Annotated in this window: 44 protein-coding genes; 22 read left to right on the top strand and 22 right to left on the bottom strand. The window is 41.5% G+C overall.

Annotated elements, in window-relative coordinates:
* Nucleotides 1–952: 952 nt before the first annotated feature.
* Nucleotides 953–1129, top strand: coding sequence for a hypothetical protein (locus LC653_RS23245; RefSeq protein ID WP_229497094.1), 177 nt, complete (start codon nucleotides 953–955; stop codon nucleotides 1127–1129).
* Between the two features lie 729 nt (nucleotides 1130–1858).
* Here LC653_RS23245 and LC653_RS23240 read toward each other — a convergent pair.
* The 7 genes from LC653_RS23240 to LC653_RS23215 all read right to left on the bottom strand — a co-directional run bounded on the left by LC653_RS23240 (nucleotide 1859) and on the right by LC653_RS23215 (nucleotide 4924).
* Nucleotides 1859–2449 carry an IS982 family transposase gene (locus LC653_RS23240; RefSeq protein WP_229497093.1) on the bottom strand — a complete coding sequence of 197 codons (591 nt, stop codon included), beginning with the start codon at nucleotides 2447–2449 and terminating at the stop codon, nucleotides 1859–1861.
* The gene (locus LC653_RS23235) at nucleotides 2424–2696 is read right to left on the bottom strand and encodes a hypothetical protein (protein WP_229497092.1); all 273 of its coding nucleotides are present in this window, start codon (nucleotides 2694–2696) and stop codon (nucleotides 2424–2426) included. Before LC653_RS23235 ends, LC653_RS23240 begins: the two co-directional genes overlap by 26 nt.
* Nucleotides 2697–2731: 35 nt before the next feature.
* The gene (locus LC653_RS23230; RefSeq protein WP_229497091.1) at nucleotides 2732–3700 is read right to left on the bottom strand and encodes a CHAT domain-containing protein; all 969 of its coding nucleotides are present in this window, start codon (nucleotides 3698–3700) and stop codon (nucleotides 2732–2734) included.
* Nucleotides 3701–3808: 108 nt separating this feature from the next.
* Entirely contained in the window at nucleotides 3809–4087 is a 279-nt protein-coding gene (locus LC653_RS23225) for a hypothetical protein (protein WP_229497090.1), read from the bottom strand.
* Nucleotides 4065–4607 (bottom strand): CRISPR-associated protein Cas8a1/Csx13, encoded by a 543-nt coding sequence (cas8a1, locus tag LC653_RS23220; protein ID WP_229497089.1) that lies wholly within the window; start codon nucleotides 4605–4607, stop codon nucleotides 4065–4067. The genes LC653_RS23225 and cas8a1 overlap by 23 nt, the downstream gene beginning before the upstream one ends.
* A 24-nt stretch (nucleotides 4608–4631) precedes the next feature.
* Nucleotides 4632–4763 carry a hypothetical protein gene (locus tag LC653_RS46320; protein WP_267923159.1) on the bottom strand — a complete coding sequence of 44 codons (132 nt, stop codon included), beginning with the start codon at nucleotides 4761–4763 and terminating at the stop codon, nucleotides 4632–4634.
* A gap of 2 nt (nucleotides 4764–4765) precedes the next feature.
* Entirely contained in the window at nucleotides 4766–4924 is a 159-nt protein-coding gene (locus LC653_RS23215; RefSeq protein WP_308189127.1) for a type I-MYXAN CRISPR-associated protein Cas6/Cmx6, read from the bottom strand.
* Between the two features lie 503 nt (nucleotides 4925–5427).
* Between LC653_RS23215 and LC653_RS23210 the strand changes: the two genes are divergently transcribed.
* The gene (locus LC653_RS23210; RefSeq protein WP_229497088.1) at nucleotides 5428–6747 is read left to right on the top strand and encodes a Sll1247 family protein; all 1320 of its coding nucleotides are present in this window, start codon (nucleotides 5428–5430) and stop codon (nucleotides 6745–6747) included.
* Between the two features lie 12 nt (nucleotides 6748–6759).
* Here LC653_RS23210 and LC653_RS23205 read toward each other — a convergent pair whose 3' ends face one another.
* The gene (locus tag LC653_RS23205) at nucleotides 6760–7680 is read right to left on the bottom strand and encodes a lysylphosphatidylglycerol synthase domain-containing protein (RefSeq protein WP_229497087.1); all 921 of its coding nucleotides are present in this window, start codon (nucleotides 7678–7680) and stop codon (nucleotides 6760–6762) included.
* 340 nt (nucleotides 7681–8020) lie between these two features.
* Between LC653_RS23205 and LC653_RS23200 the strand changes: the two genes are divergently transcribed.
* Together LC653_RS23200 and LC653_RS23195 are read left to right on the top strand one after the other, a co-directional pair.
* Nucleotides 8021–8590 carry a DUF6658 family protein gene (locus LC653_RS23200; protein WP_229497086.1) on the top strand — a complete coding sequence of 190 codons (570 nt, stop codon included), beginning with the start codon at nucleotides 8021–8023 and terminating at the stop codon, nucleotides 8588–8590.
* A gap of 98 nt (nucleotides 8591–8688) precedes the next feature.
* Nucleotides 8689–9213 (top strand): hypothetical protein, encoded by a 525-nt coding sequence (locus LC653_RS23195; RefSeq protein WP_229497085.1) that lies wholly within the window; start codon nucleotides 8689–8691, stop codon nucleotides 9211–9213.
* A gap of 317 nt (nucleotides 9214–9530) precedes the next feature.
* Here the strand turns inward: LC653_RS23195 and LC653_RS23190 are convergent, their stop codons facing one another.
* The 7 genes from LC653_RS23190 to LC653_RS23160 form a co-directional block, all read right to left on the bottom strand.
* Nucleotides 9531–10823, bottom strand: a complete 1293-nt coding sequence (locus tag LC653_RS23190) for a glycosyltransferase (RefSeq protein WP_229497084.1) — start codon at nucleotides 10821–10823, stop codon at nucleotides 9531–9533.
* Between the two features lie 600 nt (nucleotides 10824–11423).
* On the bottom strand, nucleotides 11424–12767 hold the full coding sequence (locus LC653_RS23185) for a glycosyltransferase family 2 protein (RefSeq protein WP_229497083.1): 1344 nt from the start codon (nucleotides 12765–12767) through the stop codon (nucleotides 11424–11426).
* Nucleotides 12768–12904: 137 nt separating this feature from the next.
* Nucleotides 12905–13372 (bottom strand): DUF2141 domain-containing protein, encoded by a 468-nt coding sequence (locus tag LC653_RS23180; protein WP_229497082.1) that lies wholly within the window; start codon nucleotides 13370–13372, stop codon nucleotides 12905–12907.
* Complete coding sequence (locus LC653_RS23175) at nucleotides 13366–13539, bottom strand: glycosyltransferase family 2 protein (RefSeq protein ID WP_443689861.1); 174 nt, start codon at nucleotides 13537–13539, stop codon at nucleotides 13366–13368. Before LC653_RS23175 ends, LC653_RS23180 begins: the two co-directional genes overlap by 7 nt.
* A 261-nt stretch (nucleotides 13540–13800) precedes the next feature.
* Nucleotides 13801–14805 (bottom strand): NAD-dependent epimerase/dehydratase family protein, encoded by a 1005-nt coding sequence (locus tag LC653_RS23170; protein ID WP_229497081.1) that lies wholly within the window; start codon nucleotides 14803–14805, stop codon nucleotides 13801–13803.
* A gap of 208 nt (nucleotides 14806–15013) precedes the next feature.
* Nucleotides 15014–16192, bottom strand: coding sequence for an ABC transporter permease DevC (gene devC / locus LC653_RS23165; RefSeq protein ID WP_229497080.1), 1179 nt, complete (start codon nucleotides 16190–16192; stop codon nucleotides 15014–15016).
* A gap of 89 nt (nucleotides 16193–16281) precedes the next feature.
* Nucleotides 16282–17490 (bottom strand): ABC exporter membrane fusion protein, encoded by a 1209-nt coding sequence (locus tag LC653_RS23160; protein ID WP_229497079.1) that lies wholly within the window; start codon nucleotides 17488–17490, stop codon nucleotides 16282–16284.
* 2384 nt (nucleotides 17491–19874) lie between these two features.
* Here LC653_RS23160 and LC653_RS23155 point away from each other — a divergent pair.
* The 7 genes from LC653_RS23155 to LC653_RS23125 all read left to right on the top strand — a co-directional run bounded on the left by LC653_RS23155 (nucleotide 19875) and on the right by LC653_RS23125 (nucleotide 37893).
* A complete protein-coding gene (locus tag LC653_RS23155; RefSeq protein WP_229497078.1) occupies nucleotides 19875–20153 on the top strand; it encodes a hypothetical protein in 279 nt (92 codons plus the stop codon).
* A 223-nt stretch (nucleotides 20154–20376) separates the two neighbouring features.
* Complete coding sequence (locus LC653_RS23150) at nucleotides 20377–25926, top strand: type I polyketide synthase (RefSeq protein WP_229497077.1); 5550 nt, start codon at nucleotides 20377–20379, stop codon at nucleotides 25924–25926.
* A 275-nt stretch (nucleotides 25927–26201) separates the two neighbouring features.
* Nucleotides 26202–27929, top strand: coding sequence for an SDR family NAD(P)-dependent oxidoreductase (locus tag LC653_RS23145; protein ID WP_229497076.1), 1728 nt, complete (start codon nucleotides 26202–26204; stop codon nucleotides 27927–27929).
* A gap of 388 nt (nucleotides 27930–28317) precedes the next feature.
* On the top strand, nucleotides 28318–33066 hold the full coding sequence (locus tag LC653_RS23140) for a PfaB family protein (protein ID WP_229497075.1): 4749 nt from the start codon (nucleotides 28318–28320) through the stop codon (nucleotides 33064–33066).
* A 263-nt stretch (nucleotides 33067–33329) separates the two neighbouring features.
* Nucleotides 33330–35006: a PfaD family polyunsaturated fatty acid/polyketide biosynthesis protein gene (locus LC653_RS23135; RefSeq protein WP_229497074.1), complete on the top strand. Its 1677-nt coding sequence runs from the start codon at nucleotides 33330–33332 to the stop codon at nucleotides 35004–35006.
* 2 nt (nucleotides 35007–35008) lie between these two features.
* Nucleotides 35009–36523, top strand: coding sequence for a thioester reductase domain-containing protein (locus LC653_RS23130; protein ID WP_229497073.1), 1515 nt, complete (start codon nucleotides 35009–35011; stop codon nucleotides 36521–36523).
* Between the two features lie 566 nt (nucleotides 36524–37089).
* Nucleotides 37090–37893: an SDR family NAD(P)-dependent oxidoreductase gene (locus LC653_RS23125; RefSeq protein ID WP_229497072.1), complete on the top strand. Its 804-nt coding sequence runs from the start codon at nucleotides 37090–37092 to the stop codon at nucleotides 37891–37893.
* A gap of 83 nt (nucleotides 37894–37976) precedes the next feature.
* Here LC653_RS23125 and hetI read toward each other — a convergent pair whose 3' ends face one another.
* Entirely contained in the window at nucleotides 37977–38696 is a 720-nt protein-coding gene (gene hetI, locus LC653_RS23120) for a 4'-phosphopantetheinyl transferase HetI (RefSeq protein ID WP_229497071.1), read from the bottom strand.
* A gap of 657 nt (nucleotides 38697–39353) precedes the next feature.
* Between hetI and LC653_RS23115 the strand changes: the two genes are divergently transcribed.
* Complete coding sequence (locus LC653_RS23115) at nucleotides 39354–39521, top strand: hypothetical protein (RefSeq protein ID WP_229497070.1); 168 nt, start codon at nucleotides 39354–39356, stop codon at nucleotides 39519–39521.
* A gap of 94 nt (nucleotides 39522–39615) precedes the next feature.
* Here LC653_RS23115 and LC653_RS23110 read toward each other — a convergent pair whose 3' ends face one another.
* Nucleotides 39616–40680 carry a YheT family hydrolase gene (locus LC653_RS23110; RefSeq protein WP_229497069.1) on the bottom strand — a complete coding sequence of 355 codons (1065 nt, stop codon included), beginning with the start codon at nucleotides 40678–40680 and terminating at the stop codon, nucleotides 39616–39618.
* Between the two features lie 157 nt (nucleotides 40681–40837).
* Here LC653_RS23110 and rpaA point away from each other — a divergent pair, with 157 nt between their 5' ends.
* Entirely contained in the window at nucleotides 40838–41581 is a 744-nt protein-coding gene (gene rpaA, locus LC653_RS23105) for a two component system response regulator RpaA (protein ID WP_229497068.1), read from the top strand.
* Between the two features lie 727 nt (nucleotides 41582–42308).
* Here the strand turns inward: rpaA and LC653_RS23100 are convergent.
* Together LC653_RS23100 and LC653_RS23095 are read right to left on the bottom strand one after the other, a co-directional pair.
* Complete coding sequence (locus tag LC653_RS23100; protein ID WP_229497067.1) at nucleotides 42309–42686, bottom strand: GxxExxY protein; 378 nt, start codon at nucleotides 42684–42686, stop codon at nucleotides 42309–42311.
* A 272-nt stretch (nucleotides 42687–42958) separates the two neighbouring features.
* Nucleotides 42959–43750: an SAM hydrolase/SAM-dependent halogenase family protein gene (locus tag LC653_RS23095; protein ID WP_229497066.1), complete on the bottom strand. Its 792-nt coding sequence runs from the start codon at nucleotides 43748–43750 to the stop codon at nucleotides 42959–42961.
* A 612-nt stretch (nucleotides 43751–44362) separates the two neighbouring features.
* Between LC653_RS23095 and LC653_RS23090 the strand changes: the two genes are divergently transcribed.
* From LC653_RS23090 to LC653_RS23065, 6 genes are all read left to right on the top strand, one after another.
* A complete protein-coding gene (locus tag LC653_RS23090) occupies nucleotides 44363–45265 on the top strand; it encodes a hypothetical protein (RefSeq protein WP_229497065.1) in 903 nt (300 codons plus the stop codon).
* Between the two features lie 14 nt (nucleotides 45266–45279).
* A complete protein-coding gene (locus LC653_RS23085) occupies nucleotides 45280–47226 on the top strand; it encodes an Hsp70 family protein (protein ID WP_229497064.1) in 1947 nt (648 codons plus the stop codon).
* 128 nt (nucleotides 47227–47354) lie between these two features.
* Complete coding sequence (locus LC653_RS23080; protein ID WP_229497063.1) at nucleotides 47355–47810, top strand: GNAT family N-acetyltransferase; 456 nt, start codon at nucleotides 47355–47357, stop codon at nucleotides 47808–47810.
* A 196-nt stretch (nucleotides 47811–48006) separates the two neighbouring features.
* Nucleotides 48007–48462, top strand: a complete 456-nt coding sequence (locus tag LC653_RS23075) for a hypothetical protein (RefSeq protein ID WP_229497062.1) — start codon at nucleotides 48007–48009, stop codon at nucleotides 48460–48462.
* A gap of 514 nt (nucleotides 48463–48976) precedes the next feature.
* On the top strand, nucleotides 48977–50482 hold the full coding sequence (locus tag LC653_RS23070) for an efflux RND transporter periplasmic adaptor subunit (protein ID WP_229497061.1): 1506 nt from the start codon (nucleotides 48977–48979) through the stop codon (nucleotides 50480–50482).
* 1 nt (nucleotide 50483) lies between these two features.
* The gene (locus LC653_RS23065; RefSeq protein WP_229497060.1) at nucleotides 50484–51650 is read left to right on the top strand and encodes an ABC transporter permease; all 1167 of its coding nucleotides are present in this window, start codon (nucleotides 50484–50486) and stop codon (nucleotides 51648–51650) included.
* A gap of 120 nt (nucleotides 51651–51770) precedes the next feature.
* Here the strand turns inward: LC653_RS23065 and LC653_RS23060 are convergent, their stop codons facing one another.
* On the bottom strand, nucleotides 51771–52193 hold the full coding sequence (locus LC653_RS23060; RefSeq protein ID WP_229497059.1) for a mannose-binding lectin: 423 nt from the start codon (nucleotides 52191–52193) through the stop codon (nucleotides 51771–51773).
* Nucleotides 52194–52621: 428 nt separating this feature from the next.
* Entirely contained in the window at nucleotides 52622–52768 is a 147-nt protein-coding gene (locus tag LC653_RS48305) for an alpha-amylase inhibitor (RefSeq protein WP_504828433.1), read from the bottom strand.
* Between LC653_RS48305 and LC653_RS23055 the strand changes: the two genes are divergently transcribed.
* The 3 genes from LC653_RS23055 (at nucleotide 52698) to LC653_RS23045 (ending at nucleotide 56904) form a co-directional block, all read left to right on the top strand.
* On the top strand, nucleotides 52698–53009 hold the full coding sequence (locus LC653_RS23055; protein WP_229497058.1) for a hypothetical protein: 312 nt from the start codon (nucleotides 52698–52700) through the stop codon (nucleotides 53007–53009). The genes LC653_RS48305 and LC653_RS23055 overlap by 71 nt on opposite strands.
* Nucleotides 53010–53951: 942 nt before the next feature.
* The gene (locus LC653_RS23050) at nucleotides 53952–55928 is read left to right on the top strand and encodes a TolC family protein (protein WP_229497057.1); all 1977 of its coding nucleotides are present in this window, start codon (nucleotides 53952–53954) and stop codon (nucleotides 55926–55928) included.
* A gap of 610 nt (nucleotides 55929–56538) precedes the next feature.
* Nucleotides 56539–56904, top strand: coding sequence for a hypothetical protein (locus tag LC653_RS23045; protein ID WP_229497056.1), 366 nt, complete (start codon nucleotides 56539–56541; stop codon nucleotides 56902–56904).
* 115 nt (nucleotides 56905–57019) lie between these two features.
* Here the strand turns inward: LC653_RS23045 and LC653_RS23040 are convergent, their stop codons facing one another.
* A complete protein-coding gene (locus LC653_RS23040; RefSeq protein WP_372478211.1) occupies nucleotides 57020–57475 on the bottom strand; it encodes an EVE domain-containing protein in 456 nt (151 codons plus the stop codon).
* Nucleotides 57476–57671: the final 196 nt, after the last annotated feature.

The raw sequence follows: 57671 nt of genomic DNA, 5'->3' as shown, positions 1-57671 counted from the left end.
GTCTTTCCCCTTGTCCCCAATTCTCCTTGTCCCTTTGACTTCTTCCCCTTGCTCCCTGCTCCCTTGCCTCTTGGTCAACGTAACTCAATACAGTTCAGTTAAGCATTTTTTTCTTCTCTCTGTGTCGCGCCAGTTGCTTCTCCCAAGGGGAGACGCTGCGCGAACAAGTCTCTTAACCGCAAGGGCGCACTGGCTTCTCTGCGCCTCTGTGGTTTATCGTTAAAAAAAATGACTTTGATAAAGAGTTTTAGCCTTAACCCAAGCGTATTGCAACATAACTACCCCAGAATTCCTCTTCTATGCCCAGATTGATTGACAAAAGGTAGTATTATGCTAGGATAGTAAATCTGCCATAAAAAATGCTCTAGTAAGACAAGATGGAAAACTCATCCAGATTGATTACGAGGAAACAAGGAAAACTTGTAACTCTAGAAAACAATCGCCCAATCTGGAAAAAATATTTTCAATCTAGTTGGACAAAAGACACAATTGATGGTGGAATAGATGAGGAGGTATTTGCTGCCTCCAAAAAATAACTAGTTATACTAGTTGCCAAACACCTGCGGGGGTGTGGCGGAATGGTAGACGCTACGGACTTAGATAACTGAGCCTTGAAGGAGAAATCCCTCAAGTGGAAGCTCTCAAACTCAGGGAAACCTAAATCTGGTGACAGACATGGCAATCCTGAGCCAAGCCCAAAAATTTTAGATTTGCGATTAGTCTACAATCCAAAATCCAAAATTAAGGGAAGGTGCAGAGACGCGACGGGAGCTACCCTAACGTTAAGCCGAGGGTAAAGGGAGAGTCCAATTCTCAAAATCCTGACTTTGCTAAAGCCATCAGGTAGCAGTGAAAACTGCGGGAGAATGAAAATCCGTTGACCGTAATAGGTCGTGTGGGTTCAAGTCCCTCCACCCCCATTTGACATACGAAAAGACTCCTATACAAGGTTGTGACTTTACCCATAACTTTGCCGCAACGGCAAGCTTATGCTTCCAATAAAGGGTGGCAAGGTTATGGTTCCAAACAAATTTCTCTTCGCGCTGCCCAAAAAGTTGCGCGAACTTTTTTGTCGCGAAAACATCCTAGTTTAGCCAACAGCCTTGAAATAGCTGCCTCACTAGGATAAAGACCTTCAGTGTGAACTTGCCTAACAGCTTGTTTTACCTCCTCGCAACAGTGTTCAATTCGTTTGATGCGAGATTCTTTCATATACTTAACGTACTCGGCTGAAATCGCTCGGCATAGCTCTGGGAAATGCCTGTAAAGAACTCGCTTAGGATACCAAGGCGTTTCGCCACTGCTGTCATAGATAGCGGTTGTTCATTCGCTTGAAGCACATTTTCAAGTAATTGTTGAGTGCGATCGCTATCAAATTAACTATGATTGGAGATGACAATACAGGTTCAAATTTGAACTGTTCCGGTATACAATCTGTTTTCTGAGGGGTCATGCTTAAAACTGCTGGAATTATGAACAAGTAATTTTGACAATTTGTGGAGTAGTAAGATTACGAATTGGGGCACTTGTATTACCAGCAGAAATATACGCGTTTACCTGAGAGAAAATGAATGCACATAGCCACGTTTTTTTGTCGGATTATTAACAACAAACATCTCAAACTCCTATTCTCTCGTCGAAACTAGCTGATTGCTCTCACTGGCGATCGCACCCTATAAGTTAGTCACAGAGATACTTGGGCAGTTTTCGGAGATGTCTACTCTTTGGTCAATTATGCCTAATGTGAATTAAAGAGGTTGAGACTGGAAAGTGAGAACATTAATGCCAAAATGTCGGCGAAGCAACAAACGTAGTGTGTGAGATGCAATGAAAGGCAGCAATATGTACACAAAAGCCGTCAACAGTTTTGTTGAGTAAGCGTTCTTTCCTTACGACCAGTATTTTGAATTTCGTGAAAAACACCTTCTACACGCTGGCGAACACGACTCTCTAAACGCTTCAAATCATCAGAATGTTGAAGATGCTGGTTCTCGCGCTTTAGTGTCCAGATGCGATTACCAGTGCGACGAGCGATGGCGGGAAGAGCCAATCGGCAGAAATAAATCCCAAGGCTTGCGTAAATATGACTATATTTAACAGTCTCTAAGACACCCTCAGCAGCAATTCTCTCATCTGTGTTAGCAGGCACAATGTCATAAGATATCGGAATTCCATTCCATGTTGACAACATAACTAGCTTGTAGCCAAAATAACGCATCTCCCTCGCAGCACACCAACCAGGGGTAGCGTTTCCTGCAAAGTCACTATATCGCTTGTCACGTTTGAGTCCCAATACTGGTAATGGTTTGGTGTCAAGAATAAAATATTTTTCACTCAATCCACCCAATTGCTCTACCCAAGTGCGACGTAGCTCCTCTAACATCCCATCTAATTTGCGTAACCGACGATTGAATTGACTTTGGTCAAGTAAAGAAAGGAAACCATTCAATGTAATTTCCTCTAATGAAACCGAGAAATTGTGTTTCTCCAAGAAATGGCAGATAATCCATTACCAGTGCTAGTGTCATGATTTCACTATCACTCATGCTTGCTTTCACCCCTGGTTTTAACAGTGTTGTCTTTTTTACTTGCTTGTCATACCAATCATCTACTATGACAAAGATTGTTGTGATTAACGTTCCAAAGTCTATGCTAGTCATGGGGGAAGTCTGAAATGAATTGCTGGTAACTTTCATCTTCTTACTTCTCCCGCCTTTTTTCCTAATTCACATTAGGCGTCAATTAATTTTTTATAGGTGGAAGCGATCGCCTGTGTCACCGTTCCCCCCTGAAACAACTCCCAATACAATTGACTAGCGGCAGAAGTGGCATCGGTATCACGGACTCGTTCACCCCAACCAAGCACAGCAGTTGCACCCATATTTAATAATTCTTCTGCCATTGAGGGAACTGCATCATAGAAAGAATCACCTGTACGGCAACCAGATAGAAAAATTAAAGGCGGTAAGGGGGGTCTCAGGGCATCAAAGATTGCGCTTGTACTGCTATCAACTCGGTTGCCATATTCGTTTTCTGTCAAAAAGCAGGGCTTTCCATTCTTCCAAGTAGCATGACCTGTTAAATGAAATACATCAAAGTAACTTGTTTCGTACTCCCGAACCACATAAGCTAACTCAGTTAAACAACCACTTTCTTCCACTCTCAAGTTCATTGGACTGCGCTTGGTTGCATTTAAAATTCGTCCTTCCTCCGCTTCATAATCTAATTCCGGTTCAACTCCTAAAGGGGAGGTCGCCATAAACAGTACATTGAGGGGGCGATTTTGAGGAGCGTTTGCGCTCATCATTATCGGTTTACCATTGGACACCCATCGTACCGGAATAATCGACGGTCTTTTCTTTACCAAGAAGTCCTGACCATCGTGTAGCAGTTCCCACGGCAGATGAGCTAGTCCCTGCGAAGTGGCGATCGCGATGATCAAACCTTGCGGATGGCACTGATTGAGGGCATTGGCTAAAACGCGATCACTGTTATCTAGCCAATTGTAGAGTGCTTGTCCAGTGATATTATAATCTACAGGGAGACGGGTATAGTAGTCAGTGTCTGCTCTATGACTTAACTCATTGATTTCAGTCAAAAGCAATTTGTGTTCCTGGTAATTAGCAGAATTGTCCCAAAAATAGCGCAAAGAAACATTATTCCTGCCTTGCTGGGTCAAACTAATGTGAAGAATCTTCATTGCTACTTGTAGTTTTCTAGAATCTCTTTGATTTGCTCTAATGTTGCGTCCTTGAGCAATAACCGACGATTGTCATCCGTAACAATCAAAACTTTCTCAATCCTTGGTTCAGTCGGGTCTTGTAGGAAATTCCGGTACTTCTCCTTCCACTTGTGAATGCTCTCTGCATAAGTAACCTTGCTTTTGAAGATAAAAACGTAACGCCCAACGAATTGCACTTGAACCTACAAAAGAATGAATTTTACCATTCCAATAGCCTTTTTGCAGAATAGTCTTATTTCCTCGTCTAATGTCATGATTTAAGGACGCTAAACCATAACGAGTGAGGACTGTTCCGTAAAGATAATAATTTGGGATATTATTGTCATTCTTCTTCTGACTCATCATTCACTTCTTCTAGGTTTTGATTGTTTGGGAATGAATTATCATCCCTATTGGTGGATTGATCTTTGGGTTTATAACTGGCGATCGCTAACAATGACCAAATTCTTAGTTCTTGCCAAGATGTTTTTTTAATTAGTAGTGAAATCTCTTCTTGATGCTCATTAAAATACTTATTTAATCCCCCTATTACTAAAAAGTCGGACAAATATTCCTTGAATGACAATTCATCATAACAATAGTTTAGCTCTGCCCTTAATCGTTCAACTTTCTTCTTAATTGGTGGATCTTTTCCTTCCTCTGCTTTGGCATACATTTTAGCAAAGTTGCCCTTCATAGCTTGCTGAAATACCTTAATAAAAATAAGATACTGCTTGTCTTCTTCACTATTCTCTGCCATTATGATGAATCCTTCTCGATTGGAAAATAACTGGTTAAATAAATATCCTTTTGAATCTTCTATTACCAATTTTTCCCAAAAATTAGACCACCAATGAATTCCTTTCACTAAATTATCAGCAGTCAAAAACCATGATATATGTCCTCCCTGTTAACGAGATAAGGGATATTGCTTTTCTAACCGCTTTAAAGTCATGTAAAGTCCGGTCATTCCGACGCGGTGCATTATTGTCGTATCCGCAGCATCGAGAGATAGGGAAATTTTGGGTTGGGTAGCAACCATGATCACGTTTCCTCTTCTTCCTTGCTACGAGTCGCTGGGACAAATATTCCACACATCATCTTTCGTTTCCCACCAATGCCCTGTTCTTGCAAGGTTAAGGAATCTTCAGGATTGAGTTCACTGATTTTTACGCCAAATCCTCTAACTTTGTTTTCGTGAATTGGTATAAGGTACAGAAAAAAGAATTAACTACAGATGAACACGAATAAGAACACGGTAATGCCCATTGGTGTGAACTTAACGTAAAAGTCATGTCCCGCAAGAAACTGAAGTTCCTTGCTAATAGCAAAAGTCATCTTCAGATGACTAAATATACTCAAGAATCTTTAGTCTACTGAAGTAGACTAAAGATTGTAGCCAGGAACTTTAGTTCCAGGCGGGTGAGTCAAGCCGAAAGTTTTGCTTAAGTTGACACCTATGGGTAATGCCGTGTCCCTACCCATGTAGCTTATGCAAATGAGAATCGCTATAAGAGTAAGCAGTTCCACTGGAGTATTTGATAAAGAATTAAACAATTTATCTTTAATACTTTATCTATAGCCGGAGTTTATCAAATTTGTGTAAAAAGATTACTGAATTTCTCAAGAATAGATTGATGCTACTGTTCACCAAGGTTAAGCTGGTAATAATATGAATATGAAACCTTTTTATCCTGATAACTGAAATGACCGCTAATAGTTTATCAATTAGTCAGGAATATCCCCATTGTATTACGTCTCACTCTAGACAGGTAAATGTGCAAATTGCACAAGAAGAGGTTTATACTTTCTTCATAGAAACTGTCAACACAATGTCGCCAGATGAAGTTTTACGCAAATTCAAAGCTTTATTTATAGACGGACTCGATTCACAATATTGTTATTCTATACCTGGAATATACAAGATTTTTTTAGATGAGAAAGAAGATGATTTTCGTAATACACTTAAGCGGTGCATATATATAATAATTAATACTTGGAAAACTAACAGAAAAGATAAGTATATCCAAGAATTAGTTAATTTATTTGCTATTAAAAACCTAGAATTAAAAGCTAATTATTTTCCAGCAATAAATATCTGTAAAAGCTGGCTAGAGAATTTTATAAATAGCAAAGACTATCAAGAAATAAAACTATTTGCTGCTAAACATGACGAATTATATAAAGGTCATTGGGCTAATCGCTACACTTCCTATTTCTTAGTTGCTCAATCTGTTAATGAGAATAATCCAAGAGAGCAACAAGAGGCTGCCAGAAAGCTTTATAAACAGATTAAAGATAAATATAAGTTTGAACTGGCAATGTATATAGCTCGTTCTCAATCTGCCGTCTCAAGCACAACACGCTACAAAAATCCCAGTGCCTTGGGAGATAATGTTTTGCGTTTAATAAAAGCGATTGTTTTAAAAAAGGGTGTATTTAGCCATGAGAATATTGCCAATATATTTATTAAGCAAACTCAAGGGCAAACCCTTGAACAATTTAAAATAAGTATAGAAAAATATCTATTTTTTTCTGTAGATAATCAAGAATTAGTTAAGACTTTGCGGCAGCAGTTTGCAGAAAATTTATCTTTATGGAAGAAAGATTATAATCAAGAAATTCTCACTAAGGAATTATTTTTGAGAACCTGTAATCGAGTTATTGATTGTTTGACAACAGAAAATGGAAAAGAACCTTCGTTATTATTTATACTATTGCTTACTCAAGGTCACTCTTTAACATTGGTTATTATCCTGTTAAAGACTATTTTGATTTGTAGAAATTCCCGTAAGCATTTAGAGATTAAAATTGCTCATCTGATTCGCTATTACGAAAAATATCCTGAATATGAGTGTAAGTGGGTAATCAATTTTATGGAAATTTTTAATATAACGTTTGCAATTTACGCAGAAAATGTAGAATACAACTTAATTAAGATCGAAGAAGACGAAAGCAGTAATCCGCAGTTAAATCTGGATGCTTATCGTGTGTTTTCACAGATGAAGGTAGATAGACAAAAATGAGTGTCGTCTGATTCATGATTTAGCAAGGCGTTCGTCTAAGCAAGCCAAAGCAGCACCAGCAGTTTCAGCTAGAATACTAATGAGGCGATATAGAGCGATCGCACTAAATACTAGGGCAGATGGAAAGTGGTGTCGTAAAAGTTCATACGCAGTCGCTTCAAAAACACCTAACCCACCAGGCGCACCCGGAATCACAAGCCCCAACAACCAAGCGCAGCTAAAAGCCCCTAATAACAAAGGAACTTGATTCACATTCAACGAACCCAAGGCGAACATAGTTAATATAAACCCAGTGGCGCGTAGTCCCATAAAGCCCAATTCTCCTAACAAAGGCCGTAAGGGATAGCTTTTAAGACTGAAGGGAACAGTTGGTTCAGTCGTGACAGCAGACTTTTTTGCTTTCAATCTGTACAAAAAGCCAATAACTGGGTTTAAAAACCAAGGATGAATCGCACAAAGAACTATAGCTAAACTCAGCAATTGTAGTATTTGCAGAACAAAAGTACTATTAGCTGCTGCAAATTGGCTACTGCATAAGACAATGATGATTAAAGCAGCCGCTAGCATGAGTAGGGGTTCTAGCAAAACGCTTAAGGTGGCTGCACCAGCAGAAACATTGGCATTTTTGGCGGCCACAATTCGCCCGTAGTAATGCCACATATTACCTGGTAAATACTTAGCTATGTTCGTTTTTAGGTAAACTTGGATGAACTGGGGAGGCGATACAGGTTGATTTAACTCTTGCAGAATCCAAGTCCAGATCCAGCCTGCCCAAGTATGTGCTAGTAAAGTGACGCCTGTAGCGATCGCTATAATTGCCCATCCTACCCCATCAATGCGGATGGCATTCACTCCAATCCAGTTATCCTTCAGAGCTTTCGCTAAAAAAAACAGCGTTGCGCCCAAAATTATCCAACGTGAAAATTGCTTCATCAATTTAGTAATTTAACGGTTAGAGCAACAAGGGGCCAATGCCTCAACTATTACAGTACATCAGCTACCTATTCAAAGCTTTTGAAGTATCAAACAGGTTGATGTAGTTCTTTTTACGAAACCTATATTACTTTATTTTATATCTCTCTAGAGTTAGATAAAAATATTATTTTTGTAGTACTTAAAATGTAGCCTGCGCTAGAGGTAAAGAGCATTTTATTATTCATATCCTTAAAAAAGGTTATCAAATGAGCGAACCAAGACAAGCACAATAACTTGCTGACCACTCCAAAGATTCAGCAAACTCTTAACTTATTAATATTTTGGTAAGGAGGACTACGTGAACACTGTGAGAGTATTCTTGAAAAAAATAAGATTGCGCCAGATAGTAACTATCTTTTTAGCTGGACTATTGTTGATAGTTAGCACAGCTTGTAGTGGGGCAAATGCTCAAGGTGCAAATCCACAAAATCCTGCTGTACAAGCTGGTGGAGCAAACAATCCTTATAAAAATGGTGGAGACAACTATACCAACAACAGATTGTCTACCGATCCGAAAATAGCAAACCCAAAAGCCAATCGGGGACGCGACCAAGCTAGCTTACAACCAAGTTCGGAATTGTTGATTGCTACAACAGATAGAGAATCCGAGATACTTTATCCTGGTGCTGAGACACCAGCAGGTCGAGTCCAGAAAGAAGCAGAACTGCCAATCATCACAGATAAGGACTTCCAACAACCTGAACCAGGTGGTTTGATTCAGAATGAACCAAACATAGGAGATCGGATTCAAGACCGGATTGAGATTGTAAAAGAGAATGTTGAAAAAGCTTCCGGCTTTTTGCAAGATAAGGGAGATAAAGCTGTTGCTAGACCTGAATTACAGCCAAATCCAGCAGTAGGCAGATAGAACTCTTATTTTGTCTGAATGCTTGGAATGCAAAATTAATTCCAAATGCCATCTTGGTTGAAGTTTAACTTAGTCACAAAAATGCACGGAGTAGAAGTATGAAAAAAGCAATGAATTGGCTCAAAAGCATTCGTCCCTTGAAAGTTTTAACTGTTTTTTTTGCAGGAATATTCTTATTTCTGACACAAGCTTGTGGCGCTCCAGGAATAGCAACACAACCACCACAGCCTGAGCAGCAATCAGGTTATACCAAACGATACGATCCCACAAAAGATTATCCTCTATCTTCTCCTGCTGGTGGGATAAATAACTTTAGTGATGTAGATCCTAGAGCGACAGATGAAAAGGCAGCGAATGACAGAGGTGATGCGCTGGCAAAAAATGCTCAAGAAAATATTGACCAGAAAGGGGTGAATAGTCCAGGGGAATATATCCGCAATTTCAAGGAAGGTACACCCTTGGGTCAAAGAGGGAGAAATCTGGGTGAAGATATCGGCAGTTCAGCTGAAGAAGTTCGGAAAGGTGTTGTTAAGGGGACTCAGCGAGGAATTGAAAATATCAAGGGTAATACCCAGAATGCAGCCGAAGATGCAGGCAATGCAGTGAAGAGAGCAGTTGATTAAAATTAGTTCTTCAATCTCCTGCAAAAATATGAAAGCGCCCACAGAGCTTTAGTCTGGGGTTATCTAAAACAAAGCCTGCATAAGCAGGCTTTGTTTGATGTCGGCTTGATTGCTTATTAAACCGGAAGAACCCCACCCCTTAATCCCTCCTTCGCAAGCGGGGCTAGGGTGGAGTACACAAGTCTGAAATAGCTGATTAACCAAGGTTTTACCCCACCCTAACCCGGACCTTATAAAGGGGAGGGAACTTGAGATGATATTACGCGGTCTACGATCACACTCTTGAACTAACAGACTTTGTTAAACTGAAGCGATCGCTAATTAACGTGAGTTCGATGAACCTCTCCCTGACTAGATGATTTGCTCCTCCTGCCTTCTTCAACGATTTGGTAAAGTTTCTCTTCAAATTTTTGCATACATGCCGACCAATCAAAGTCGAGTATTGAGGGGCGAGCGTTCCGAGTCATATCTGCTTTCAATTCGGGATTTTCTAAAATCGCAATCACCCTTTGGGCAAAGTCTGTGGGGTTGTTGGGTTGGGCAAGAAAGCCGTTACGTCCAGGAGATACCTGTTCTGAGGTTGAGGGTGCAATAACTGCAACCAGAGGGGTTCCAGACGCTAGCGCTTCGTTATTTGTAGTGCAGAAGTTTTCCGTAATGGAGGGATTGACAAAGACATCGGCTCTGGCAAACCAACCTAAAAGTTCTGTACCGTGAGACTCGCCCCATACAGTAATACCCGATCCAAATTTTTCGGCACGCTGACGAATTTCCTCATCTAGTGGGCCACTACCAACAATCACCAGATGAACATCAGGAATTTTGGCAGCGATGAGTGGAAATATATCAAGCAGTTGGTTGACATTCTTTTCCGGGGTGATGCGTCCGACAAACAAGAGAGTTGGTCGGTTGTCGTTAGGAATAGGGTTATAACAAATGTTTCGCGGATGAAATTTTTCGCAATCGATGCCTTGATAAGGGACGTATTCGGCACGTTGGCATTTCAGTTCTTCGTATTTAGTGAGTTGTTCTTTAGAAGAAAAGTAATTGAAGTCATAAGACTCACTAAATTGCTTGACTAAAGCAGGAATGATCGGCCGAACAAAGTTAAAGAATTTATCCCCAAAGTAATATTTGATATATGCAACAATATCTGTATGGAAGAGTGATATTGTTGGCGTGCCTGTTCGTCTTGCGTATTTAGTACCGATTGGGCGACCATAACCTTGCAAGAAAAATGAGTATAAACCTCTCATTTGCGCGGCTTCTTCAACTATGATAATATCGGGCTGGAATTTCTTCAGCAACTTGGTATCGCTCCAATGGCGATAGTTCAATGGTTGAGGCAGAGACTTGTAAAATAGCAGTGGTTGGGTGGGGAATGCGTAAGCAGAGAAGTTGGGGAAAGACTGAATTTCATTTAAACCTGGCATGGGGCGATCGCCAACATTTTTGGGATAGCGATCGTTGATTTGCGGATGGATTAGAAAAACCTCATGTCCCTGCTCTAGCAACCAACGAACCCGTTGGTGGACTGCGACGGAAACTCCAGTTAAGAAAGGAGCGTACAATCCTGTAAACAGTGCAATCCGAAGTGGTTTCTTAGTCATAAAAAAGCAATATTTCACGAAAATGCGGGTTTTGAATTTAGAACTTACGCAGGAAATGCTTCATGAACATCCTGATTATTTGGCTCAGAAATTCCCACTAATACAGTTAGACTAAGGACTTACGCCTTTTCAAATAGCCGAAGTTATTGATTGTTAAGAGGATGTTTTTAAACCTGGATTAGAAACTATCAAAATCTCCAAAATAATAAGCCAAAGCTCCCCTTAATATATTTGTCTAAACCCTTGCCATGAATACAAATACACTTAGGTAATTAACAAGCAAAAACGTGTATTTTAACAAAGGTTATAACTCAATACAGTTCAGTTAAGCATTTTTTCCTTCTCTCTGTGTCGCGCCAGTTGCTTCTCCCAAGGGGAGACGCTGCGCGAACAAGTCTCTTAACCGCAAGGGCGCACTGGCTTCTCTACGCCTCTGTGGTTCATTAAAAAAATTGATTTCACAAAGGGTTTTAGCCTTAACCCAAGCGTATTGGTTTATAACTAATATAGTTCTACTAAATATAAGATTATATAATTTGAAGACTAGGGAATGTTTAGTGTAATAACTTTCATGCCCTAGTTCATATTTAGCGATTTAGTTCAAAGAGAAACCTTGCTATCAATAGGCTGATCTAACCATTGATAAGGGCGATATTCGACTAGGCGGACATTCCAGGGCCCTTGAACCCGATAGGAAACACCGCGCCAAGTGACTGTTGAAACCCAGAGGGATGATAGCATCGCTAACCCATAAACCCACTGTGTCAAGGGAATCGCAATCAACATTTTGATGATTGTAGCAGCTGATAATTTTGCGTAGACGTGGAACGGTGAGGGAGTCGCAGTCTTGGCGGTTCCCGTCGACTGCGAACTCCCGAACCCGAAGGGCTTGCCGATAGGCATCGCCTGGTCATTAGAGCGAACCACTCGCTGTATCTCTAACTCCAACACAAGCATTATCAAGAGTAACCCTACAGTATAGACACCATAGCAGCCTAACAAGAGAGCCGCAGCTTCCCATTTTGCCTCTAACAACGACTCAAGAACTAAAATGATCAGTGCAGTAGGAAACAAAATGCTAGAAACAGCTTCACTAACTAAAGCTAACCAACGTGGGTGATACAGTCGAGAATAAAGGATGAGGCGCTTGAGATAATCTATTAAGTTGAATAAATTAGTCTCTTCACGATTTACAATCAGCAGTGAAGGCACAAACTTTACCTGCAACCCGTGTTTTTTGAGGATGTCGTGCATCATAAAATCTTCGCCTAAAGCTTGTCCCCACTTATCAAGCAGTTCTGTTTGGCGAAGTACTTCTGTTTTCACAGCCAAAGTCCCACCCCAAGGAATCTGGAAGAGAAACATTTGCACCACTGTGGATACATTGCCGGCGTAGCGCACTAAAGATCCCCAATATTTACCTGTAGGTACATACCAACGATTACCGGTTGTTGCCCCTACTTTCGCATCCCCCAAAGGACTAACTAATTCTCGCAGCCAATTTACATGGACTATAGTATCAGCATCTACTAAAGCAACCACTTTGTAAGAATCATCCAACTCACCGACAGCTTGGATTAAAGAACTGCATTTGAGACTACAATTGTTGCGTACTATTCTCAAAGGGCTGATTTGAACGTTGGTCGCTTCTTGCTCTGTGATGGTTTCACTGGCAATTTTCCAAGCGGGATCTTCGTGACTATCAACGATCAATTTTAAATCATACTGTGGATAGTTTTGATTCAGGAGCGATCGCAAACATCTAGGCAAAAACGGATCGGCTCCGCGTAGGCAAAGAATCACTGCTGTTTTGGGCAACTGGTCATCTGGTAGTAATTTTTTTTTAGATGAGCGCAGATACCATATAAAGACAAGCGTTAAACACACCTGAATAACCAACCAACCCGTCAAAGACTTAGACAGAAATATCGCCAAATCTTCCATTAAATTTTTAGTCTCCGGTAGAATATCGGCTTGTTTACATGTAGGTGTGATCTAAACCGTAATTCTCAAGAAAGAGAGGTGACAGGGAACAGGTTACAGGAAATAATCTGTACCCTGTAACCTGTCCCCTATTCCCTTTATGAATCCAGCAAATATTTCATGATGATGTTGACTGTTGTATTTTTGTTTACAACAAAGCTGGCATCACGAAACTTTGGCGAACCTGTTTGTATGGAGACAGTTGGATTTTTGGAAATCCCAAAACCTTCTTTGGGAATACCGAAAAAGTCTTTATTGAGTTTGCGATCGCCATTTTGATCGTCAACTACGGCAACAGCATAAGTTCCAGGTTTCAAACCGGAAAATTGTTTTTTTACAGAATTGCCAGTAATCTTAACGCAGCCACTTTGAGATCCGCTAGAATTACTCATTGGAAATCCTTGTTCATTTGCGTAAACTCTGAAGCAAATCTCACCTTTTTGGTGATGTACTCCATTTACCACAACACTTAGTGTTGCAGTTGGCTCTGCATTTACTGTTTTAGCAAAGCTGAAGCTCACTAAAGTAGCAAGCAAAACATGACAAAGCTGAGGTAATTTCAACATAGTTTTGTAGTGAATAATAGGTGATTTTTGGGTTGGTCTTCAGTTTTATCTGTAGATGCATTATCTGAAATAATTAGCTCAAAATCTTCAAAGGTTTGAGCCAAGAGTAAATCAATGGCTTCTTTGAGAAATTTTTCACCATTATATACAGGTAATCCGATGCTCAATCGTGGCTAATTGCTACTCATAGAAAACAACTATTCTAAAAACTTGTGGATTATTAAATGCTTAATTGCAGATAATTCTTAGGCAGATGCAACGTAATAATCCAAAAGTAAAAAGTGAGAATTTAGTAGGTTGGGTTGAGCATAAGCGAAACCCAACAAAGCCTTGATAATGTTGGGTTACCCTGCGGAATCTTGCTACCTTCCTCAACCCAATCTACTATTCTAATTTTTATATTCTCCCTACTCCCCACCCCCAAAAGACTATTTCATCAAGCTTTGAATATCTGTTTTTTGCAGCCATTCATGTGTTCGCTGCATTCCTTCTTCTAGGTCAATTGTTGGTTTATAATTTAACAGGTTTTGTGCTTTGGCAATGGAACAAGCATAGGGACGAGTCATAAAATCTATCGACTCTGGTAAGATATCAACTTTTTTGCGAAAAAGTTTTTGTCCTTGAACGCGTAGCTTTAGAAACAACTTGATTTCATCTTTCGGCAATGAAAGCGGTGCTGATAAACCTTCGATTGCTGCTAAACGCATAAAATACTCTTTCCACGAAGTTTCTTGTCCGTCGGTGATATTAAATATTTCACCAGAGATTTCTTTTTTTATCGCAATAAAAATTCCATCAATCAAGTTATCTATATATACATGATTGATTACTCCTTTACCATCGTTAGCATAGGCAAATAATTTTTGACGCATCATCAGAATTGGCCTGACTATCCAGGGAATACTTCCTGGGCCGTAAACATCTCCGGCTCGAATAATGATGATGCCAAAATCGGAAGCATTATTTAGTTCTAATAGTGCTTTTTCAGCTTCTATTTTCGTTTGGCAGTATGGATTATTTTCGCCAGAGAGTGGCCCGGATTCTGTAATACCATTAGGATAGTTGAAACCGTAAACCATCACACTGGATAGATGCACAAATCTTTTGACACCAGCTTGTTTAGCGGCTTTAGCTATATTGACTGTACCGCCAACATTAACATCACGAAAACGGTTAATTGCGCCAGCTTCTTCGGCAATTTGCTCTGTATGTAAAACGATATCTACTCCCTGGCAAGCTTTTTGAGCAATAGCAGAATCGATAATACTCCCAATAATTACTTCAACACCTAAATTCTGTAATTGTTTGTTCTGTTCAGTAGAACTTTGCAGTCCACGAACATTCATTCCTTGCGCTATAGCTAACTCGGCTGTACGCAAACCGACAAGTTCATCAATCCCAGTGATTAGCAGGGTTTTGTTTTTGAGGTTCATAAATTTGGGCTTATTGTTAAATAGGTGAATTTGATTTATTAGATAAAAAGTTTCAAATTTATACCGAATCGTAATTTAGGTAAAGACTTTTAACCTAAAATCTAAAATGGGTATAAAGAGCAATTTTTCTGTGGAGAGTCTGCACTAATGCTTACTTATGAGCCTATATCAAGGCAAAATAATTTGATTATTTTGCTGCGAGGAATAGCTAGAAAATATCTCCTGGGTCTGCGGAGCGGAGTTTGTTGATAGCAAGCGCTCCTGATGCTATACACATCAAAACTGTTGAAATTAATACAATGAGTGCATTATTAATGGTCATAAATATTGGTAATTTAGTTGCTTCGGCTGCAAAGTTATATAACAAAACAGAAGTAATAAATCCTGGAATATAACCTAAAATTGCCAAAATCAAAGCTTGCTGAAATACCACATTTAATAAATATTTGTTGGCATAACCTATGGCTTTTAAAGTGGCGTAAGCAACGAACTGCGTAGCAATATTGCTGTAAAGAATTTGATAAACAATTACTACACCGACAACCGCAGCCATTGTCAACATCAAGTTAAGAATAAAACCAATGGGTGTTCTGACAGCCCAATATTTTTTCTCAAACTCAATAAAGCCTTGACGTGTAAAAACTTGCACATCATTAGGCAAAGTTGATTGCAAATTTTTCAGTACTGCTTCTGCATTAGTACCAGGTTTGAGGGAAATCAAACCGATATCTATCATATCTGCCGGACGAGTATTGGGATTTATCCTCAAGAAAGTTGAGTCACTGACAAGTAAATTACCGTCTACCCCAAAGGAAGGCCCCAAGCTGAATAAGCCACCAATTCTGACTCTATAGCCAATTAATGAATTGAAGGGAAATATTTCAATTGTCTGTGTAGTATCTCCCGCATCAAATTTTGTAGCTATTGGGCCAAACTCTGGGCGAGAACTCCGGTCAAAAAGCATGACATCGGGAATTTTGAGTTTATCTAAATTTTTCTCAATTTCTGGGATGTTCATCACAGGTCTACCGGGATCGAAACCAATAACGTATATTGAATATTTCTCACCGGTTGCCGGATTTTTCAGTTTGGCAAATTGCAAATACATGGGGCTAACTGACTCTACGCCATCAAACCCCAGAGATTGGTACAAACGAGTCCGCGAAAAACTTTGATTTGAGGTCAAAGATTTATATTGAGAACTAACTAAAAATAAATCTCCTTTGAGATTCTGATGCACTGCGGTTGCACTTGAATAGAGGGCATCTTGAAAACCAAGTTGCACAAACATTAGCAGTACAATAAAACCAATCCCAGCTACAGCTACTAGTAAACGAACTTTTTGCTGGGCTAGCTGTAGCCATCCTAAAGGAATTTTGAAATTCATGGATTTATTTGTTATTTGTCATTTGTCATTTGTCATTTGTCATTTGTGAATGGCTAATAACTAATGCCCCATGCCCAATGCTCAATTGACTAAATATGAATGGCTACATCTACCTGTAAGTTGGTGAAACGAGCAACCTTTTCACTATCTGCGGGACTATCGATGGAGATTTTCACTTCAATTATTCTGCGGTCTGTATCTGAGCCAGGGTTGAGGCTAAAGATGTTTTGCTTGTCAACTTGCCAACCAATCTCTTTTACAGTTCCTTTTATTGTTCCAGTAAATGCAGTGCTGGTAATTGTGGCTTTTTGTCCTACACGCACTTTTTGAACATCGGTTTGATACACCTCTGCAATCACATACATTTGAGATGTCTTACCTATCTCAGCAAATCCTCTGCTGCTGCTGATTACTTCTCCGGTTTTGGCGTGAATTTTCAAAATTTTGCCATTTATGGGAGATTTGATGTAACTTAAATCCAAGTCGGCTTTTGCTTGTTGAACAGAAGTTGTTGCACTGTTGACTTCGGTTTGTGCGACTTGAACATCTACACTACGCACTTCGCTAATACTGGTGAGTTGGGCTTGTGCTTGCTTGCGTTGTTCCTGGAATGTGTCTTGAGTCCGTTTGAGAGTGGCTTGAGCTTCTGTTAACTGCTGTTGTGTAGTCTTTAGTTGCAATGCTTTGGTATCTGCTACAGAAGCCGCGATCGCACCTTGTCTATATAATTGCTGATAGCGATTATTCTCGGCTTGAGCATTGTCTACTTCAGCCTGGATACGGTCGATTGTCGCCTGTTGTGTAGCAACGTCTCCTTTATATTGTGGCTCTAAACCGGCGATCGCTGCCTTTTGAGCTTCAATATCTCCGGTTTTCGCTCCAGATTTAACCTGCGCTAGTTTAGCTTTGGCAACTTGCAGTTGGTCTAAAGCTTGTTGCAATGCGGTTCTAGAACGACCATAGTTTTCTAGATACGCTAGTACTTGTCGTGCTTTAACCGTATCTCCTTCTTTTACCAACAGTCTTTCTACTCGCACTCCGTTATTGGAAGCGGGAGCAGTCAAAGAAGTAACTTCGCCTTCTGGTTCCAAACGCCCCAAGGCTGTCACAGCAAGTTTTGCAGGAGCGACAGCTTTTGGAGGATTCGCTTGTGGTGTCACAACTTTAGGTTTAGACCAAAACGGTATCAAACTATAAAAAGCTATTAATCCGGCCGCTAAAGTGAGAGAAGCTGCTAAAATTACTTGCGATCGCCCTACGGGTTTTGTGAATAATCGGCTTTCTTTATTTACTGCCATATTTTCATTCCAATTCTGTTTTCTAGGGGATAGCCTGGTTATATTTAGTCGATTAGATATAGACTCATCCGCAAATTACCAAGAGGGCTTTTCCTCTAAGGTTTCTACCTTAATCAAGTGGATGGGTCTAAATTGGTTTTATATGAATTGTTGTACGCTTTTGCCGCCCAAACTCACTATTGTGGCGTGAAAATTAATGGTGGTGTTACTTCAAAGCTTCCTAAGTTATATCCTAATTTTACATCTAATCCAGTAGCGTAAAATACAATAGCGCTAACCAGAAAACTTAACTTTCAAGAACAACGAAGCGCTAATAAAAATGATCTCAAAGTTGGGATAAACTTGTTATTAACAATAGCACAAAAATTGAATTTTGTCAATCGATTAGCTTTGCATAAGTCCTGATTCTCTCACTAAAATATTTCATCACAGTCAGGTTAGAGACTGAATAAATTTGCTCATTACTAACCCCTCGTCTGCTAATTGAATACCAAAAGATAGTTGGTGATTAAGCAGATTTGATATTACTAACAGATTATTCTTATTAAGGTTGTGTATTATAAGACATTATTATCAGCTTTGCTCATAGTAATTAAAGGCATGAAGCGATACATTTGGTGCGTTACGTCAACGCATATCTAAAAATACACGAGTCCACTGTGGCGGAAGTTTGTTTACCTTTAACAAGGGATTTGGCCTCTTGTGATTACCAACATACTTATAAATCTTCTGCTTCGTTACCATCCCGTCTTGGAATAAATTCCAAGGCTAATAGCTAAAGTCCTCTCAAGAGGACTATAGGACTTACGCACGAGTAACGGAAAACGTAGACGCAAAGCGGTGAAGCAGCGCGGTCTTCTCCCAAGGGGAGACGATGCCGCGCATAGCGCAGCGTAAAGCCTTCTCTTCGAGACGCTGCGCGAACGGCATGGCAACGCTATGAGCGAGTCCGCGAGCGTCTGGGGGTTTCCCCCATGAGCGACTGCACCAAGCCGGAGGGCAAGCCGTCCGGCTACCACAGAGAAGCCAGTGCGCCCTTGCGGTTAAGAGACTTGAAGCAACTGGCGCGGCGCACAGAAGCCAGTGCGCCCTTGCGGTTAAGAGACTTGTCCCTTGCGCGTCTCCCCGAATCCCATTCGTGAGAGGCTAGCGCCTGCCGTAGGATGCCCGAACGCGAACAGCGTCTCCTGTCTTGAGAAGGGCTGTAGGGAGAAGCAACTGGCGCGTCACGGAGGAATGAGAGTTTGAGAGGGTTTTTGCCATTCGTCCTAGACTAAATACAAAATTTGAAGCTATAGACCTCTTGCAAAAGTCCTTAACACGCCACCCCTTCCCCGCAAGCAGGAGGGGAGCGTTTGCTTTACTCAAATGCGGGGTGGGGTTCTTTATTTTTGATTTATGCAAGAGGTCTTATGTACATGCCCAATACGGTTCGGTTAAGAATATTTGTAGGTTGGGTTGAACATTCGTGTTACCCAACAAACCCCACAATATGTTGGGTTTCGTTCCTCAAACGCCACATGCTTCAAGTCGGGAAACCCGCCCAACGCAGTGGCTCCCCAACCTACACATTTTCATTTTTTGGGCTTAACCGAACCGTATTGTATGTACATGCCTATCTTTGATGAAAGGGAAAATTTCAGTCCACTTGAGTGGATTTTAACTATGAAAAGCAGAACTTAAGTTCTGGGCGGGATGTCAATCAGCGCGACACTTTGACTGTTACCTGTGTAGCTGTGCTTTATAAACGCCCTTTTAAAGGATGTAATCATAATTATGTTTACCAAGCAACATACTAAAAATTAACATTTGCTTTATAAATAACTGCTTTGCGTCTTAACTTGACTTATATTGAAAAATAACCCAAAACTTTGATTCAATTATGATGTTTCTCTGAGAAAACATACTTATGGTTATTCAATTTATCTATGTATTCATGGAATTGTTACTTACTAGACAACAGATTTGCATTGTTAACTTAATCCAGTACAAATTTTTGGCTAACCCGTAGATAACAAAATATCTCACACATTTATATTGTCATAAATTATACTGGGATGCGGAATTTTATTCAAAATTGACATAAGTAATAGTGGAGGCTTCTTTATAAAATAACTTTAAAGGAATGATTTAGTTTATGTAAAGTGTGTTATTGTTTTTATTAATTCAATGCTTAAAAGCAGTTAAGCAAACTAGTTATTTAATTGTAATTTTAAAATTAAAAATAACTAAATATAACTGCTTATGCATCAGCTTATGATCATTTAGTTACTTTTAAATTTGCATTATCTCGGATTAAAGGTGGTGTCTTTTCTGTAACGAACTTGTCAACTTTACTGGGTCAAATCCCATAAAATATATTATCCTGGACGTTGAAACTGGCTATGACATTGCTCAAGATACAGAACGTTGTCATTAATAACAGCTATGTTGCTGTGGTTAGGCTAGATAATCAAACGGGTTCAGGCAAAAAAAGCGTTTCTGTTTCCTTAGCTACTCTTCAGTTTTTATTGTTCCAGTGGGATACCATTGCTCAAAATCCCTACTATTACAAATGGATTGAATTCACTGGTCAAGCAGCTATTACACTCCAAGACTATTTTACCAGTTTTAACAACGTCATCGACCTATTGCCACAATATCAAGAGTCTAGCGTTGGATAACATTTTTTCGCGATGTCTACGACGGGCTACGCCTACGCAGTGTGCCAAAGTCGCCTAGAAACATAAGGCTTTACCCCGGCAGTATGTATCGTGTGGTGTTGATTTGGAGACAAGCATTTAGCAAAGATAAGATAGCTAACTGCTTACAAAACGAGAGTTTTTCATTAATTAGTAGGCAACAGAATTACTGTAGCTACACAATCCACAGTACTAACTATGCCCTATGTCTGCTTATTCGATTGATACTGCCTTAGCGGAGTTAGAAAGCCTTATCAATAATTGTGAAAAGGCTGTGATGAGGTCTATAGAGGAAAAAAAAATGAAGTCAGATAAGTTAGATAAATCAGTGTCAATCAACAAAATTAACAGACAATTACAACACAATCCTATAGCCATTGTTGGGATGGCTTCTCTATTGCCTCAAGCCAGAAATTTGCGGGAATACTGGCAAAATATAGTAAACAAAATTGACTGTATTACTGATGTTCCTTCCACTCACTGGAGCGTCGAAGATTATTACGATCCCAATCCCAGAACTCCTGAAGATAAAACCTACTGTAAAAGAGGTGGGTTTCTTCCAGAGGTAGATTTTAACCCGATGGAATTCGGCATACCACCCAGCATTTTGGAAGTCACAGATGTATCGCAACTATTAAGTTTAGTAGTTGCGAAAGAAGCGATGGAAGATGCAGGTTATGGCGAAAAACGTGAGTTTAACCGCGAGATGGTTGGGGTAATCTTAGGCGTGGCTATGGCCAAGCAATTAGGAATGCCACTTTCTGCCAGGTTGGAATATCCGATTTGGGAAAAAGCGCTCAAAAGCAGTGGTTTATCCGATGAGGATACGCAAAAAATCGTTGATAAAATTAAAAGCGCTTATGTGAAATGGGATGAGAACGCTTTCCCTGGAATGTTAGCTAACGTAGTCGCGGGTAGAATTGCCAATCGCCTAAATTTTGGCGGAATGAATTGTGTAGTTGATGCCGCTTGCGCTAGTTCCTTCGGTGCTTTAAAAATGGCAATTAGTGAGCTAGTTGAGCATCGTTCTGACATGATGCTAACTGGTGGCGTTGATACCGACAACACCATCATGGCTTACATCTCATTCAGCAAAACACCGGCTGTTTCTCCTAGTGAGAGTGTCAAACCTTTCGATGCTAAATCTGATGGGATGATGCTGGGTGAAGGTATCGGGATGATTGTCCTTAAACGGTTAGAAGATGCGGAACGGGACAACGATAAAATCTATGCCGTAATTAAAGGTATTGGTACTTCCAGCGATGGGCGTTACAAGAGCATTTATGCTCCTCGCAAAGAAGGTCAAGTTAAAGCCTTAGAACGTGCTTATGAAGATGCCGGTTTCTCTCCCGCTACTGTTGGTTTGATGGAAGCACATGGCACCGGCACAATGGCTGGAGATCCGACAGAATTCGGTTCTTTAAAAGACTTCTTTGATGTACATGATGACAAAAAGCAGCACATCGCTTTGGGTAGTGTGAAATCACAAATCGGACACACAAAAGCGGCTGCGGGTGCGGCGAGTTTGATTAAAACTGCTTTGGCTTTACATCACAAAGTATTACCGCCCACAATTAACATCACCGAGCCGAACCCCAAACTCAACATTAAAAATTCGGCATTTTATCTAAATACCGAAACCAGACCTTGGATTCGTCCAGAAGGAGAAGCACCAAGACGCGCAGGTGTAAGTTCCTTTGGATTTGGCGGAACCAACTATCACGTCGTTTTGGAAGAATATGAAGCCGACCAAAACCACGCTTACCGTTTGCACAGTGATGCTAGTGAAGTGCTGTTGTTTGCTCCTACAGTAGACCAATTGTTGAGCAAATCGGAAGAGATTTTAGGTAAGTTGCGTTCACGAAGTGACTCCGCAGGAGTATCGCCAGATGCACATACACATTACGCACAATTAGTCAATGAGTGCAAATCGCCACAAATTCCCCTCTCTGCTGCTAGATTTGGATTTGTAGCTGAGAATCTGGAAGAAGCTTGCAAGTTGTTGCAAACTAGCATTGACTGGCTGAAACATAAAGGAACAGCAGCATCTTGGGAGCATCCCCAAGGGATTTATTATCGCTCCTCTGGTATGGAGTTGGGCGGAAAAGTTGTCTCTCTATTTTCTGGTCAAGGTTCGCAATACTTGGAGATGGGACGCGAACTGGTAATGAATTTTCCTTTGATGCGCCGTCTTCATGGTTATATGGATAGCCTGTTGCTCAAAGATAATTTGCAGCCGTTGTCAGAAATCGTTTTTCCTCATCCTGTGTTTGGAGAGGCAGAAAAAAATGTCCAAATTGCTGCCTTACAACGCACAGAATATGCTCAACCAGCTATCGGGGTGTTGAGTGCAGGGATGTACAGCATATTGCAACAAGCTGGGTTCAAGTCAGATTTTGTTGCCGGTCACAGCTTTGGTGAACTGACAGCGCTATGGGCTGCGGGGGTTTTGAGTACAGAAGATTACTTGTTCTTAGTGAAAGCTAGAGGTCAAGCAATGGCGGCTCCCGAAGACCCGGATCATGATGCGGGTAGTATGTTGGCTGTCAAAGAAGACATCAGCAAAGTGGAAGCAGTGCTGAGACATTTTCCGCAAGTTGCGATCGCTAATCAAAATTCTCCAACTCAATTTGTCTTGGCTGGGCCTACCGCAGAAATAGCGAGAGTCAAAGACGCTTTACACGAGAAAGGATATACAGCTGTATTGTTACCTGTTTCAGCAGCTTTCCATACACCGCTAATTGCCTTTGCTCAGAAATCATTTGCGATCGCCACCAAGTCTGTCAAATTCCAAAGTCCCAAAATCCCTGTCTACAGCAACGTTACCAGTAAGCAGTATCCCAAGGAACCCCAAGGTATTCAAAAGATTCTGGAAACGCACCTTTCCAATTCAGTGCTGTTTAAACAGGAAATTGAAAATATCTATGCGGCGGGTGGTACTTGCTTTGTGGAATTTGGGCCGAGAAGAATTCTCACCAACTTAGTCAAAGATATCCTTGGCGATCGCCCTCATATCACCGTATCTTTGAACCCCAGCACTCAAAAGAATAGCGATCGCTCTTTGCGAGAAGCAGTTGTGCAGTTGCGGGTGATTGGTCTGGCTTTGAATAACCTCGATCCTTACCAACTTCCCCAAACTATACCCCCAATTGAGACGAAGAAGACATTAAATGTCCGTTTAAACGGGATAAACTACAGATCCGAAAAAACGAAAAATGCCTTCGCTCTAGCTTTGCAGGATGGGCATAAAGTCACATTACCCACCCCCGAATATTCTGATGCGGTTCCTTTATTTAGCAGCCCAGGTGTAACTCCAACTCTCGCAGCGATCGAGACTAACGGACATAAAAAATCCACCGCAACAATGAACGGTGTCATCACCCAACCAGAGCAACAAATGAATCCTGTGACCCTTTCACAACCAGCCCAGGAATCTAAGATGCAACCAACGCCAGAAAAACTTACAAATTACCAACAACTTTTAGAAAGTTTAGAATATCTCCTGACACAGTTCCAGGAAAATCAAGCCGAGAATTTACAAGTTCACGGTACTTATCTCAACCATCAAATGGAATACGCTAAAGCGTTTTTCCAACTGATGCAGCAGCAGAATTCCTTGTTGAGTGAAAGTAAATCAACAGCCGAAACTGCCAAAATGAAGCTAGTTGTCATGGAAAGCTTAGAGCGCAGCATGATGCAGTTTCACTCCCAACAAGGTGAAACCCTACGCATCCATGAACAATATCTTCAAGAACAGTTGGAATATACTAAAAACTTTTTCCAACTCATACAGCAAGAGTATTCTCAAATCATCTCTGGTGATGGAGCAACCCAACTAACAGAGAAACTAAGCAATTTCACTCAGTTCAGCACAGAAACAACTGTTAGTGATGCACCAGTACCTGCTACTACCAAGATAGTAGAAAGCCAGCCTTTGCCTGTAACTGAGCCAAACGGCTTAAATCTTATCCAAGAACCTCTCCCGCCTGCTGTAGAGCCTGTAGTTGAAACTCCTGTATCCCCAGAGACGCGATCAACAGAGACGCGATCAACAGAGACGCGATCAACAGAGACGCGATCAACAGAGACGCGATCAATCGCGTCTCTACTTCCCACTCCCCACTTCCCCACTGTCGAGATAGAGCCTGTAGTCGCGCCACCTGTCCCAGTAGTAGAACCCCAAGCCGAGGTTGTAGTCAAAATTAGCTCACCCCCAGTCAACGAAGTTGTTGCATTCACCCCAGAACCAGCACCCACAACTGCTGCACCTGTATCTGGCGCAACCATCGATATTGTTGACTTGGATAAAAACCTCTTAGCCATCACCAGCGACAAGACCGGCTACCCAGTCGAGATGCTGGAAATGGACATGGACATGGAGGCTGATTTAGGAATTGACTCCATCAAACGGGTGGAAATCTTAGGGGCGCTACAGGAAATGTACCCTAACCTACCCAAGCCCAATTTAGAAGAACTCTCAGAAAAACGCACCATCGGTCAAGTTGTAGAGTATCTGCAATCCCACGCTTCCAAAAGTATTACTGTAGAAATTGCAGTTCACGAAGTACAACAAGCAACCGAGATTTCAGTAGAGGCTGCACCTGTAGTTGAGGTAGTCACTGCACCTGAACCAAGCGTAGTTGTCGCATTCACCCCAGAACCAGAACCCGCTACAAGTGAGCCAGCCCGGTCTTGTTGCTCCAACAAAGAGGGACTGGCGAACCCGGAGGGTGATGAATTTGCAGAATTAGGTCAAACCCTGTTAGCCATCACCAGCGATAAAACTGGCTATCCAGTAGAGATGCTGGAACTGGAAATGGACATGGAAGCCGACTTGGGGATTGACTCCATCAAACGGGTAGAAATCTTAGGGGCGATGCAAGAAATGTACCCCAACTTACCCAAGCCAAATATCGAAGAACTCGGAGACCTCCGCACCATCGGTCAAATAGTCGATTACCTACAGCAGTTGGCTGGAGGTGAAAAAAAAAAGTCTGAACCTGAGTTTGTCCAACAGCAGCCACCGGAATTAGAGCATAATATCCAGCGCCATCCCGTCAAACTCAGAACCCTAGCACAGCCCGATTATTTGGATTTCACATTACCAAAGGGACACATTGGTTTAATCACCGATGATGGTTCCCTCACCACTTATAAATTAGCTGAATCCCTAATCGAGAAAGGCTGGAAAGTAGTAGTTATCAGCTTCCCCCAATCGCTCATCGCTCAACAAGCGCCCTTACCCACAGGAGTAACCCGCGTCACCTTAGCAAACTTAAGTGAAGAACATCTCCAACAACAATTGCAAGCGATCGCATCTCACTGCGGAACGATTGGGGCCTTCATCCATCTACATCCGATGTTTGTAGGAAATCACACCGGGAGTATTTCCTATAACGAATCAGAAAAGGCGATCGTCAAGCACGTATTTTTGATGGCGAAACACCTCAAACCCTCCCTAAACGAAGCCGCACGTCATGGACGTAGTTGTTTCTGCACAGTTGCTCATCTTGATGGAGCCTTCGGCTTAGAGTACAAAGTCAACTTCGGTGCGATCGGCGCTGGACTATTCGGATTAACCAAAACCCTCAGATGGGAATGGCCAAAAGTTTTCACTCGTGCGATCGACCTAAGCCCCAGACTTGACGCCAAACAATCAGTACAAAACATCATCGCCGAACTTCACGACCCCAACCTTTATATAAGTGAAGTTGGCTACAGCTCACAAGGACGAGTCACCATTATCGCCGATTAATCTCCTCCCTCTGCGCTCTCTGCGTCTCTGTGGTTCGTTTAAAAAAAACCGCAGAGGACAGGACACAGAGAAAAAGATAGGAAACAACTTGTAACCAGCTTTCTAGAGCATCTTTTAAGGGACTTTCAACAAATAAATTACCCAATCTTGTGGGGTGGGCATCTTGCCCGCCCATATATAAGGGCGGGCGAGACGCCCACCCCACAATAAGTAGTTGAGTATTTTTTTATTTGTCAGTCCCTAATTAGGAATTACGAATTAATATCAGAGGATTTATGACACAAACAGCCCAGCTTAGTCCATCATCAGTCTTTGTTGTGAGCGGCGGTGCAAAAGGGATTACGGCTGAGTGTACTATCAGATTAGCCCAACAGCAACCCTGCAAATTCATCCTCCTCGGTCGCTCTGAACTATTAGAAACCGAGCCAGATTATGCTCAAAATTCTGATGAATCAGCATTGAAAAAATGCATCATGGAAAATCTTCTTTCTCAAGGAGAGAAGCCCACACCCATGAATGTACAAAAAATATATAACAAAATTACCTCCAGCCGCGAGATTAAAAAGACCCTAGCAGCAATTGAAAAAACAGGAGCTAAAGCCGAATATATCAGCGTCGATGTCACAGATACACAAGCTTTACAAGAAAAACTTGCCACTGCTGTACAACATCAGGGCCCAATTACAGGAATCATCCACGGCGCTGGAAACTTAGCTGATAAGTTAATTGAAAAGAAAACAGAACAAGATTTTGAAAAAGTTTACACCGCTAAAGTTCAAGGTTTAGAAAACCTGCTGGCTTGCGTCAACCCTAATCAACTTCAGCATTTAGTTTTGTTTTCTTCAGTAACAGGCTTTTACGGAAATCCTGGACAATCTGATTATGCGATCGCTAATGAAATTCTGAACAAATCAGCCCATATATTTAAGCAAAGTTATCCCTCATGTCATGTAGTCGCTATCAACTGGGGCGCTTGGGACAGTGGGATGGTGACAGCAGAATTAAAGAAGATTTTTCAAGAGCGAAAAATTGATATAATTCCCATTGCAGTTGGAGCGCAAATGCTCGTTAAAGAAATGGGTCATACCAATCATGCAACCTCACAAGTTGTGATTGGTAGTCCACTGGTTCCCCTAGCGGCGGAGTTAGATTCAGAACTACGAACTTATCGTATTCGTCGCCAAATGACATTAGAGGCTAATCCATTTTTACACGATCATACTATTGCTGGTTCTCCAGTTTTACCAGCAACTTGTGCAATGACTTGGATTATCAATGCTTGTGAACAATTATATCCCGGTTATCGGTTGTTTAATTACAAAGACTTCAAAGTTTTGAAGGGGATTACTTTCAATGAAACATTAGCGAAGGAACATCTTTTAGAAATAGAAGAAATCTCTAAAGTTAATCTTGAAAAAATCGAACTTAAAGCAAAAATTTCGAGTAAAAACCCAGAAGGGAGAATCCATTTTCATTTTAGCGCTCAACTCAATCTCCAGCGAGAAATCCCATCTGCACCCACTTATGAATCTCTCAATCTCGAAGAAGATAATATCATCACCGCTACAGGAAAAGCTTTTTACCAAAATGGTGGGGCTACATTATTTCACGGCCCCGGTTTTCAAGAAATCAAAAGAGTCTTAAACATCAGCCCTGAAAAAATTACTACAGAATGTCTTTGGCCAGAACTCAGCCCCCAGCAACAAGGACAATTCCCCGTGCAATGGGTCAATCCTTATACAACAGACTTGAGTATGCACGCCTTATGGGTTTGGACACAACACTTTCATCAAGAAGGTTGCTTACCTGGAAAAGTCGAAAAATTTGAACAATTTGCGATTATACCACATAACGAAACTTTTTACGTTTCTTGTGAAGTGATATCTAAGACACCAAGTAGTGCGATCGCAAACTTTATCATACACGATCGCCAAGGAAAAATATACTCACGAATGCTCGGCGCTCATGCCATTATTTGGTCAATGAAAATGCTCAGAAGCTAGCAATCTTCCTTGACTTTTCACGTCATGTGGAAAAGCTAACGCGAAACCTAACCCCCCAGCCCCCTTCCCTACAAGGGAAGGGCAGGGTGGTTTCATACAACCACAGAAAAACTAAAACTGGGTTTCAAAGCCTCTCTCCGCTTCGGGGAGAGGAATGGAAGTGGGGTAAAAAGCTATGTCACAAAACGAGAAATCAAGACTTATGTATTTTTCTTTTTTCGTATGAAACCACCCTGCTTCCCTACAAGGGAAGGGGGAGAATTCAAAGCCTCTCCCCTAAAAGGGGAGAGGTTTGGAGAGAGGTTTGCACTTTCAAGTTTGGGGAACAGCGTAAATCCTGCCTTTTAATTATCTCTTGCTAAATACCCAAACTCGGAGCATATAAATCGTGGAAAAAATAGCCATTATCGCATTATCATGCCTATTCCCCGATGCTAAAAATCCTGAAGAATACTGGCAGAACATCGTTAATCAAAAAGATTCCACATCCTCTGCAACCGTCGAAGAAATCGGAGTAGATCCAACAATCTTTCACAATCCAGTCAAAGGTACACCAGACAAAACCTATTCCCTCAAAGGCGGATACATCCGCAACTTTCAATTTAATCCATCTGAATACAATCTACCATCAGAATTTGTTGCTGGTTTAGATAATACTTTCAAATGGTCATTGTATGCCGCTAAACAAGCAATAGTACAAAGTGGTTATTGGAGTAATCAAAATGTCCTGGCAAAATGTGGCGTAATTTTAGGTAATTTGTCATTCCCAACAAAATTATCTAATCAGTTATTCTCTCCAATTTACCAGCAAGCTATTAACCCTGCTGTCAGAGAACTTTTGCAGTATGAAGACTTTGATTTAGCTGTCCCAAGTGCAACTAAAGCATCTTTATACAATGCGATGATATCTGGGTTACCAGCATCTATCGTTGCTCAAGCACTATCTCTATCCCAGATTAATTTATGTCTGGATGCTGCTTGTTCATCATCATTTTATGCGATTAAACTAGCATCTCATTACTTATGGTCACACAAAGCTGATGTCATGTTAGCTGGAGCCATCAGTTGTGCAGATTCCTTATTCGTGCGGATGTTATTTTCCGGTGTTCAAGGGTATGCAGAAAACGGCATCAGTCGCCCCTTAGATAAATCTTCTAGAGGGTTAATTCCCGCCGATGGTGTTGGGATGGTAATGCTGAAGAGATATTCTGATGCCGTTAGAGATGGTAATAATATTCTCGCCACTATCTGCGGTAATGGACTCTCAAATGATGGCAAAGGTAAGCACCTACTTAGTCCTAATCCTAAAGGTCAAATTTTAGCTTTTGAGCGAGCTTATAATGAAGCAAAAATTAGTCCTAAAACTATCGATTATTTAGAGTGTCACGCCACTGGCACATTACTAGGAGATACAACCGAATTTAATTCCATAGAAACATTCTTTGGTCAAAATCAAGCTGCACCTCTGGTGGGTTCTGCTAAGGCAAATACTGGTCACTTGCTAACTGCTGCTGGCATGGTTGGCTTGACTAAGGTGATTTTGAGTATGTCTCATGGTGTAATTCCAGCAACCATGAATGTTTCGGAACCTTTAACTTCAGAAAAAAGTACAATTTCTGCCGATAAAATTGTTAGAACAGCTACAGCATGGCCTAATAATAACGCACCAATCAAACGGGCAGCTATTAGCGCTTTTGGTTTTGGCGGCACTAATTCTCATCTGATTTTAGAACAAGGAAATACAACACAATCAGTTGAATCAACTCCACCTGTTCCACCTACCAAAGTCGCCATTGTTGGCATGGATGCCTTTTTTGGTAACTGCAATGGTTTAGATGCTTTTGAACGTAGCATTTATGATGGAACACAGCATTTTACTTCCCTACCACCTCAAAGATGGCATGGGATAGAAAATCAAGAAAACGTACTTAAAGAGTACGGTTTAACAGACGGGAAAGCACCAGTAGGGGCATACATTAAAGATTTTGAAATTGATACTTTATCGTGCAAAATCCCACCGAATGAAATCGAAAAGTTAAACCCACAACAATTATTGCTCCTCAAGGTTAGCGATCGCGCCCTAAAAGATGCGAAACTACAGGAGGGTGGTAATGTTGCGGTTATTGTCGCTGCTGAGACAGAATTTTCCGTACATCAGCTACAGCAAAGATGGAATCTCTCTTGGCAAGTTAAGGACGGTTTACTCAACCAAGGAATTTCTCTACCTGCTGAACAGCTTTCCCAACTAGAAACCATTGTCAAAGATAGCATTCACCAACCAGTAGAAATCGGCGAATATGTGAGTCACATCGCCAACATTATGGCGAGTCGGATTTCTGCTTTGTGGAATTTCACTGGCCCTGCATTCACCATCAGCGCTGGCGAAAATTCTGCCCTCAAAGCCTTGGAAGTTGCCCAAATGCTACTTGCTACGGGAGAAGTAGATGCGGTGGTTGTTGGTGCCGTAGATTTAGCAGGCGGTGTGGAAAATGTCTTGTTCCGCAACCAATTTGCCCCAATTAATACGGGTGTCAATACGTTGGGTTATGACCAACAAGCCAATGGCTGGACGGTTGGCGAAGGTGCGGGTGCTGTCGTCCTCAAGCGCTACGAAGCTGCTAAAGAAGATAATGAACGCATCTATGCAGTAATTGATGCCATGAGTTTTGCACAAGGTAATTCTACTTTGGGTAACGCTTTGGTAAAACCTGATGCCTCAGCTATCAACAATGTCTGCAAACAAGCTTTCCAGATGGCAGATATTCAACCCACAGAAGTTAACTATGTGGAAGTCTTCGGTAGTGGCATTCCCCAGGAGGATGAAGCCGAAATCACAGGTTTGCTCCAAGCTTATCCGAAAGTGGGCAATGGTCTGCACTGTGCATTGGGCAGCGTCAAAGCTAATATCGGCCACACCTATACAGCATCGGGAATTGCTAGCTTAATCAAAACCGCTTTATGTCTTTATTACAGGTATATTCCCGCCACACCCAAATGGTCTGGTGTCAAAACACCGCAAGTATGGGAAGGTAGCCCCTTCTATGTGGCAATGGAATCAAGACCTTGGTTTGTCGATAAAGGCGGCACACGCAGAATAGCAGCAATTAATAGCATAGGTATAGATGGCAGTTACGCCCATTTAATCTTATCGGAGGAACCCAGCCAAGAGGAGCGTGATAACAGATATTTGCAGCAAATGCCTTTTCATCTGTTTCCCATCGCAGTTAGCGATCGCTCCACTATACCCGATATCCTTAACCATCTCCAAAAATCTATCGAAGCTAGTTCTTCTTTATCAGCTACCGCCAGCCAAACATTCGCTACCTTTGAGCAGCAATCTGATGCAAAATACGTCTTATCAATCACAGGACGTAACACAAAAGAACTACTCAAAGAAATTGAATCTGCACGCAAAGGTGTAAATAATGCCTTTGATAACGGTACAGATTGGCAAACACCAATAGGAAGTTATTTCACAGCGAAACCATTGGGTAAAACCGGAGCAGTTGCTTACGTTTACCCCGCAGCAGTTAATTCTTATATCGGCATTGGTCGGACTGTTTTTCGTTTATTTCCTAAAGTCTTCGAGGATTTAAAAAGTAACAATCTCTACAACCGGGCTGCCGATGTTGAAAAGCTGGTTTATCCCAGAAGCTTACCTAAATTGACAACTAGGCAACTAGAAACTCTCGAAAAGCAATTGTTAGATGATTCACTGGCAATGTTTGAAAGTGAAATCGCCTTTGCTAGATACATGACGGCAATTTTCCGAGATGATTTTCAAGTCAAGCCGCAATGCGTTTTTGGGTATAGCTTGGGTGAAACTAGTATGATGGTTGCCCAAGGAGTTTGGAGTGATTTTGAGGGCGGAAGTAACACCTTAAACTCATCACCTCTATTTGGTGATAAGTTATCTGGGCCGAAAAATGCTGTGCGTGAATATTGGGGATTAACAGATTCACCAAACAACAATTTTTGGAATACCTATGTTCTCATGGCTACTCCATCTCAAGTTAGAGAATGCCTGAAACATGAGAATCGTGTCTACTTAACTCAAATCAACACACCAGAAGAAGTATTAATCGCTGGTGAAGACGCCGCCTGTAAGCGAGTGATTACAACTTTAGGTTGCAATTCTTTCCCCGCTCCCTTCGACCATGTGATACATTGTGAAGCGATGCGATCGCAGTACGAGGAAATCAAGAAGGTAAACACCTTACCATCCCAAAATCTTCCTGGTATTGTCTTTTATTCTGCCGCCGATTATCAACCAGTTGCACTTGAAAGTGATGCAATTGCTCACAATATCGCCAAAGGATTGTGCCAAGAACTTGATTTTCCCCAACTAGTTAATCGTGTCTACGGTGATGGAGTCAGAATATTTTTAGAAGCGGGCGCTGGTAGTGTCTGTTCACGATGGATTGATAAAATTCTCGGCAACAAAGAACATATCACAGTTTCTCTAAATCGTAGAGGGATGGATGACCATGCTTCAATGGTCAAAGCATTAGCAAAACTACTCAGTCATCAGGTGAACGTAGATTTATCACCGTTGTACAGTAAAGCCCAAGAAAGCGCTAATTCAAATAAAGCAACATTGAGAACAGTTACCTTGGGTGGAAAAGCGATCGCAGCTACAATTTTGAGCGAAGAAAATCGTAAACTTGTTGAACATTTCGCTGGGGATCTTAGGAGCGAACGTTTCAAAAAACAGCATCCAAATATACCTAATCTCCAACAATCTGAAATCACAGATTATCTTAACACTTCCAATCAAATAACTCAAGAAGAAAACTACTCCCCTAACATCTTGCCTCAGCTAGAAGAAGTAAAACCGAAAAATATCATTGATAACGTTTTTGAACCGAGAGAACAATTACAATCTTCTGAGTCAAGCGCAATTAGACAGCACATTCCTCTTTCTTCCCCACCTGTCATCACTCAAAAAATTAGTAGCATCATCAGCATGTTCGATTTAAATAAAACTCAGTATCAAAAGCTCAATGCTAATAATTCAAAGATAACTAAAGCACATACTGCCTTCTTACAAGCTAGACAAGATTACAGTCAGCAAATGAGCGAAATAATTCAATTGCAACTAGCTTGCGCCCAAAACTTGCTTAACGACGAATCCTGATAATTCCAAATGTATACTCCTGTCAATACGGTTCGGATAAGATCCCCCCGCCTACGGCGACCCCCTTTTTAAGGGGGTAAAGAAGGAAAATAGCCCCTTAAAGGAAGTAAAGGAGGACAATAGCCCCCCTTTTTAAGGGGGGTTGGGGGGATCTTCAAGCAATAAACAAGTTAACCGAACCGTATTGAAACTTTTTCCAAGAGTTTATACCTTTCACCCTTCAACTTTATCATCCATTGCTTGTAATCCGAGGGATAACTGCCGTGACAACCGTAGATACGGTACTAAGTAAACACGATAATGGCCTTAACTTCTCCACCTGGTCTTATAACAAAAACCAGGTTTGGAAAGGTTCTTTAGAAACTGTATCTTTCGAGAAACAAACCATCAAAGATAAATTGATGGTATTAAATAAACCCTGCTACATCGTGAAAGTTGCCGGAAAAATCGGTGTCACAAATGAGGGTTACTTATGCTCCGGTGATAATGGCACAACAGCACAAGTAGAACTGCTAACATTTGCAGCCCCAATCCGCATTCAACAATTTGGAGATCCCAATTTTCTCTCCTCTTATGGAGTGAAATATGCCTACGTTACCGGCGCAATGGCTGGCGGAATTGCTTCTGAAGAAATGGTCATTGCACTTGGAAAAGAGCAAATTTTGAGTTCTTTTGGTGCAGGTGGTTTAACTCCAGACCGTTTGGAAGCAGCCATAAATCGCATTCAACAAGCTTTACCTCAAGGGCCTTACGCATTTAATTTAATTCACAGTCCCAATGAACCTGCGATTGAACGCCGGGCTGTGGATTTATACCTCAAATATCAAGTGAGAACAGTAGAAGCATCTGCATTTCTCGACTTGACCCCCAACATTGTTTATTACCGTGTTGCTGGATTGGGATTGAATAACGCCAATCAAATTGAAATCAAAAATAAAGTCATTGCCAAAATTTCTCGCCGAGAAGTTGCGACTAAATTTTTGCAACCAGCACCAGCCAGAATTCTCAAAGAACTCCTGGAACAAGGGTTAATTACTGAGTTACAAGCAACCCTTGCAGCCAAAGTTCCAATGGCTGATGATATTACCGTCGAGGCTGATTCTGGAGGTCATACAGATAACCGTCCCCTGGTTTGTTTGCTGCCTTCTATTATTGCCTTGCGAGATGAAATTCAAGCACAATATCATTACCAAACACCAATTAGAATTGGTGTAGCAGGGGGAATTGGAACACCACAATCAGCATTAGCAGCTTTCATGATGGGCGCTGCTTATGTAATGACCGGTTCCATTAATCAGTCATGCGTTGAATCTGGGGCTTGTGAACATACCAAAAAGTTATTAGCCCAAGCAGAAATGGCTGATATGATTATGGCCCCAGCAGCAGATATGTTTGAAATGGGAGTCAAATTACAAGTTCTCAAACGGGGTACAATGTTCCCCATGCGAGCGCAGAAATTATTTGAACTCTATCGCGCTTATGATTCCATTGAAGAGATCCCTTTAGCAGAAAGAGAGAAATTAGAAAAACAAGTTTTTCGCAAAACTATTGCCGAAGTATGGGAAGGAACTGCGGCTTATTTGTCCCAAAAGAATCCTGAAAAACTGGGTAAAGCAGTCAATAATCCTAAACTGAAAATGGCGTTGATTTTCCGTTGGTATCTAGGATTATCTTCTCGCTGGTCTAGTTCTGGTGAAAAAGGTAGAGAAGTCGATTATCAAATTTGGTGTGGCCCGGCAATGGGCGGTTTCAATGACTGGGTACGCGGTTCTTATCTGTCTGAACCAAATAATCGTCAGGTAGTTGATGTTGCTAATCAAATTATGACTGGTGCAGCCTTTTTGTACCGTGTCCAAAATTTGAAAATTCAAGGACTGCAAGCTTCCGATTATTACAGTCAGTATCACCCTGTTCGTTCTACATCATTGTTGGAGATTTAAAAATGACTATAAAACAGTCTTTCACCGCAGACGATATTCAAATATTTTTGGTATCTAACTTAGCTAAGTTGCTAGGGGTAGCAACTGATGAAATAGATGTCAAAGAACATTTAGAAAACTATGGTTTGGATTCAGCCCAAGCAATGATTCTAGTAAGTAACTTAGAAAAGTTGCTTGGATTTCAACCATCTCCATTACTCCTGTGGCATTACCCAAATATTGAAGCTCTTTCACAGCGTTTAGCTGAAGAAGTGCAAGATGGTTCACCAGTTCAAGATACAGGGATGACAGCTTCTAATGCCAACGCTGCACCCTCAATTCTAGATTTAAGTGCCGAGGCTGTTCTTGACCCTACCATCCATCCCGGTGCTGCATCTAATGTGCTTGTAGGCGAACCCAAGAACATCTTTTTAACTGGAGGAACCGGCTTTTTAGGAGCTTTTATCATCCGGGAATTGCTACAAGAAACCAATGCGGATATCTATTGCTTAGTGCGTGCTGCTAATGCCGAAGAAGGCAAAAGCAAACTCCAAAATAATCTGCAACAGTATGCAATTTGGCAGGAAGATTTTAACTCCAGAATTATTCCTATTGTCGGCGATTTATCTCAACCATTGTTAGGTATTGGTTCGGAACAGTTTCAAATTTTAGCTGGCAATATTGATACTATATATCATAGTGCTGCTTTGTTGAATTATGTTTTTCCATACTCCGCACTAAAAGCAGCCAATGTTTTAGGCACTCAAGAAGTTTTGAGATTGGCTTGTCAAGTTAAAGTCAAGCCTGTACATTACATTTCTAGTGTTGCTGTTTTTGAATCCACTGCTTATGCTGGCAAGGTTGTTAAAGAACAGGATGAATTCAATCATTGGGAAGGTATTTATCTTGGTTACTCACAAACTAAATGGGTAGCTGAAAAGTTAGTTAAAATTGCTCGTGACCGTGGACTTCCTGTAACTATCCATAGACCACCACTGATTTCTGGTGATAGCAAAACAGGCATTTGTAACACACATGACTTTATCAATTTGATGACAAAAGGCTGTCTACAAATGGGAAGTTTCCCTGATGTAGATTATATGTTAGATATGTCTCCTGTGGATTATGTAAGTAAAGCGATTGTTTATCTATCACGGCAAAAAGAATCTATAGGTAAGGCTTTCAATTTACAACATCCCCAACCCGCCGCTTTAAAAATGCTAGTTGAGTGGATACGCTCTTTTGGTTATTCAGTTGAGATGATTCCATATCAACAATGGCAATCAGAGTTAATCAATAATGTGACTTCTGCTGACAATCCTTTGTACACTCTGCGACCCTTTTTACTGGAACGCTGGTCTGATGAACAACTGACTATTCCTGATTTGTACTTACAAGCTAGAAGACCTCATATTAGCTGCCAAGATACTCTCCATGCACTAGCAGGTAGTTCTATTGTTTGTCCTCCAATTGACTCTCAATTGTTTATGACTTACACCGCCTACTTGATTCAAACCGGTTTCTTAAATATCGCTTAGTAATTCACAAATTGCGTAGGATGTGTTAAGAAAGTAATGCACCGTCCCAGATATTTTCGGGACAGTGCGTTACGGAAGCTGTAACACACCTTACAAAATAATTTTATTTAGTCCATGTTTTTTAAAACTCACTACTACTGAATAGCCAATATTTCAGATGCCAGCAACAACTCATACACTAACAGCGGCAATATAATTGCCCTGTTTTTTTATGCTCAATCATGTAAATTTTTAGGATTCACCCCTTGACAGAAGCAATTGAGGATAGAATGGTTAGTGTTGGGCATAAAAGTTTGATTTTACCTGCTGGCTGTTGTCAGTAATCAAAAGCCAGCGCTAGTAGTTTGAAATAACCGAACTTCTTTAATGCTCCACTTATTCGATGTATAAGTCCTAAATTTACGTTTGGACTGCTACATCTATCAAACCCATCACACAAGCATTTGAAAGGGTAATAACTCAAGACATTTCTTGTCGATTGAGATATTACGCGTACTTAATTGTAGAACGATAACCACTGTAAATGCAACGCAGCTTCATTAAGTTGAATTCACCAATATTCTTACATGAACACAACACATCAAACTCAGAGCAAAAAAACTGCTCTTATTACTGGAGCAGCCGGTGGTATTGGCTACGAATTAGCATGTATTTTTGCTGCTCATGATTACAATCTGGTCTTAATAGACAGAAACGGGTTAAAGCTTGTAGAAATTGCAGCTAAATTTCAAGAAGAATTCGGAAATTTTGCCAAAACTATTGTTAAGGATTTATCTATATCAACAGCTCCTGAAGAAATTTTCACGGAGTTGCAACTCGCCGATATTAATGTTGATGTGCTAGTCAATAATGCTGGATTTGGTATCTATGGATTATTTCACGAAACAGACCTAGCTACTGAATTGGAAATGCTACAAGTAAATTTGGTGTGCCTCACCCATTTAACCAAGCTATTTGTAAAGCACATGGTAAAGCAAGGTGAAGGTAAAATATTAAACGTTGCCTCAGCTGCTGCTTTTCAACCAGGGCCTTTGATGGCGGTTTATTTTGCTACTAAAGCTTATATCTTATCTTTTTCTGAAGCGATCGCTAATGAATTAGAAGGTACAGGTGTCACTGTGACAGTTCTTTGCCCAGGCTCAACCGCATCTGCCTTTCATGAAAGAACCGGAATGGCTGACTCTAAGTTGCTCAAGGGTAAGAGGATGATGGATGCACAAACAGTAGCCGAAATTGGTTTTCGCGCCTTAATGAAGGGCAAAACTATTGCGATTCCTGGGTTTATGAATAAACTACTTGCAAAAAGTGTCAGATTTGTACCCAGAAAGCTCGTAACAAAAATTGTTAGAAGTATGCAGGAAGATAAGTAAGCAGGTTGTCATTTGTCATTTGTCATTTGTCATTTGTTCGCAAAATTTCTCTTGTTTCACCCAGGAGATGAGCTTAGTCAACATCAGTACTGCCAGCACTTCAAATCCCAGTCAAAATTCTCTACAGCAACAGCTGCAACATAATTGTTAGCAGGTACTAGTTCAAAAAGACTCCAGTCTTCAGTTATCCGTAACTTAGCTGGTTGTGTGGGAGTCAACGATACTTCAATTTGCTCCAACTGAGCTAGTCCGTCTCCAGTTGCTTTTAAATAAGCTTCCTTACAAGTCCAGTAACGGAAAAATGCCTCTTGCTGTTGGTTTGCAGATAGCGATCGCAACATCTCATATTCTCTCGGTAAAAAGAACCGTTTGGCAAGAGCTTCCAGATCAGACATCGGGCGAATATATTCTAGGTCTACACCAATTTCTCTAGTACAATTCACCGCACACAAACCCAACCCTTGGGAATGAGACAAGTTAAACGCCAGTCCACTATCGGCAAATGTATCTGCTAATACTGGTTTGCCACGGTGTTGATAATTAAACTGCACTTGTAGGGGCTGGATACCCAAATAGCGACCTAATATAGTTCGGAGAATACCACGACCAGCGATGAAACGCTGTCGATGTTCTTGAAAATAGAACCGTTCAGCACGAGCCATTTCGTCACTGCAAAGAGTCGCTGCTAAATTTTGCAGCTGTACTTCTGGTTGGTCAAGGTCTATACGCCAGACATGAATCTCATCTAGTCGCAAAGTTAAATCTGTCGGTGCAGTTAGCCAAATATCATTAGGAGCAATCATTGAGTCAAAAAATCAAGGGAGTTGTACTCTAGTACTTTGTTTAATTACGACGATTATTATTGGTGGATCTGGTTTGAGCTTTAGCACTACTATATACAACTGCACCTGTTTTTCCTAGAATCTGCCAGAGGTGTTGTTAGATGTTAAGTCTAGCTGTAAACATAACTACAGGTAGCCGTAATTGCTTTTGCCAACTAAATATTGTGATTTATTGCTCTAGATGTATGCTTCTCAACTTCATCTTAAATACCCTAAGAGAGTACTTTATAACTCTTGAGAGAGAATCGCAAATTTTATTTTGGCTACAACATTAGCTATTACGGTATTACTCAAAGGAACTAAAAGGCTGTTTGAAAAGTCCTTTTGTTAGTAGCAAAAAGTTTTAGATCCCCCTAAATCCCCCTTTTCAAGGGGGACTTTGATTCTAATTCCCCCCTTTTTAAGGGGGGCTAGGGGGGATCAACGAGTACTTAAAATCACAGCTAACCACTTTTCAAACAACCTCTAAGACCAATATCTGCAAGTATCCTGAAGTAGATATATCTTTACTAGTAAATAGTTTTTCTCGGAAAGTGTTAAATCTACAACAAAAAAACTTTGCCAAAGCTTGTTAATAAAGTATTAGAACTACTTTTCTGTAAAGCATAGTGAGGATGAATGATTATTAATTTGGAGTACTTTGCCTTCTTTATACTGCTACTGGCAGCGCTGCTATTAGCAATTAGGCAAATGAGCATTGCTTTGGATGAAGTAGATATTGAGCGCTTTACTCTCTGGACAGGTATTGCTTCTGTCATTGCTGGTTTACCAATAATATTGTGGTAGCTTCTTAGTCAATGCCATCCTCTCTATTTTGGACTTTTAAACAATACAACTCCATCTGTCGAGTATCCAGGTAGCTAGAATATCGTCTCGCTTACTACCTTGTTCGGTTTTGTTCCAACCATTCTAAAACCCGATTCCATGCCCACCAAGGATCGGAATCCTTGACTTGACGCTGGCACTCTTTACTGCTCAAATAACCAACATGGCCGCCGTACTGAGTCAGGAACAAATCTATTACGGAATTGCGATCGCACGCTTGTTCTAATTCCGGTATGATACTTGGGTCAAAAAGTGGGTCATCGGCAGCATATAAAATCAAAGTCGGTTTTGAGATTTGCGGCAATATTTGTAAAGCACTACTAGCTTGGTAATATGCTTCCACAGATGGAAAACCCAGTCGCTTAATTACCAGTTCATTATCAAAACCCCAAATACTATTCGCCCGTTCAATCGCTGCTGGGTCAATACTTCCAGGATGAGCATCATGTATCCGCCATGCCAGTTTTTTTAAATTCTGTGCAATCCCCGCTTCCAAATATCTGCCAAAGGGCTTTGTAACTAGATAAGATAGCGATCGCTGTGAATCTAAACTCGGACAAATTACCATACTACCGCCAATATCGCTATCTTCTAATCCTAAATCTTCATACTCCCTAATCACCTCACCAGCAACCTTCACCGCCCATAACGCCAATTGCCCTCCTAAAGAATACCCTGTAAACCAAAATTTACTCGGACATCCCATTGCCTTAGCAGCAGCAGCGATGCGAACAAAATCTTCCCCCTCATACAAACCATCAGAAGTTAGAGTCGGGGACAATTCGGCAGTTTTACCGTGGGCACGCCAATCAAATAACACAATCGCGTATCCTTGAGCGTAGGCTTTACGCCCTAGTACCCTCAAAAACCATTCCGTCTCTAGCTCTCCAGTAATGCCATAAGTCCCGATAATCGTGCTATGAGCATTTTCCGGGATGGCAACCAAGCCAAAAATTGGCACACCTTGGGCACCAACAAAGATTTTTTCGTGATAAGACGGTTCTGGTAATAGAGTAGTACTTTCCCAGTAACCTTTTCCCCACAAAGCGGTGTATACAGTCATCATCAGACCGTTTTGTAAAAACCAAGACGGATTGTAGGGGGGAGTATAACACATCATAGACTATAAGATTTCGTGTAATTGAGTCTTGATTTCACAGTCATTTAATCTTAATATTTATGTAAGATTTAAAAACTTTTTTAGAATCGATTCAAAAATCTTTGTATCTATCAAAGGTTGTTAATTATCCTTAATAAGTAGTAATAATTTTTTAAGAATGCCGAGGATTCTTGTCATAGACGATGACCCAGCGATTTCAGAACTAGTTGCCGTCAACTTGGAAATGGCTGGTTACGATGTTAGTCAAGCTGAAGACGGCATCAAAGGTCAAGCGCTGGCTCTCCAGCTACAACCAGACTTGATCATGCTCGATTTAATGTTGCCCAGAGTAGATGGGTTTACCGTTTGCCAACGCCTGCGCCGAGACGATCGCACCTCTGAGATTCCCGTGTTAATGTTGACGGCTTTGAGCCAAACTCAGGACAAGGTGGAAGGCTTCAATGCTGGCGCAGATGACTACCTCACCAAGCCTTTTGAAGTTGAAGAACTGCTGGCGCGGGTGCGGGCCCTTTTGCGGCGTACTGACCGGATTCCCCAAGCAGCAAAGCATAGTGAAATTCTCAACTATGGCTCACTCACTCTCGTTCCCGAAAGATTTGAGGCGATATGGTTCAATGAGACGGTGAAATTGACTCACTTGGAATTTGAGTTACTTCACTGCTTATTGCAACGCCACGGTCAAACAGTTTCTCCTAGCGAAATCCTCAGAGAAGTTTGGGGCTACGATCCTGATGATGACATAGAAACGATTCGAGTCCATATTCGCCACTTGAGAACCAAGCTAGAACCAGATCCCCGCCACCCCCGTTATATAAAGACAGTATATGGTGCTGGATACTGTCTTGAATTACCTGGTATACCTCCATCAATTGAAGGGGCTTCAGTAACAGTCGTTGAATGAAATCACGCTAAATTACCTTAACTATCTAAATTCCCTTGAACTAAGCGATGACTTAGGTAAGAACTCTTTGAAACTCTTATTCCTTACTGTTTAGTTAAGGTTATTGGTGAGATTTTCCGGTGGTAGAGACGTTGCAATGCAACGTCTCTAGGACTTACGCACTGTACAAATGCATCGTGATGTGCATTACCTATCTTGAGGAAGTTTTCAGGCTTTTCTTAATTATCCTGCGATCGTAAATAGACGATGCTGTAGGGGCTAAGCTTTGCTCATTGGTGTCAACTTAACGTAAAAGCTATGTCCCGCAAGGAACTGAACTTCCTTGGCTTTTAGCGGAAGTCTTCTGTTGATGACTAAATATAGCCAAAAATCTTTAGTCTACTTCAGTAGACTTTAGCTATCAGCCTTGAACTTTAGTTCGAGACGGGTGAGGAAGCTTTCAGTTAAGCTACTTTTAGCTTAAGTTGACACCAATGAGCAATGCTGTGCCCTTACGAAAGATATGGTTTTTAACCTTAATCCATATTTGGTATTTCTTGTCAATGCGTAAGTCCTAGTCTCTACAAATGTCGCCACCGTGAAAATAAAGGTCTGAATCACAGATTAAACAGATTTAAAGATTACACCGATTTTTATCTTTCAAAATTATCCAAAAAAATCAGTGACATCCCATAATCCGTAAAATCCGTGATTCAGACATTTTCCGATAAAATCCATCTTCAAATGTTCACCTCACCAACCGCTTAAACGTCATACTCTTACTTCCAAAATTAATCAACAAACCAACCTCCAACTTATAAGCCTTCAGATAATTTAAAGCCTGAGCCAAATGCACATCCTCAAGCTGAATAACAGCCTTTAACTCAACCAAAATCTTTCCCTCAACCACAAAATCAGCCCTACGAGTTCCAATCGGTTTTTCCAAATCCTTATAAAAAATATTTTGCTCAATTTCACGCGCAAACCCCAGCCCCACTTGACTCATCTCATAAGCCAAAGCCCTTTGATAAATCACCTCTTGAAACCCATTACCCAAAAACTTATGTACCTCAAAACTAGCCCCGATAATTTTCTGAGTAATATCAACATATTTCAAACCCTCCATACAACATACCCGTATAAATAGCTAAAATAATCTTGAACACAGATTAAACAGATTTAAAGATTACACCGATTTTTACCTTTCAAGATTATCCAAAAAAATCAGTGACATCCCATAATCCGTAAAATCCGTGATTCAGACATTTTCCGATGTCGTTGTTAGCGACTTCGACCCCTTTAGCGATAAACGAGTTTTAGAAATCCTGTTCGTAGAACTGAATAAGAAGATTGCAGAAAACGTCACCGCCTTGTCGAACCTCAGCCAACTACCCGATTTCACGCAATTCGAGTTACTTGCTGATTCACACGGGGACGGCCAAAGCGTTCCCAAGCACTCCCTCCTCGCAGAAATAGCTCTAAAAAGCGCAATGGTTCTCCTGAATCGCCTCTTGACCAACCGGAACTACCAGGAGCAAAGGCTAAAGTTCCTTCAGACACCTTGAAGCTGCCATCAGAATACACTGCATCACTGACTACATCTCCAATTCGGATCACTATCTTGGTTTGAGGCTCCAAGTTGAGTGTATGCGCCCCAATAGTTGTTTTGATGTTGCCGTAGCCATCAATCCAGGCAATTCGATCTGGTGGAACATCTGGGATTTGCTCACTCTTAAGGCTATCTCCCAGAAGGCTAAAATCTTCATTCATAATGGCAGCCGCAGCTGGAGGAAACACATCCCGTGAGCGAAATTGCGATCCACCACGAGAAACGTTGACCACTCGCAACTCCTTTGTATAGTCTTTGATAAAGGAGAGCGTGTAGCCTGCATTCACACCCACTACTTTTACACCATTAGATAAAAGAGCGTAAGTTAGTCCTTCACCTTCATTATCCCGACGGGCTTCAGGATCATCCTGACGAGGCGCACAGTTATGATAAATTAGGCGATCGCTCTTTCCTGGGTTGAGTCCTAGTTGGGCAATCCAGAATCCCGTTGCCAAGGTACTGAATGCTGGAACCGAAAGCAAATGAATTTGGGCATCGGGAAAAGCCATCAGCAGACGTTGTGTGACTTCTGTAAATGCCGGATCTCCTGTACCGTAGTCTGCAATGACACAGATAAACATTCTGCTCCTCCTTCTAATGGGTGTAATTTGCAATCAATGGTTAGGTAATGGGTGGCTCTCAAACGCCTCAGTCAACCTGCCTCATCAGCAGTCTAAATGTGATCTCAACCATACGCAAGATTTATACATAATATTAAGCGCAATTTTCCGGTAAAAAGATCCTGGAACCACACAACTGAGTTAATTACATCAGTCATCATGTGATTACAGCGTGAAATCAGCAGACAAGTGTTCATTTCACCCCTATTAGTAACGTTAAAGTCTTAGAGGCTGTTTGAAAAGTCCTTTTGTTAGTAGCAAAAAGTTTTAGATCCCCCTAAATCCCCCTTTTCAAGGGGGACTTTGATTCTAATTCCCCCCTTTTTAAGGGGGGCTAGGGGGGATCAACGAGTACTTAAAATCACAGCTAACCACTTTTCAAACAACCTCTTAGTACAGCATTTCATTAATTCGTAGCGAATTAATGAAAGGCAATACCCTGCAATGCCAATGCGTCGGCTTACAATGCCAATGCGTCGGCTTACAATGCCAATGCGTCGGCTTACAATGCCAATGCGTCGGCTTGCATTAAAAACGCTACGCTTTTAGGCAAAACTGTACTTAGTCAACACAATGAAAACCATAACTTCACTTTTTAGCGAAGAACGCAACCAACTCCAGACAGATATTGATAACACAACCAGCATTGAGGAGATAGTTAAACTGGTTCAAAACCGACTTGATAATCTCGAAAGAATTTACATTCAAAAGCTGAATCTGGCTCAAGTTCGTCTGGCTTCCTTTTTCCTAGATACGCTGCGGCAGTCAATTGCCACTCTCGCTGCGGCTAACTATTCTCAAGTTGCTCCAACAGAGCAAAGGCAAATTACTAACCCTACAAAGTTTTTTTCCAGCAGGTTAATCCTGAAACTGCTAAAGGGACTAATTTATATAGGCATCTTAGGTTCGTTGTTCTCTTTAACTAAAACTACCCCAGGTGCATGGATGGCTATCTTACTAACCTCTGTACTTCTAGGAGTAGAAGTTGTACTTCAACTCGACTTAAACAATCAGCAAAATTCTATGTCTTTAGAGTTATTGCAATTACCTCAACCTATTCTCCGGGTTGATAGCAAAGTATTTTTAGATCACCTTGGCGATGCTCTCAACACTATCGACCTAGCAGTCGCTAGAGTAGAAGAATGGAATAAACATGAAGGCGACCTAGCAATAGAAGAACTGCCAGAGCTATTGAATTTTCTGCAAAGGCTAATGGGCGCATCAAAACTTGATAAACCCCAAATGGCTCATGAACTTGCAAAACTTCTCCCACAGATTTTAATGTCTCAGGGAATTAACGCTCAAATTTACCGACCAAATGACCCTCACAGCGATCGCGGCTATTTTGACTTCGAGCCAAGTATCGACCCCGATACCAAAGATCACGTAACTCTAACTCCGGCTTTGTTGAAAGGCGATCGCTTGATTAGGCGCGGTAGGGTAATTGAGCCAGTATATTCCTCTGCTAGAGAATAATAGACAATAAGGATATGGAAATTTTAGAAACAATCGGTTTTGATTTGGGACACGGTGAAACGGCTGTAGCTAAAGCTGTAGTGGAAAGCATCGACCCCCCTCAGATGCTGGAGATTAATAACAAAAAGAACCAAATTACAGCCCTTGGTTGGCATCCTAAACTCGGTTATCTTGTCGGCGAACAAGCATTAATTCAAGCTGGCGTTACCCAGCTGACAATTTCTTTCAAGCAAAAACCCAATAACGATCCCAAATATCGGGAAACAATTAGCACTTTTGTAGCAACCTACTACCGCCTTTTGAAAGAAAGCAAACAACTAGAAGGTGGGGAAGGTAGCTATTTTTACATAGGTTGCCCTTCAGGATGGTCAGTTAGCGATCGCTCCGAATACCAAAAGCTGCTTCAAGAAGCTGGTATTCCCCAACTAAATGTTGTACCCGAATCGCGGGCTGCTTTCATGCAAGCCAAAGAAGCCGGGAAGTTGGAGTATGACAAACTTGTTGGATCGGTGCTAATTGTCGATATTGGTTCTTCAACCACAGATTTTACTCTGGTTAAGAGCTTAGAAGAGATACCCATAGATTTCGGGAGTAATACTTTAGGTGCATCTCTAATTGACAAAGCTATTTTTGCCCGGACTCTCGCCAACCACGAACAAAAAGCATTACTCGAAAAAGTATTTAAGGAATATCCCCATCACCAAGCTCGTTGTGAACTTGCTTGTCGCAAAGCTAAAGAAGATTACTTTTCAAATGAACAGCTATACAGCGATCCTGAATCCTTTGCGCGTGGGTTCGAGTCGATCAACGAACAGATTTATTTTATTCCCCAAGTAAATAAATTGATGATGGAGGAAATTTTAAACCAACACTTACCGGAATTGGAGCATCATAGTTGGGTGCGATCGTTTAGCGACTCTTTAACCGAGGCGAAAGAAAAGCTAGAAAAACTTGGAATTGTGCCGAAACTTCTGCTGATGACTGGCGGTGCATCTCGGATGAAGTTTACGCACTTGCTTTGTCAGGAAATGTTTCCCGAACCAGAAACGTTGCTTCGCCCCGATTTGGAACCGGAACGGTGCATTGCACTAGGTTTAGCACGAGTAGGACGATGGGATTTGCGTGCTGCTGCTTTTAAGGAAGAAGTCAACAAACTATTTACCTCGAACAAGCTCAAAGGTTTGATTGAAAAGCATATCCCGGAGTTAATCGAATCACTCACTAAGCCTTTGACAGATGGCTTGATTGTCAACGCAGTTAAACCTGGTTTAAAAGATTGGCAAAAAAACAAAATACGGACTTTAGCAGATTTGGAAACAGCTTTGATCGGTCGGGCAGAACAGTGGCTCAAAAGCGATGCCTCCGGCAACGTCTCCGACGAACGCGCCGTGCAGATAATTAATCATCAATGCGCTTCTTGGTTTAGCAATAAAATCCAACCCGATTTAGCCGCACAAACCGATCCAATATGTCGAAAGTTTCAGATACCTAGAAGTAGCTTAAGGTTCCAAGATAGTATTGACCCAAATTTTGTTAACCCAGAGCTACGAATTGGAGATGCTATCCTAGCTGAGACAGTGGGTTTTATCGTCAATGTAGTAATTGGTGGAGGCACTGTAGCTAGTATCATCACTCTCATACTAACTGGACATTTAACCTGGCCGATTGCACTAGTATATGGGGCTTCGGTTATGGCGGCAGGAATGGAGCTAAATCGCAAGAGTGTTCAAGAAGCAATCAAGACAAATGTGGATGTACCTAGTTGGGTTCGTTCTAGTTTTTTGAGTGATAGAAAAATCGAGGATATGTGTGAGCAAATAAAGCCTGAATTAGAGAAAGTTCTTCAAGAACAACTGACAGCAGATCAAGAGGCTTTTGATAAACTGATTAGCAAAGTTGAGCAAGGGCTTCAAAAAACCCTTTCTACCAAAGTTCAATCTTGCATAATTCTGATCCAATAGCGGTGATGTGTGCCAGTAAATATAATTTTTGGATCTTCCCATTGCACCTAAACCATCCCAATTTCAACCAATATAATTAAAGTACCTGCAAACATTAAAGTAGTACTTTAAAATTAACTTGGCATATCGTGGTAACGATTCGTCCCTATCAATTAGATGATTTAGAAGATACTGTTCATCTATGGTATCGAACTTGGCATGAAACGTTTTCTCATATTAAACACCCACAGCCATATTTTTTATGGAAAGCTCGATTTCGTGATGAACTGGCTGTACACGGGGATGTTTGGCTGGCTGAAGTTGAAAATCAGATTGTGGGTTTTGTTGTAGTTATCAAAGAGGAAAAATGGTTAAGCCAGCTGTTTGTAGATGCGACTTACCAAAATCAGGGTATTGGTTCAGTCTTACTTGCCCAAGCTAAAGCAATTTGTCCGCAAGAACTGAAGCTTCACACATTACAAGCGAATATGCGAGCTTGTAAATTTTACGAACGACATGGTTTCAAGTTCAGTAAGCTATCAACTAACAAAATCAACGGTCAACCTAACGTAGAATATTGTTGGATGCCTGAGTGTGATGTTTGACTAAACGCGTTATTTTATCCATTTTAAACAATTTTAGCTTTAAGAAGTATTCGTTTTTTCTCCTTTTGTTGGTAGTTTTAGTAGCTGTAGGGTGTGTTACCGCGTTAGCGTAACGCACCATTTCAGGTTTTCGGTGCATTACGCTAGCTGGCGTAGGTTGGGTTGAGGAGCGAAACCCAACATTATCGAGACTTTGTTGGGGAACGCTTACGCTCAACAAGCAAATGCTGTTGCTCAACAAGCAAATGCTGTCGCTCAACAAGCAAATGCTGTCGCTCAACAAGCAAATGCTGTCGCTCAACAAGCAAATGCTGTCGCTCAACAAGCAAATGCTGTTGCTCAACAAGCAAATGCTGTCGCTCAACAAGCAAATGCTGTTGCTCAACAAGCAAATGCTGTCGCTCAACAAGCAAATGCTGTCGCTCAACAAGCAAATGCTGTCGCTCAACAAGCAAATGCTGTTGCTCAACAAGCAAATGCTGTTGCTCAACCTGACTTTTCACGGGATGTAGAAAAGGGGATAGACTTTTGCAAGAGGTCTAGTGATTCAAACAATAGTTGTATTTATTATCATTGGACTGATTATCACAGGGATTTTAATCAATCCCGTTATAGTAAAAAGGCGAAGAACCCGCCTAAAATACCGTTATAAAGTAAATATGGGAGCATCCCAATGCAAGTAAAATCTAACAATCTTCCGTTATTGCGTTCTTAAATTTTATTATCTCATCGAATAATAAAAACTGGGATGTACCCGTAAATATTAAGTAGGGTGTGTTACGGCTATGTAAAGATTTGAGCGTTTGAGAGAGTAGGAATTAGCCGTAACGCACCACTAAATACGGTGCGTTACGCGCTGCTTTAACACACCCTACAATTTAAGATTTACTTTATAAATCATCTCTTAGTGAAGTACAGTACTTTAGTCTACAAACCAGAGAACCTCAGCTTCAGATTGCATGAGTCGGAATATTAATAAAAACATAAATCCTTGAATTATGCATAAAAAAGAAGTTTCAAAACCTTGAATTACTAGATTTAATTTCAGAATATTGAAGTGGAGTTAGGCAATATACTAATTTTGATCGCTGATACAAGCTTGCCCAGCCGGGTGGTAAAGTTAGACAACGCCATTTCAACCATTTGATTCAGCCGCAAGGGATTGTATGACCTCAAAAACGGCGGGCGCTGCGCTTATGGAGCAGGGTAAAAAGAAATTTAAGACAGGAGTTAAATGGTTAGCTTGGTCAGGAGTTTTGGCTTCGGTTAGCGCCGGGGGCTGGCTAGTTTATGTCCATCAAAATCGACCAGCAGAGTCGGCACAGCAGCCTGTTGTCACTGTAGAACGCGGCAACATCGAAACCTCAATCAATGAGAGCGGTATCCTTGAACTGCGTGGTCAACAAACTCTTAAGTCTCCAGCAGAAGGCGCAGTCGATCGCGTGCTAGTACAGCTTGGCGATCAGGTAAAATCCGGTCAGCCGCTGATTATTCTGCGTAACCCCGACCGACAAACTATCCTCACCAACCAGCAGTTGCAGATTGAAAAACAGCAACTCACTCTGGCAAGCAACCGCCAGAAAGTTGTTGAAGCCGAGGAAAAGCTAAAAGCAGCTAAACGGGAAAACCAGACAAACAAGCAATTCCAGATTCAAAAACAGGAACTTACCCTAGCAAGTAACCGCCAAAAACTTGTTGAAGCTGAGGAAGACCTAAAAGCCGAGGAAAGGAAACTCCAGGAGCTTGAGGCTCTGGATAAAAGAGGCTTCATTGCCAAAAATGAACTTCGCACACAGGAGGAACAGGTTCGCCGTGCAAAATCTGCCGCCGGGCAGGCTCAGTTAACCGTTAACACCGATATCATCGAACTTCAGAACCTTCAGATAGAGCTACAAAATACGCAACAGCAAACGCAGAACAAAATTATGGAGGCTCAATCTGCGCTGCGAGAGGCTCAGTTAGCTGTCAACACTGATACCCGTGAACTCCAGCGCCTTCAGCTTGAACTCCAAAAAATCCAGCAGCAACTCCAGAATAATCTCTTGACTGCGCCTATTAATGGTAAAGTTCTCGACATCAAAGTTAAGGATGGGGAAGGGGTTCAGGTGCGTACTGACATGCTCACCTTGGGCGACCCCAGCGAAGAGCTGGTGTCGCTCCAGCTTTCCACCCTGAATGCGGCTAAAGTCCGAGTCAACCAATTAGCCCGTATCAGTGTTATCGGCCCTAATGCTCAGTCATTTGAGGGAAGGGTGCAAAGTTTGTCTCCTATAGCAACCACTTCTTCTGGGAACGAAAGCCAAAGCAGTAGCCAACAACCGGGGCAGGCAACGGTATCTGCAAAAGTGCGCCTTAATTCCCCTTCCCGCAAACTGATTCCAGGCAGCCAGGTAAATGTCGAGATTATTTTGCAACAGCGACAGAATGTGGTGGTTTTGGACACGGAAGCGATTGTGCGCTCAGAAGAAAAGCCCTATGTATTGGTGCGGGATAAACAAGGTAAGGCTCAGAAAAAAAATATCACTCTAGGGCTAGAGGGGTTGACTAATGTGGAAGTGACCTCTGGTCTGCGCGCTGGGGATCAAGTGATGCTGCCCGCAGCTGATTCCAAATCGGAACCAGGAACGCCAAGCGTTCCCCAAGACAATTCGACTGAAACTAAAAGCGAATAGCATGAGTCTCAAACCTTTTGACCTACTAGCTCTTACTTGCCGCTCTCTGGGCGGCAACGCTCTGCGTTCCACCTTAACCACCTTGGGCGTTTTTATGGGTGTAGCTGCGGTAACAGCAACGCTTCAGGTCGGCAGCATCAGTCGGGCAGTGATTGCCCGTCAAATGGCAGAGCGAGATGCCCCTCAGGTCATAATATTCCCGGAGTCCCAACTTCTTCGGCTAGAAGACATGAAATTCTTGCAAAAACGGCTCTTGGGCTTGCAAGCAATCAGTGCGTCCAGTTCCCCAACTTCTTCTCAAACATTTTTTCAAGATCAGGAGGCGAAAAATCCTTCGATGTTGGGTGTTTCCCAAAACTTCTTGCTGACATCGGGTAAGCAATTAGTGAAGGGACGGTTCTTCACAAGAGCAGATTTTGCCAGCTATCGACCTGTGGTGGTAATTGATCAATTTCTGGCGGACAAACTTTTCAAAGGTCAAAAGCCTATGGGTAAGCGCATTTATGCAGATCGCCGACCCTATATCGTTGTGGGGGTGGTAAAGACTAATCCCGGTAACAACGAGGCACCTGAAGGTGAGCTACTGATACCGATGTCGGTTTTCAACGCTTTAATGGGTAGCCAGGATATTGGAACTATTTGGATGCGCCCCCACAAACTCGAAGACCTGAAAAACTTGGAAGACCAGACAAAAAAACTTTTGGAGCAGCGCTTTCCAAGTCAAAAATTTTATGTTGCTAACAATGTCGAAGACATCCTGGAGCAACAGAAAACCCTTGAATCCGTTTCAATGGCACTGGCAGCAGTGGGAGTAATCTCTCTATTGGTGGGTGGTGTCGGTATTGCCAATATTACCATCGCCACTGTAGCAGAGCGTACTGCCGAAATTGGTCTGAAGCTAGCGATCGGGGCAACAAAGCAGGACATCATGTTGCAGTTCATTCTCGAAGCGGCGGTTTTAAGCTTATTGGGGGGAACTGTGGCGCTGATGACAGTGCATGGGTTGACGTTGGTGGTTGTCGGTACTTTTGATTTGCCCTACCAATTTGAAAGCAGTACAGCCGCTTTGTCCTTAGGGTCGGCGCTGCTGGTGGGGGTGGGCGCTGGTTTTCTCCCGGCTTTACGAGCTAGCCAGCTAAATCCTGTTACAGCTTTGCGTAGCACGTAGTGTTTGCCGCACTCCATAGCAGTGAATTACCCCACCTTATTTTAAAATTCAGGTGGGGTAGTTCATTTACTCAAAAGGTTCGGGCAGCAAAACTGTCTCTAATTGCATCCTACTTACTACCTATGAATACCTCAAGTTTCCATTAATATTGTCGATTCCCCGAATCAGAATTGATGTTCGGTTGAATGTGCCATTTCTTCTACGACAACTTGCTGTTAGGGTGGCTCCAGTAACACCAATGTTCCGACAAGAAGCTTGATAACTACTAGCGGCTGTGGGCCTACTACTATACCTCAAATTTCCATCAATATTGTCAATTCCCCGAATCAGAATTGATGTTCGGTTGAATGAGCCATTTCTTCTACGACAGCTTGCTGTTAGGGTGGCTCCAGCAGCACCAATGTTCCGACAAGAATTTTGATAAGTACTAGGAGAGGATGGCCCTGCAAAAGCAGCACCAATGGGAATTGTAGCCAACATTGCACTACAAACTGCAAGAGTTATTAAACGTGGTGACTGACTTAGCTTTGTGAGATAAGACACGAGTATTCTCCTTTGATAAATTGAGTTTTATTGCCATCAATGCCTTCGCAAAAAATAGAGGTAGTCTAGCTTTTGCCGAAATAGCACAAGATAAGAGCGTGGTTAACTGTTAGGCAAAACGTAAAGCTCTAGTCCAAACAGACACGATACTATAAATTCCTTCTACAAGAACCACGTAGGATTTTAGACACTTGTTTTCGCTATAAGGCAAAAACAAGCGTCTAAAATCTTATGTTTCATCTAGGCCAATACTCTTAAATTGGCGAAGGTATTAATTGCTATGAATTACCTTTGTATTTTACCTGACAAAGGACAATAGGAAAATATAACTACCAGCAGTTGTTTTTTTAGCCTGGTGGTATTACTTGCCTATTTTTGGTGCAGGAATTTCAACTTGAAAGTAAATTCAAACCTTGTCAGGGGTCAAATCAGCATCTCTCCAGTCCGTCAAAGCGGGGCAAGCGTCCTCTTCGGCTAGAGAAGCTTCTTCTGGGGTTGACCACAGTGCACGCGCTATCGGGACCGAACGCCCAAAGTACTTTGACCCGTTGCGTCATGCTGCAATTATTAGTCACAGTGACAGTTTGGTTTAAGCCACTGGTAGTGCGCCTTGCGGAAACACAGGTTGGCGCAGGAGCAGCGAATGAGGCTGGAACTGTACTAACAAGCGAAAGAGAGGTTGCGGCAGTACCGATCGCAGCCAACCGAACCAGATGTTTAACCTTTGCTATTGTTTTGTTCATAATTTATCTCCTTTGGGATTTACGCATTGAGAGAATGAAAAAAATCTGCATCCTAATTTTGTTGGTGCAGTAATTTCAACTTGAAACCTAATTTAAACTCTGACAAAAGTTTGGGCTTTCTCTCTTCATAGTGTAGGTTTAGTTATAGTTTTTCTTGACCTACTTTTCTCAAGTAGAACTAAGCCGTCAACGCCTCATCTACTTAATTCAATTTTTATATGAATCAATCTAGAAAATCAAGGCGATACAGCTTGTTTCTAAAACATAACTACAGTAATTATGTTTTGATCATGTTAACTTTTGAAACTTTCAAGAGCATTTGTAATACTAATTTTTTTTAAGATTGCAACATATCAGATTCCCCCAGACCTATAAGGAAGAGAGACTGGAAGTACCATATTTGGGAAATCTTGGGAGAAATGGTATAAAATTTCTCCGGCTTCCTGCTTTCCTCAAAACTTGGTTGTTAATAAATCTATAATATTTTGCGCTCAAAACTAAAGCACTTTTGTTTCCGAAATTTACACAAAAGGTAAAGTAAGCAGTGTAGGGTAAAATCAAGACTAGTATTCAGACAGCAGCAATGGGTTTTACTAAACGTAAACTACTGCCCGATGCAACTTACAAATCTGACAACGCCAACCTGACAGTGGCGGTGGTGTCTAAAGATTTGATAGCGAGTTGCGGCTCAATTAACTCACCACGCCTACGGCACCCCTCTACAGAGAGCATCCCAAATGTGTAAAAACATAAGCGTAATGAAATGGAGTGAAGCAATCGCAAAGTCTAGATGTTGCGATTGCTTCATTCCGCTTCGCTTCATTCGCAATGACAATCTATCATCTTGATAAATTTGCTTGCATTCGGATTCTCCCCCTCTACGAGCGTAAGGAGAGGGGATGGAGGTGAGGTGTAAGTCATGAACGCAACGTGCGATGGCTTTATCTAAACAGCGCCGAAAATCAATCTCAATCCAAATTAGGCGAGCAGAACAATCTACTAAATTAATCTCGTCATGCAGAAGCTACCTAACCAAGATTCTCAACCTCAAAACCAACTTTATCTATCTTTGCGATCGCTCAACTTATTATTACTTAATGCGGTCGTTGTTTCAACTGTTATTCTGGGTACAACTCGTATTCTCACCCAGATTTTTAAGTCCCCGAAGATATTTACACCTGCTGTTGGGGTTGAGACAGCAGTCAAACCGCCAATCGTTAGCGAAGGTAAAGGTAATCAGCCAATTAGTAAGGGCAGGAAAACGCGATCACATCTAATAGATCAAGAACGCCAACAGCCAACAAAGAGCGCAAAACCTACACTTGACGCTTCAAAAATGGCCAACACACTTGTAGCTGATTTGCAACCTCAGAACCAAAAAAACCAGCAGCTTCTTAACAACCAGATGCGATCGCTAGTAGCGCAATATCCTGACAGGCGATCGCTCTTAACCTTCAACTTAACAACTGATAAGCAGAACCAGCATCAGCAGTCACAGCAGGACTTGGTTAGAGCGCCATCTCAAAGCGTCTCCAAAGAAGAATCGCCTATCAACTTTCAGTTAACCAGTGATACGCAAGTCCAGCAAAGCCAAGCAGCAGCGCTAATTTCTCAGAATCAATTTCCAAAAGCCGAAAAAAAGGCTGAAAATAGTCTCAAAAAAAATCAACAGGAATCATTACAGGATGCTGGTACAGTTGCACTGAAGCTTTCTGATATTGTCGTCTTGGCTTTGCAAAACAATAGAACGATTAAAAACTCATATCTCGAAAGGATAGCTCAAAGACAAGACCTGGCAGTGGCAGAAGATAAATTTGCTCCTGATTTTACACCCACCCTGTCAATGTCGGTAGCATCATCCGAGTCTAGTGCAACCACAACTACTAATGAAGCTGGTCTTGAGGCAAAAATGAAGATTCCCACCGGGGGGGAACTGAGTTTTGGGTTGACAGGTAACGCTCTAACGCCTAAGATAATTTTTAATCAACCTCTATTGAGAGGAGCTGGAGTCGATGTAAATAGAGCTTCGATTAAGACTGCTCGACTCACAGAAAAAAGCAATGTTTTGGGTTTAAAATCGACATTGAGCAATACCATTACGGATGCTATTTTGGCATACCGAAATTTACTCCGCGCTCAAGAACAACTGAAAATCGAGCAGCTTTCCCTGAAAAGCGCTCAAGAAATTCTGGAAATTAACCAAGCTCTGATTGCTGCGGGTAGGTTAGCACCAGTTGAGATTATCCAAAGTGAAACAGCGATCGCTAACCGACAAGTAAGCTTGGTGGCTGCTCAAAATAGTCTTCAGTCAGCAAAATTAGCTTTACTTCAGGTTCTTGATATCGATCAAAATACCAATATTGTGGCAGCAGAAGTTCCAAAGGCGTCACCCGTTACTTTAGACCAAAACAAAATAAAGCAATTAGCACTCTTAAATCAGCCAGAGTATTTGCAGGCACAGCTAAACCAGGACATAGCTAAACTTAACCTGTTAGAGGCAGAAAATAACAGACGCTGGGACTTGGGCTTGAATATCAGTTATGACAATACAGGAGACAACGCAACACCAGACGTTAGAGCCGGGCTAACTTTTAGCAAAACATTAGGCGATCTGACAGTAGAACAAACATTTCAGCGCAGCCGAGTCAACCTACTGCAAACGGAAAACAATTTGAACGAGCAGCGTGAAAGCTTAGACATTCAGGTAACAGACGGAATTAGAGATGTTAATTTGAGTTTCAAGCAGGTCGAACTTGCAGGGCAAGCCAGGGAGTCTTCTGAACGACAACTAGAAATAGAAAGAGAAAAACAGAGATTAGGCAGGGGATCTGGAGTCTTCGAGATTGTCAGTCTGGAAAATAGTTTGGTAGAGGCAAGAAACGCAGAACTTAATGCAACTATTGAATATCTCAATGCTTTGACGAACCTTGATAAAACTGTAGGAACCACATTAAACACTTGGCAGATAACAATTGAGAGGAATCAAAAGTGATTTCTCTATGGATGCAACCACTTCCAATACTAGGGGAAACGTATCTTATTTACTAATAAACAAAATAAATCAACTCTTATCACACTTCCTAGATGGGTAACGTACAGAAAAAATAATTAACCACAGATACTCGTAGGGGCAGGGCATTACCCATTGGTGTCAACTTAACGTGAAACCCTTGCAATGACGTTATATCAAGTCCACTCAATTACTAATTAAGCCGTCGTCACCCCACCCCGCTTTTGTCTAACGACAAAATCTCCCCTCCCCGTGAACGGGGAGGGGATTAAGGGGTGGGGTAAAATGACTGTGGAATGAGCTTTCTGACTTAAGTTGACACCAATGGGCATTACCCATTGGTGTCAACAAAAGCCTAGAAATAGCTTAACTGTTGGCTTCCTCACCCGCCTGGAACTAAAGCTTTTAGGTATATTTAGTCATCAACAGACGACTTTGCTCCTGCTTTTTTTGCCAACTCGAACTTCTTCACATTTAATATAAGTAATTTCATAACTTTTGCGTTACTCAAGTTTGTGAATTCTGAACTATATAGTTGCTCAACTTAAGTATTAAATAAAATTATTACCAATACTCTAGGAAAAGCAAAGACGTGAACCGTTTCAAAAAGCTATCCTCAATTGTGTTCCTGCTATTAGCCTTCATTTATCCACCTGCTTTGGCTGAAGCCAAGGATAATACTCTAAATAATGTTCTCAAGGAACAAAGTCTTGACGCACAGATGAAATTAGTTGGCGAGCAAAGTGAAGAGCTTTTGTTAGCTCACCGACGGACTAGACGACGTTATCATAGACGGCAACGGACTGGACAATATAATTATCAACGCCAGCAGAATCGACGACATTATTATAGACGACGCTATCGCTCTGTACGTTATCACGGACAACCATATCGTCATGGAGAATGGGAACTTGTGCGTGATCGTCATGGACGATTAATATATGATTGGCAGCGTTAATAGTAAACTTTACACCCAATTTTCCCAGAGAATCTTTATACGTAAATCCTAATGTAGGCGGGAGCATCCCAACTTTGATGCACTTTTCTTTACCTAGACCTGGTGTAATTTTCAACTAGAAGGTTTTCATCGCCAGAATCTTGAAAGCTACTGCTTCAGGAACGGGCATCACTGATAACCGATTTCCTTGTCTCACCAACATTAACTCTTCGGCGCTAAACTCTTCTTTGAGTATTGATAGCAAGATGGGGTTAGAAAAAGTCTCAACAAATTCTACTACAACTGTTCGCCATCGAGGGGATTCGGAACTTGATTTCGGGTCGTAGTATTTACTTTCTGGCTCAAACTGCGTCGGGTCAGCAATATCTTTTTTCACTACACGCATTAACCCAGCAATACTGGGAGGATTCGTGTTGGAGTGATAGAAAAAAGCTAAGTCTCCTTCATCCATTTGGCGCAAAAAGTTGCGAGCTTGATAATTGCGAACACCGTCCCAGATAGTCTCTTTTTGCTGTTGAAGGTCAGCAATGCTATAGGCTTCTGGTTCTGATTTCATTAGCCAATAATTCATCTACACAAGTTATGGATATACAAATAACAAGGGTCAATAACCAAGGAGATTTTGCCCCTTGTCTTTGAGCTGGAGTTTAGACTAAGCTATACAAAATGACCCAGCAGGGCTGAGTTAATCAGAGACTTAGCAAAAGTATGAATAATCTAAGGTATTAAACAGCAACAGATGCTTCTTTACGTGGTGGAGTTACTGT

The sequence above is a fragment of the Nostoc mirabile CHAB5784 genome (assembly GCF_020829645.1).
In the GTDB taxonomy this organism is placed as follows: Bacteria; Cyanobacteriota; Cyanobacteriia; order Cyanobacteriales; family Nostocaceae; genus Nostoc; species Nostoc mirabile.
The sequence above is the reverse complement of the archived record's forward strand: the minus strand, read 5'-3'. Positions and strand labels throughout refer to the sequence as shown.

Excerpts from the sequence above, each read along its gene's own strand:
- LC653_RS23235 (WP_229497092.1), bottom strand. The coding sequence starts at position 2,696 with ATGAAAGTTACCAGCAATTCATTTCAGACTTCCCCCATGACTAGCATA.
- LC653_RS23230 (WP_229497091.1), bottom strand. The coding sequence starts at position 3,700 with ATGAAGATTCTTCACATTAGTTTGACCCAGCAAGGCAGGAATAATGTT.
- LC653_RS23225 (WP_229497090.1), bottom strand. The coding sequence starts at position 4,087 with ATGATGAGTCAGAAGAAGAATGACAATAATATCCCAAATTATTATCTT.
- LC653_RS46320 (WP_267923159.1), bottom strand. The coding sequence starts at position 4,763 with ATGGTTGCTACCCAACCCAAAATTTCCCTATCTCTCGATGCTGCGGAT.
- LC653_RS23210 (WP_229497088.1), top strand. The coding sequence starts at position 5,428 with ATGACCGCTAATAGTTTATCAATTAGTCAGGAATATCCCCATTGTATT.
- LC653_RS23205 (WP_229497087.1), bottom strand. The coding sequence starts at position 7,680 with ATGAAGCAATTTTCACGTTGGATAATTTTGGGCGCAACGCTGTTTTTT.
- LC653_RS23195 (WP_229497085.1), top strand. The coding sequence starts at position 8,689 with ATGAAAAAAGCAATGAATTGGCTCAAAAGCATTCGTCCCTTGAAAGTT.
- LC653_RS23190 (WP_229497084.1), bottom strand. The coding sequence starts at position 10,823 with ATGACTAAGAAACCACTTCGGATTGCACTGTTTACAGGATTGTACGCT.
- LC653_RS23185 (WP_229497083.1), bottom strand. The coding sequence starts at position 12,767 with ATGGAAGATTTGGCGATATTTCTGTCTAAGTCTTTGACGGGTTGGTTG.
- LC653_RS23180 (WP_229497082.1), bottom strand. The coding sequence starts at position 13,372 with ATGTTGAAATTACCTCAGCTTTGTCATGTTTTGCTTGCTACTTTAGTG.
- LC653_RS23170 (WP_229497081.1), bottom strand. The coding sequence starts at position 14,805 with ATGAACCTCAAAAACAAAACCCTGCTAATCACTGGGATTGATGAACTT.
- devC (WP_229497080.1), bottom strand. The coding sequence starts at position 16,192 with ATGAATTTCAAAATTCCTTTAGGATGGCTACAGCTAGCCCAGCAAAAA.
- LC653_RS23160 (WP_229497079.1), bottom strand. The coding sequence starts at position 17,490 with ATGGCAGTAAATAAAGAAAGCCGATTATTCACAAAACCCGTAGGGCGA.
- LC653_RS23155 (WP_229497078.1), top strand. The coding sequence starts at position 19,875 with ATGACATTGCTCAAGATACAGAACGTTGTCATTAATAACAGCTATGTT.
- LC653_RS23150 (WP_229497077.1), top strand. The coding sequence starts at position 20,377 with ATGTCTGCTTATTCGATTGATACTGCCTTAGCGGAGTTAGAAAGCCTT.
- LC653_RS23145 (WP_229497076.1), top strand. The coding sequence starts at position 26,202 with ATGACACAAACAGCCCAGCTTAGTCCATCATCAGTCTTTGTTGTGAGC.
- LC653_RS23130 (WP_229497073.1), top strand. The coding sequence starts at position 35,009 with ATGACTATAAAACAGTCTTTCACCGCAGACGATATTCAAATATTTTTG.
- LC653_RS23125 (WP_229497072.1), top strand. The coding sequence starts at position 37,090 with ATGAACACAACACATCAAACTCAGAGCAAAAAAACTGCTCTTATTACT.
- hetI (WP_229497071.1), bottom strand. The coding sequence starts at position 38,696 with ATGATTGCTCCTAATGATATTTGGCTAACTGCACCGACAGATTTAACT.
- LC653_RS23115 (WP_229497070.1), top strand. The coding sequence starts at position 39,354 with ATGATTATTAATTTGGAGTACTTTGCCTTCTTTATACTGCTACTGGCA.
- LC653_RS23110 (WP_229497069.1), bottom strand. The coding sequence starts at position 40,680 with ATGATGTGTTATACTCCCCCCTACAATCCGTCTTGGTTTTTACAAAAC.
- rpaA (WP_229497068.1), top strand. The coding sequence starts at position 40,838 with ATGCCGAGGATTCTTGTCATAGACGATGACCCAGCGATTTCAGAACTA.
- LC653_RS23100 (WP_229497067.1), bottom strand. The coding sequence starts at position 42,686 with ATGGAGGGTTTGAAATATGTTGATATTACTCAGAAAATTATCGGGGCT.
- LC653_RS23095 (WP_229497066.1), bottom strand. The coding sequence starts at position 43,750 with ATGTTTATCTGTGTCATTGCAGACTACGGTACAGGAGATCCGGCATTT.
- LC653_RS23090 (WP_229497065.1), top strand. The coding sequence starts at position 44,363 with ATGAAAACCATAACTTCACTTTTTAGCGAAGAACGCAACCAACTCCAG.
- LC653_RS23085 (WP_229497064.1), top strand. The coding sequence starts at position 45,280 with ATGGAAATTTTAGAAACAATCGGTTTTGATTTGGGACACGGTGAAACG.
- LC653_RS23070 (WP_229497061.1), top strand. The coding sequence starts at position 48,977 with ATGACCTCAAAAACGGCGGGCGCTGCGCTTATGGAGCAGGGTAAAAAG.
- LC653_RS23065 (WP_229497060.1), top strand. The coding sequence starts at position 50,484 with ATGAGTCTCAAACCTTTTGACCTACTAGCTCTTACTTGCCGCTCTCTG.
- LC653_RS23050 (WP_229497057.1), top strand. The coding sequence starts at position 53,952 with ATGCAGAAGCTACCTAACCAAGATTCTCAACCTCAAAACCAACTTTAT.
- LC653_RS23040 (WP_372478211.1), bottom strand. The coding sequence starts at position 57,475 with ATGAATTATTGGCTAATGAAATCAGAACCAGAAGCCTATAGCATTGCT.